Here is a 57,671-nt window from a genome sequence, read left to right as displayed (position 1 = left end):
GGCGCAGGGCGAGATCAGCGCCGAACGCTATGCCGCCGGCCAGCACGTGCTGGTGGCGCGGCGCGACCAGGATACGGGACCGATGGACGACGCGCTGGCCTCCCTGGGATTGCAGCGCACGATCGCCAGCATCGTCGGCGGCTTTACGGCGGCGCTGGCGCTGGCGGCCGGCTCCGACCTGATCGCCACCGTGCCGGAGCGGCATACGGGCAATCTGCGCGCCGGCATGTTTACCTTTGCGCTGCCGCTGCGCATGCCGGAGCTGACCGTGTCATTGATGTGGCATCCGCGCATGGATGCCGACCCGGCCCACCGCTGGCTGCGCGGCTGCGTGGTTGACGCCTGCGCGGCCCGGATAATCGCGGGCTGATGCCGCCGCACGCATCATTTGGGGTCTCCAGCCTTGCTCAGGGCGCGCCCGAGCGTGAAAATGGCCAGCGCGGCGAGTATCAGTGCGCTGGCCACGCCAAAGGTGGCGTGCATGCCGGCTATCATGGCGGCCGGCCTGGCGCTGGCGATATCGCTGGCGCCGGCAGCGAAAACGGCGCCCATCACGGAGGCGCCCGTGACGAGCCCCAGGTTGCGCGACAGGTTGAGCATGCCGGAAATGACGCCGCGCTGCTCGGGAGCGATATCGACCATCACGGCCGTATTGTTGGCTGCCTGGAACAGCGCGTAGCTGGCCGTCAGCAGCATGATCGGTGCGACGTAGCCGGGAATGCCCAGGCTGGCGGGCAAGAGGGCCAGCGCCAGGCAGGCGCCAGCCGCGCCGCACAGGCCCGCGCCGCCCATGCGCTGCGCGCCGTAGCGGTCCACCAGCCAGCCGGACGGCACGCCGCAGAACGCCGCCACCAGCGGTCCGGCCGCCAGCACCATGCCGGTGGCGGCCGTACCCAGGCCCAGGCCGCGCGCCAGGTAGAAGGGGCCGACCACCAGGGTGGACATCATGACCGTCGACACCAGCATGCTGGTCGCCAGCCCGGCGCTGAGCACGGGCGCGCGCAGCATGGCCAGGCGTATCAGCGGCGCCGGCGCTTTCAGTTCAACGCGGACGAACACGATGGCGCCCACGCAGGCGGCCAGCAGCAGCGCCACGTTGCGCATGCCGAAATGGCCGCGGCCCAGCGTCATCACCAGCGCATAGGCGGCCAGGGTCAGCGCCAGCAGCATGGTGCCGCGGTGGTCGAACACGGGACGTTTGGCGTGCGCGCCGCGCTGGTCGGCCGGCAGGTAGCGCCAGGCCAGCAATAGCGCCACGCCGGCCAGCGGCACGTTGACGAGGAAAATGGCTTGCCAGCCGAAGCGGGCGATCAGCAGCCCGCCCAGCGCGGGGCCGAGCGTGGTGCCGATGGCCGACATGGTGCCGAGCAAGCCCATGGCGCTGCCCGTTTTGGCCTTCGGCACGGTGCTGCCGACAAAGGCCATGGTCAGTGCCATCATGATGGAGGCGCCCAGGCCCTGCAGTGCGCGCGCGGCGACCAGCTGCCACAAGGTGGATGCCAGCGCGCACAGGATGGAGGCGGTGGCAAACAGGGCGATGCCTGCCAGCAGCAGGCGGCGCCGGCCGATCATGTCGCCCAGGCGGCCCACGCTGACGATCAGCGCGGTGATGGCCAGCAGGTAGGACAGCACGATCCATTGCACATCCTGGAACGGCGCATGCAGGGCCGTGGCCATGTCGGGCAAGCCCACGTTGGCAATGCTGGTGCCCAGCGCCGGCAGCAGCATGGCCAGCGACAGGCTGGCAAGCGCGCCGCGCACGGGTAGCGTGATGGCCTGCTGCTCGTGTGGTGCGGATTTTGACGGTGGTTGCATGGCGTGGCGGATCCTCGGATAGGGTCACCACATGGTACTGAGGGATCTGGCATGGCGGAAGACGCAGCATGTGCATTGTGTTGTTGCGTCTGACGCCATGTGAGGGAACTACATCACCAGGCTAGATCGCATTGAGCGGTATCTTCAGGTAGCGCACGCCGTTGTCTTCCGGTTCGGGCAGCTTGCCTGCATTGATGTTGACCTGGATGGCGGGCAGGATCAAGGTCGGCATGTCGAGAGTGGCGTCGCGGCTGGTGCGCATGGCCACGAACTGTTCTTCCGTGATGCCGTCGCGCAAGTGGATATTGCTGGCCCGCTGTTCGGCCACCGTCACTTCCCAGCGCGCCTCGCGGCCGTTGGGCGGGTAGTCGTGGCACATGAACAGCCGCGTTTGCGGCGGCAGCGCCAGCAATCGCTGCGCGGAGCGGTACAGCAGGGAAGCGGAGCCGCCGGGAAAATCGCAGCGGGCCGAGCCCACGTCCGGCATGAACAGGGTGTCGCCGACAAACACGGCGTCGCCGATCTGGTAGGCCAGGTCGGCCGGCGTGTGGCCGGGCACGTGCAGGGCGCGCACTTCCAGCTGGCCAATATGAAATACCTGGTCGGGCGCGAACAGCTGGTCGAACTGCGAGCCATCGGCCCTGGCGCCATCCTGGTGGTAGACGGCCGCGAACGCCTGCTGCACCGTCTGGATGGCGGCGCCGATGGCCACGTCGCCGCCCAGTTGCTGCTGCAAATAGGGTGCGGCGGAAAGATGGTCGGCGTGCGCGTGGGTTTCCAGCAGCCAGCGGCATTGCAGGCCGTGTTCGCGCACGAAGGCGATCACCTTGTCGGCCGAGGCGGTCGAGGTGCGGCCCGCCTTCGGGTCGTAGTCGAGCACGGAGTCGATGATGGCGCAGTCCCGCCCATCGGCCTCGTAGACAACATAGGTGACGGTGGCGGTGGCGGAGTCGAAAAAAGCTTGGATTTGTGGAGTCATCACGGCGGCAGGGGACAGGCAGGGAATAACATTATATCGCCAGAGTTCGTTCAAAAAATGTTGAAAATTAACATTTAACATGCGAAAAACAGATAAGCGAACGAGCCAGGCGCGCGACTACCGTGCGCACCCTGTGTCTTGCCGCGTGCTAACCTCATTCTTCCAAGGAGGATTTCATGAACGATATCACTGCACGCAGCGAACAATACCGCGGTTTTACGATTTCCGTGACCCCGCAAAAGGATAACGACGACTTATGGGATTTTACCTACCGCCTGCAGCGCGACGGTGAGCCGGAAGCGCAGGCGATCACGCGCAGCCGCACCTTGGGCGGCTACGCTGCCCCTGAGACGGCTTGCACGGCGGGCCTGGAAGTGGCCAGGACGGAAGTGGATAATCTGCTGCGCCCTTGAGCCAGCGTAAATCGTTTAGCCCGAAAGTGCGCCTGGCTATGGCCGGCGCGTGAAACACGTCGCTGCCAGTCGCGCTTCATGCTACGATTTCCAGTATTGAGTCAGTCACCAAGGAGGCACCCCATGAATAGCAGTTCTAAAATTCACTATAAAGGCTGGGAAATCGTTCCCCTGGCCGTGCCCACCACCGATGGCAAATGGTCGGCCAGTTGCGACATCGAACGCGCCACGGCGGAAGGCCTGGAAGTGTTCGAAGGCTCGACCATGCAGTTCGTGCGCGACGACGAGGAGGGCGCCATTGCCGCCGCCTGCGAAGAGGCCGTGCGCCAGATCGACAATATCATCGCCAATCCGCTGGTGCGGCTGGCCTAGTTTGCCCTGGTAGTATCAGTTGTATAAATCAGCCGGCGCCCGCCGGCTGTTTTTATTGCGCGTCTTGCCAACCTGGGCTTTCATCGCCTTGTCTACCCGTCTGTTTCGCGTTTCAATAAATGTTTCAAAATAAGTTTCATGAAACAATATTGAAACATTTTTGACGCCAAACGTGACATCGCTGTTCCGCTGCGTCACAGCGCACCGTGCGTGGCCTCGTGGCCGTTTGCCTGCCTTTTCACTCTGCATTCGACGCTTTCCGCCCAGACCAAGGGGTCCTGGCACGGCATTTGCAATACTGATGCTCATAGCCACTCCGTGAAACATTCGGGACCATCCGAAACCCATAAGGTGAACACATGACTCAATACTCCGCAGGTGCCGCATTCCGCAAGGCCGTCCAGGAAGAATCCCCGTTGCAAGTGGTCGGCGCCATCAACGCCAACCACGCCTTGCTGGCCAAGCGCGCCGGTTACAAGGCCATCTACCTGTCCGGCGGCGGCGTCGCGGCCGGCTCGCTGGGCTTGCCCGACCTGGGCATTTCCAGCCTGGACGACGTGCTGACCGACATCCGCCGCATCACCGACGTATGCGACCTGCCGCTGCTGGTCGACGCCGACACGGGTTTCGGTGCATCCGCCTTCAACGTGGCGCGCACCGTGAAATCGATGATCAAGTTCGGCGCGGCCGGCCTGCACATCGAAGACCAGGTGGGCGCCAAGCGCTGCGGCCATCGTCCGGGCAAGGAAATCGTGAGCAAGGAAGAAATGGTCGACCGCATCAAGGCCGCCGTCGATGCACGCACGGACCCGAACTTCGTCATCATGGCGCGCACCGATGCGCTGGCCGTCGATGGCCTGGAAGCGGCGCTCGAGCGCGCCGTCGCCTGCGTCGAGGCGGGCGCCGACATGATCTTCCCGGAAGCGATCACGGACCTGGACATGTACGCCACGTTCGCCAAGGCGGTCAATGTACCTATCCTGGCCAACATCACGGAATTCGGTTCCACGCCGCTGTTCACCCTGGACGAGTTGCGCAGCGCCCACGTGGGCCTGGCGCTGTACCCGCTGTCCGCCTTCCGCGCCATGAACAAGGCGGCGGAAAACGTCTACCAGGCGCTGCGCCGCGACGGCACGCAAAAGAATGTGCTCGACACCATGCAGACGCGCATGGAGCTGTATGAATCGATCAATTACCACGATTTCGAGCAAAAACTCGATGCGCTGTTCGCCGCGCAAAAGAAATAAACAGAAGCAGGGGCCGCATGCCGGCCCCGCAGTGATGCAACCGAGACTAGTCAATTTTTGGAGAAATCAATGAACGCACCGCAAGCCGCCACTTTCAAGCCTAAAAAATCCGTCGCCCTGTCCGGCGTCACCGCCGGCAATACGGCGCTGTGCTCGGTCGGCAAGACCGGCAACGATTTGCACTATCGCGGCTATGACATCCTGGACGTGGCCGACAGCTGCGAGTTCGAGGAAATCGCCTACCTGCTGGTGCACGGCAAGCTGCCGACGTCCGCCGAACTGAAAGGCTACAAGGCCAAATTGAAATCCTTGCGCGGCTTGCCGTCGGCCGTGAAACTGGCGCTCGAAGCGCTGCCGGCCGCCGCCCACCCGATGGACGTGATGCGCACGGGCGTGTCCGTGCTGGGCTGCACCTTGCCGGAAAAAGACGACCATAACGCGCCGGGCGCGCGCGATATCGCCGACCGCCTGATGGCGTCGTTCGGCTCCATGCTGCTGTACTGGTACCACTACAGCCATAACGGCAAGCGCATCGAAGTGGAAACGGACGACGATTCGATCGGCGGCCACTTCCTGCACCTGCTGCATGGCGAAAAACCGTCGGCGTCGTGGGAAAAAGCCATGCATACCTCGCTGATCCTGTACGCGGAACACGAATTCAACGCGTCGACCTTCACCAGCCGCGTGATCGCCGGCACGGGTTCGGACATCCACTCGGCCATCACGGGCGCCATCGGCGCGCTGCGCGGCCCGAAACACGGCGGCGCGAACGAAGTGGCGCTGGAGATCCAGAAACGCTACGACAACCCCGACGAAGCGGAAGCGGACATCCGCGAGCGCGTCGCCAACAAGGAAGTGGTGATCGGTTTCGGCCACCCCGTCTACACGATTTCCGACCCGCGCAACGTGGTCATCAAGGAAGTGGCCCGTTCGCTGTCGCAGGAAGCCGGTTCCACCAAGATGTTCGACATTGCCGAGCGCCTGGAATCGGTCATGTGGGAAATCAAGAACATGTTCCCGAACCTGGACTGGTTCTCGGCCGTGTCCTACCACATGATGGGCGTGCCGACGGCGATGTTCACGCCGCTGTTCGTCATCTCGCGCACCTCGGGCTGGGCTGCCCACATCATCGAGCAGCGCATCGACAACAAGATCATCCGCCCGAGCGCCAACTACGTGGGCCCGGAAGACCTGGAATTCGTGCCGATCAAGGACCGCAAATAATGAGCATCAATATGAATACCCTGCATCGCAAATCCTTGCCAGGCACCCAGCTAGACTACTTCGACACGCGCGCCGCCGTCGATGCGATCCAGCCAGGCGCCTACGCCACCTTGCCCTACACCTCGCGCGTGCTGGCCGAAAACCTCGTGCGCCGCTGCGACCCAGCCACCCTGGACGCCTCGCTGAGCCAGTTCATCGAACGCCGCCGCGACCTCGACTTTCCCTGGTTCCCCGCGCGCGTCGTCTGCCATGACATCCTGGGCCAGACGGCCCTGGTCGACCTGGCCGGCTTGCGCGACGCCATCGCGGCCCAGGGCGGCGACCCGGCCCTGGTCAACCCGGTGGTGCCCACGCAGCTGGTGGTCGACCACTCGCTGGCCGTCGAATGCGGCGGCTTCGACCCCGACGCCTTCGCCAAGAACCGCGCCATCGAAGACCGCCGCAACGAAGACCGCTTCGACTTCATCGACTGGACCAAGAAAGCGTTTAAAAACGTCGACGTGATCCCGCCGGGGAACGGCATCCTGCACCAGATTAACCTCGAGCGCATGTCGCCCGTGATCCAGGTGCAGGACGGCGTGGCCTATCCCGACACCCTGGTGGGCACGGATTCGCATACGCCGATGGTTGACGCGCTGGGCGTGATCGCCATCGGCGTGGGCGGCCTGGAAGCGGAAAGCGTGATGCTGGGCCGCGCCTCGTGGATGCGTCTGCCCGACATCATCGGCGTCAAGCTGACGGGGAAACCGCAGCCCGGCATCACGGCCACCGATACGGTGCTGGCGCTGACGGAATTTTTGCGCAAGCAGAAGGTCGTCTCGTCCTACCTGGAATTCTTTGGCGAAGGCGCCTCGCACCTGACCCTGGGCGACCGCGCCACGATTTCCAACATGGCGCCGGAATTCGGCGCCACGGCCGCCATGTTCTACATCGACGCGCAAACCATCAAATATCTGAAACTGACGGGCCGCGACGACGAACTGGTGAAACTGGTGGAGCTGTACGCGAAAGAGACGGGCCTGTGGGCCGACAGCCTGGTCGACGCGCAGTATGAGCGCGTATTGACGTTTGACCTGTCGTCCGTCGTGCGCAATATCGCCGGGCCGTCGAATCCGCACAACCGCGTACCGACGTCGGAACTGGCCGCGCGCGGGATTTCCGGCGTGGTCGAGAACGAGCCGGGCAAGATGCCGGACGGCGCCGTCATCATCGCGGCTATTACCAGCTGCACCAATACGAACAACCCGCGCAACATGATCGCCGCCGGCCTGATCGCGCGCAATGCGAACCGCCTGGGCCTCACGCGCAAACCCTGGGTGAAATCGTCGCTGGCGCCAGGCTCGAAAACCGTGGAACTGTATCTGCAGGAAGCGGGCCTGATGCCGGAGCTCGAAACTCTGGGCTTCGGCGTCGTGGCTTTCGCCTGCACCTCGTGCAACGGCATGTCGGGCGCGCTCGACCCCGTGATCCAGGATGAAGTGGTGTCGCGCGACCTGTACGCCACGGCCGTCCTGTCGGGCAACCGCAACTTCGACGGCCGCATCCACCCGTACGCGAAGCAGGCTTTCCTCGCATCGCCGCCGCTGGTGGTGGCCTACGCGATCGCCGGCACCATCCGCTTCGATATCGAGAAGGATGTGCTGGGGATTGACGCGGACGGCAAACCGATTTTACTGAAAGATATCTGGCCGTCCGACGAGGAAATCGACGCCATCGTCGCATCCAGCGTCAAGCCGGAGCAGTTCCGCAAGGTGTACATTCCGATGTTCGCCGCGCAGGCGGACGACGGCATCAAGGTCAGCCCCCTGTACGACTGGCGTCCGCAGACGACGTATATCCGCCGTCCGCCGTACTGGGAAGGCGCGCTGGCTGGCGCGCGCCCATTGAAGGGCATGCGTCCGCTGGCGGTCCTGGGCGACAACATCACCACCGACCACTTGTCGCCATCGAACGCCATCATGCTCGATAGCGCGGCCGGCGAATACCTGGCGAAGATGGGCTTGCCGGAAGAAGACTTCAATTCCTACGCCACGCACCGGGGCGACCATTTGACGGCGCAACGCGCCACGTTCGCCAACCCGACCCTGAAGAACGAAATGGTCATCGAGGACGGCAAAGTGAAGGCGGGTTCGCTCACGCGCATCGAGCCGGAAGGCAAAATCTCGCGCATGTGGGAAGCCATCGAGGTGTACATGGAGCGCAAGCAGCCCTTGATCATCATCGCCGGCGCCGACTATGGCCAGGGTTCCTCGCGCGACTGGGCCGCCAAGGGCGTGCGCCTGGCTGGCGTGGAAGCCATCGTGGCCGAAGGTTTTGAACGCATCCACCGTACCAATCTGGTGGGCATGGGCGTCTTGCCGCTGGAGTTCCTTCCCGGCGTGAACCGCAAGACCCTGGGCCTGGACGGCAGCGAAACCTATGACGTCGTCGGCGAGCGTACGCCGCGCTCCACCCTGACCCTCGTCATCCACCGCAAGAACGGCGAAACGGTCGAAGTGCCCGTCACCTGCCGCCTCGATACGGCGGAAGAGGTGTCGATCTATGAGGCTGGCGGCGTGCTGCAACGGTTTGCGCAGGATTTCCTCGAGTCTTCGAAAGCCGCGTAATTCACGATTGATGCAACGTAAATCAGGGGTCAGACCCGACGGGTCTGACCCCAGCTCTTTGCCTCTGGGTTTAATCAGCAATTCAACGCAGGAACTCTAATGACCCACACCCCCCAAATCAAAATCCCCGCCACCTACATGCGCGGCGGCACCAGCAAGGGCGTGTTCTTCCGCCTGCAGGATTTACCCGCCAGCGCGCAAGTGCCGGGCGCCGCGCGCGATGCCTTGCTGCTGCGCGTGATCGGCAGCCCCGACCCGTATGGCAAGCAGATCGACGGCATGGGCGGCGCCACCTCGAGCACCAGCAAGACGGTGATCCTGGCGAAAAGTACCAAGCCGGAGCACGACGTCGACTACCTGTTCGGCCAGGTGTCCATCGACAAGCCGTTTGTCGACTGGAGCGGCAACTGCGGCAACCTGTCTGCCGCCGTCGGCTCGTTCGCCATTGCCAGCGGCCTGGTGGACGCCGCCCGCGTGCCGGCAAACGGTATCGCCACGGTGCGCATCTGGCAAGCCAATATCGGCAAGACCATCATCGCCCACGTCCCCATGACGGATGGCGAAGTACAGGAAACGGGCGACTTCGAGCTCGATGGCGTGACCTTCCCGGCCGCCGAAGTGAAACTGGAATTCCTCGATCCGGCCGCGGAGGAAGAGGGTGGCGGTGGCGCGATGTTCCCCACCGGCAACCTCGTCGATGACCTCGACGTGCCCGGCATCGGCGTGTTGAAAGTCACGATGATCAACGCCGGCATCCCGACGATTTTCGTCGACGCGGACGCCATCGGCTACACGGGCACGGAGCTGCAGGACGCCATCAATGGCGACCCGGCCGCGCTGGCCCGTTTCGAGACCATCCGCGCGCATGGCGCATTGCGCATGGGTTTGATTTCCCACCTCGATGAAGCGGCGAAACGCCAGCACACGCCGAAAGTGGCGTTTGTCGCCAGGCCGGCCGGCTATGTCTCGTCCAGCGGCAAGCAGGTGGAGGCGGGCGACATCGACCTGCTGGTGCGCGCCCTGTCCATGGGCAAGCTGCACCACGCCATGATGGGCACGGCCGCTGTGGCCATCGGCACGGCGGCGGCCATTCCCGGCACCCTGGTCAACCTGGCGGCCGGCGGCGGTCCCCGCAACTCGGTGCGCTTCGGCCACCCGTCCGGCACCCTGATGGTGGGCGCGGAAGCGGCGCTGGCCGATGGCGCATGGAGCGTCACCAAGGCCATCATGAGCCGCAGCGCGCGCGTGCTGATGGAAGGGGGCGTGCGCATACCCGGCGACGCGTTTTAAGCTGCCAGGCGAAACAGGCGGATGCGCATGCAGATCAGTTGATATTTCTGCTAGCAAAGAAACTGAGCGACAAGGAAAATGGGGGGCGTCAGCCGCGATGCGCGTGAGCGTAGTGCAGGCGCTGGCCGCCTCCCACACTTCCTGACTGGTGAACAGATGCTATTTAACTCCTACGTCTTCCTGTTTGCCTATCTGCCCATCACGGTGGCGGGCTTTTTCATCCTGGGACGGCGCAGCCAGTCATGGGCCGCCACCTGGCTGGCCGGCGCCTCGCTGTTTTTCTATGGCTGGTGGGACTACCGCTACCTGCCGTTGCTGCTCGGCTCCATCGTCTTCAATTACGGCTGCGCCACCTTGCTGGGACCGGGACGCATCCGCCACCGCAAGGGCCTGTTGATCGCGGCTATCGCCGCCAACCTGGGCATGCTCGCCTATTACAAGTATGCGGGTTTCTTCGTTGCCAGCCTGGCGCAATTGCTGGCGCAGCCGATGCCCGTCCTGCACGTGGTGCTGCCGATCGGAATCTCGTTCTTTACGTTTACGCAGATCGCCTTCCTGGTCGATACCTACCAGGGCAAGGCGCGGGAAAGCCGCTTTGTCCACTATCTGCTGTTCGTCACGTATTTTCCGCACCTGATCGCCGGCCCTGTGCTGCACCACAAGGAGATGATGCCGCAGTTCGCCGACAAGCGGATCTTCCGGCTCTCGGCCAGGAATGTGGCCATCGGCTCGACGATTTTCATCATCGGGCTGGCGAAAAAAGTACTGGTCGCAGATAACATCGGCCCGTATGCGGCACCGCTGTTCAGCGATCCGGCCGCGCCATCGATGCTGGCAGCCTGGGGCGGGGTACTGGCGTACGCGTTCCAGCTGTACTTCGATTTCTCCGGCTATTCCGACATGGCCATCGGCTTGTCGAGATTATTTGGCGTACGCCTGCCGCTCAATTTCGACTCGCCCTACAAAGCGCGCAATATCGCGCAATTCTGGCGCCGCTGGCACATGACCCTGTCGCGTTTCCTGCGTGACTACCTGTATATCCCGCTGGGCGGCAAGCGCTGCGGGCCCGTGCGGCGCTACCTGAATCTGATGATCACCATGGTGCTGGGCGGCTTGTGGCATGGCGCCGGGTGGAATTTCATCGTCTGGGGCGCGCTGCATGGCGCTTACCTGGCTATCCACAAGGGCTGGGGCACGGTGGCGCGCACGCTTCACCTGCCGTCCGATACGCGTGCGGGCAATGTCGTGGCGACCTGCCTTACTTTTACCGCCGTCTGCATCGCCTGGGTTTTCTTCCGTGCTCCCGATATGGCCAGTGCCCTGACAATACTAAAAGGCATGGGCGGCGGCTTCGGCCTGGCCTTGCCCGACGCGCTGGCTCCCTATCTGCTGCCGGCGCAGCCCGTGCTCGCGTCGATGGGCGTGTCCTTCTATCTGGGCGGCGGCACGGCGTTTGTCGAAAGCTGGACGTGGATCGCGATGGCGGCCGTGCTGGTTTTCGCCATGCCCAATACGCAGCAAATCATGCGGCACTTCGAGCCCGCGCTCGATTTCCAGGACGGCCAGGCTGCGGCAGGGGCGGGCGGCTTGGGCGGCTTGGGCGTCTTGCGCTGGCTGACCTGGCGCGCGTCGCCCGCGTGGGCGGCCGCCATTGCCGCGCTGGCGCTGGCGAGCACGCTGGCCTTGAACCGGCCCGCCGAATTTCTGTACTTTCAGTTCTAGGGGAACGCCATGACACGCTCCCCATTCAGGTTTTATCTGTTTACCTTGCTGCTCCTGCTGGTGTCGGGGGCCATCATCGTTTGCGCCTTTGTGCTCATCGTCGACCCGTATGGCGTGTATGGAATCGTGCGCCGCGACCATTTCAATGCCGTCAAGCCGGGACTGAGCCGCTACCAAAGCCAGATCAAGCAGGAGCATGCGCTGCGTCTGCGGCCGCAATTCATCATCCTGGGGAACTCGCGCGCCGAGATCGGCTTCGATCCGCGCGCCAGCGCTTTTACCGCACTGGGCGCGGGCTACAACCTGGCGATACCCGGTACCGGCCTGGCCACATCCGCCAGCCAGTTCGCGCAATTGCGCCAGGCTGGCGTCAAGCCGCGCACGGTCATCGTGGGCATGGAGTTCATCGACTTTCTCAATCCCGCCGTTGCGCCAGCCGTACGCCAAGCACCAGCGGCCGCTGCGCCCGCGCATGGCCGCGCTGACTGGCGCTTCGATGCGCTCTTTTCGCTGGCCTCCGTCAAGGATGCCGTGCACACGCTGCGCATCCAGCATGACGGCGAGGCGGCGACCATGTCGGCCGACGGCTTCAATCCCTTGCTCGACTATGGCGCCCATGCGCGCCGGGACGGCTATCACAAGATGTTCGCGCAACGGGCGCGGGAAAGCGCCGCCAACTTGGGCCGCAAATCGACGCGCGGCCTCGCCACCGAAGATTTTCAGTTGCTGCGCACCTTCTTGCTGGCGATGGCGGCCACGCAGGCCGACATCAAGCTGGTGATCTATCCGTATCACGCGCAAATGCTGGCCATGTTCGAAGATGCGGGGCTGTGGCCCCTGTTCGAGGAATGGAAAGCGCAGCTGGTGCAGGAAATGGGCGCGGTCAGGGCGCAGTACCCGGACGCGCGGATTTCCCTGACTGATTTCAGCGGCTATGGCGCGTACAACTGCGAGCCGATACCCGCCGCCAATGAGCGGAGCAAGGCCACACGCTGGTACTGGGAAGCGGGGCATTTCAAGAAGGCGCTGGGCGACATCGTGCTGCGGCGCCTGATGTCGCCACAGGAAACTGCACCGGACGACGGGCAGTTCGGCATGCCGCTCGATGCTGCCAGACTGGAGGAAAACCGCGCGCGGATCGCGCAGGAACGCGGCAGCTGCGTGGCGGCGCAGCCGGGATTGTTTGCAAGGCAGCTGCTGGCTGAACAGCATGGCCATGCCGGGGGACGCAGATGAACAGATAAGTAAAAAAGCACGGAAAACAACCACCACCGGAGGAGACATGAATTTCGCAAGTTTTTATCAACGCTCGATCGACACGCCAGACGCTTTCTGGCGCGAGGAAGCGGACAAGATCGACTGGCATACCCCGTTTTCGCAAGTGCTCGATTATTCCCGGCCGCCGTTCGCCAAATGGTTCGTCGGCGGCACCACCAATTTGTGCCACAACGCCGTTGACCGCTGGGTCGACAGCCAGGGCGAAGCCGCCGCGCTGATCGCCATTTCCACGGAAACGAACACGGAGCGCACCTACAGCTTTCGCGAGCTGCAGCGCGAAGTGGAGCGCTGCGCCGCCATCTTGCTGGCGCTGGGCGTGGTCAAGGGGGACCGCGTATTGATCTACATGCCGATGATCGCCGAGGCGGCGTTTGCCATGCTCGCTTGCGCGCGCATCGGCGCCGTGCATTCCGTGGTCTTCGGCGGTTTTGCCGCCAACAGCCTGGCCAGCCGCATCGACGATGCACGGCCCAAGCTGGTATTTTCCGCCGATGCCGGTTCGCGCAATGGCAAGGCGATCGCCTACAAGCCGCTGCTCGACGAAGCCATCCGCATCGCCGCGCACAAGCCGCAACAGGTGCTGCTGGTCGACCGCCATCTCGTGCCGATGGAACTGACGGCGGGCCGCGACGTCGATTACGCAGCCCTGCGCGAGCAGCACCTGGACGCGCAGGTACCTGTCACCTGGCTCGAATCGAACGAGCCGTCGTACGTGCTGTATACCTCGGGCACGACGGGCAAACCGAAGGGCGTGCAGCGCGACGTGGGCGGCTATGCGGTGGCGCTGGCATCGTCGATGCAGTACAACTTCTGCGGCAAGCCAGGCGAAACCTTCTTTGCCACGTCGGATATCGGCTGGGTGGTGGGCCATTCCTACATCGTGTATGGCCCGCTGATCGCCGGCATGGCCACCATCCTGTACGAGGGCTTGCCCGTCTGTCCCGATGCGGGCATCTGGTGGAGCATCGTCGAGAAATACAGGGTCACGCGCATGTTCTCGGCGCCGACGGCCATCCGCGTGCTGCGCAAGCACCCGGTGGAGCTGATGCGCAAGCACGACCTGTCGTCATTGAAAGCGCTGTACCTGGCGGGCGAGCCGCTCGATGAAACCACGTCGCAATGGATCGCCGACGAACTGAAAGTGGACATCATCGACAACTACTGGCAGACGGAGACGGGCTGGCCGATCCTCTCGGTGGCGAAAGGCGTTGCCGACACGCCGACGCGCCTGGGCAGCCCGGGCCTGGCCATGTACGGCTACCAGGTCAAGCTGCTCAACGAAGCGACGGGCGAGGAGTGCGGCGCCAACGAGAAGGGCGTGCTGGTGCTGGAAGGCCCGCTGCCGCCGGGCTGCATGCAGACCGTGTACGGCGACGATGCGCGCTTTGTCGACACCTACTGGTCCACTTTCAGCGGCCGGCAAGTGTATTCCACGTTCGACTGGGGCGTGCGCGATGCGGACGGCTATTATTTCATTTTGGGCCGTACGGACGACGTGATCAACGTGGCCGGCCACCGCCTGGGCACGCGTGAAATCGAGGAAAGCATCACCAGCCATCCGAACGTATCGGAAGTGGCCGTCGTGGGCGTGGAAGACAAGCTCAAAGGCCAGGTGGCGATGGCCTTCGTGATCCTGAAGGACCCGCAAGGCTTCGACAGCGTGGAAGCGAAAGCGGTACTGGAACGCGAAGTGATGGCCGTCGTCGACCGCCAGCTGGGCGCCGTGGCGCGGCCTGCGCGCGTGCTGTTCGTGGCGCAGCTGCCGAAGACGCGCTCGGGTAAATTGCTGCGCCGCTCGATTCAGGCCATCTGCGAAGGACGCAGCCCGGGCGATCTGACGTCGATGGATGACCCGGCATCGCTGCAGCAGATCCAGACAGCGCTGGCATAAGCGCCACGATGAAAGCGAAGTTTATCAATCGATAAATTTCGCTTTCAAATCCGGTCGCTTTCCTTGCGCACGACCCGGCCCACGATCAGGCATTCATTGCCGCGGCACAGCTTGCGGTGGTATTTGCGCTGATCGGGGTTGTCCGACGTCAGCCACCATTCGCCGATATCGCGCGCCATGCGCTTGACCACCGGTTCGCCTTCGTAATTGATGGCAAACACGATGCCGTCGGCCGGCCGGTTGTCGGCCGTATTGATGATCACCACGTCGTCCTCGTACAGGGCCGGCTCCATGCTCTCGCCCTTGACCTTGATCGCCACCAGTTTTTCAGGGTGGTAGCCATTGCGCTCCACCCAGCTGCGCGGCACGCTGATGGTGCTGCCGTCGTGCGTTTCCGGTTCGATGGCAAAGCCCGTGATGCCGGCCGACAGCCGCAATTTCACCTTGCGGATCGGGTAAAAACGCGCATCCTCGCCATCTTCCACCACCACGGGCTGCGCGCCGGCCAGCGCGCGCGCGGCCATGGCCGCCTGGTCGGGCGCCGCGCCCTGGTCGAAGTACATGCTATCGAGCTGCAGATCCGCTTCCAGCTTGCGCGCGATCTTTTCGCTGAACGCGCGTCCCTCGCGGTAGGTGGGCGAGAGGATTTGCGAGATGCGCGCCTCGCTCCAGCCGCTGACGTCGGAAATCTTCTTGCGCGTGTTGTCGTAGTGCTCGCGGATCAGGGCCAGCAGGCGGTCGCGTCTGTATTGATACATATTCATCTCCACATTAAACCTGAAATTTACCGTTTGATAAATTACCAAATGCTTGACTTTAACATTAGCGATTGATAAAGTCTACTTGTTGCCTGTCGCAAACGCACTACAGCGTCTGCCGGTTGGCGACACCACGGGAGGTCAGGCAGATGTTGAACAGCAGTCAGTTGGTTGAAAGCAGGGCGGCGCCGCGGCAGGGGCGCCAGTTACAGGGACGCAGCAAGAAGTCGCAGCTGCACATTGCCCGCATCGCGCAGTACATCCGCGAGCAGGGCCAGGCCAGCGCGGCACAGTTGTCCGCCTTGCTGGGACTCGATGCGGGCACCATGAGCCGCTATTTGCGCCACATGTGCGGCATGGGGCAGATCCATCTGGCGCAGCGCCATTGCACCGAGCCGGGACGCCAGCGGCCCGCACTGTATGCGCTGGGCGAGCAGGACGACGAGGTCGACGGCTGGGCCGAACTGCCGCCGCAGGTGCGCCGCACGGCCAGCTGGGCGCGCGGCACGGCGCGCCGCGATCCGCTGGTGGCGGCGCTGTTTGGCCCGGCAAGTAACAACGATTAGTATCAACGAGGAACGAGGAGAAATCATGGGATTCGCAGAAAAATTCATCGCATCGCTGTCGTCGCAAAACCTGCGCGACGATGCCGTCCACCACGACCTGGACGTGATCGCGGCGGCCGCGCTGGCCGGCGACATGGGCGCCTTGCTGTGCCGCGTCAAATACGCGGACGGCACCATCAGCCGCCTGTTCGAAGGCAATGCGGGCAACCTGGCGCAGCTGCTGCGTGCCTGGACGGCCGCCGTGACGCAGAAGGGCCGCGCGCGGCGCTGGGTCAAGGCGCAGACGGCCTGGGATGCGCAGGCCGCCAATACCTTGTACCGCCGCGTGGCCGAAGCGTCGCTCGCGCATTGGCTCGACAGCAAATGCAAGGGCTGCCACGGCACGGGCGTCGTCGCCGCCATGCAGGCCGGCGCGCCTGTCGTTTGCAAGGCGTGCCACGGTGGCGGCGAAGCGGCCATCAGCTGCTCCGGCGGCTTTGAGCTTGAACGCATCAAGGACATGGTCAGCGAACTGGAAGGCATCTTCCAGTCGCACGGTGCCCGCGCCATGCGCCGTCTCGGTCACTGAAATTTTTTTTGCAATATGCCTGGCACTGAAAAAAACGCCCCTACAATAGAGTCTCGATCACGCAGCAACAGAAACACCGGCAATACCGCAGTACACCACATGCTTCTCCACTCGTAATAGACGCGCTTTCGGCGCGACACCGATAGGGGAAATCAGCGCAGCGAACGGCCTTCATGGCCCCTTCGCCCAACATCCATCCGGCATGGCCCCATGCCATCCGGACGCCAGCCCGCCGCCTCACCGCGCGTGGGCTTTTTCGTTTCATCTCCCATTTTTCAGTTTCTCCCACAAGACCGCCCCGGCGGTTTTCATCCCACGAAAGGTATTACTTATGGCACTGACAGCAAACGGCATCGACAGCGTGATCGTTATCAGCAAACAAAGCGCCGAAGGCAGCAAGGCCGCTGCCGGCGGCGGCCAGATTTATCCCCGCGTGACGGCCACCTTCGACACGGAAGCGGACAAATACGCGAGCGCCGAAATCGACGCCAGCCAGCAGCAGGGCGATACCCGCCTGGGCAACTTCCGCACCACGGGCGCCATCAAGGCCGAAGCGGCATGCGGCACGTACGCGCCGCTGATGGCCGCGCTGCTGCGCCGCGACTTCACGGCGGGCGGCGTGGCTGCCGCGCAAACGACCATCGCCGCTGCCGCCTCCGGCCTGACGCGCAGCGCCGGTTCCTGGCTGGCCGAAGGCTTCCGCGCCGGCAGCGTCGTGCGCATCACCGGCATGACGGCACCGGCGGCCGCCAACAACGCGAAGAACTTCTTCGTCACGTCGGTGACGGCCACCAACCTGTTTGGCCAGTTCATGGACGGCTCGGCCATGATCGTCAAGGCGGCCGGCGACTCGGTCGGCGTGGCGGCCATCGGCAAGCGCAGCTTCACCCCGTTGACCGGCCATACCACGGACTGGTTCACGGCCGAAGTGCAGGACCCGAACATCGGCGTGCACCGCAGCTTCGTCGACCAATTGGTCAGCAAGATGGATATCGCCGTGCAGCCGAACGGCATCACCAGCCTGGACTTCACCCTGATGGGCAAGTCGGAAGGCCCGACCACGGCCGTGCCGCATTTCGCCACGCCGCTGGCCGCGCCGGGCACGGGCAAATTCTCGGGCGCCACGGCCATGCTGTCGGTGAACGGCATCCCGTCGCAGATCTGCACCGGCATGTCCGTCTCGCTCGACGGCCAGGTCAAGGTCGACCCGGTGATCGGCTCGAAGTACGCCACGGCCGCCTCGCGCGGCAAGGTGATGGGCTCGGGCCAGTTCACGGTGCTGCTGCAGGACGCCACCTACCTCGACTACTTCAAGTCCGAGACGGAAATCCCGCTGGCCTACGCCATGGCGTCGGGCACGGCGCCGGCAGCCGACGTGCTGGCGCTGGCCATGGGCCGCATCAAGATCACCTCGGCCAAGATCGACGATGGCGAGAAAAACAAGATCGTCACCTGCGCCTTCGACGTCCTGCGCTACAAGGGCACGGACGCGCAGCATGAAGCGACCACCCTGACCATCCAGGACAGCGCGCTGTAAGCAGCCAGCGCCTGCACCGGGGCCGCCGCGATGGCGGCCTTTTTTTTATTTTTCTACTTCATCCAGAAAGCATCACACATGAACAACGCGCAAAAAATCCAGGCAGGTTTCGACATCGGCAATATCCACGCGGCGGTCACGCCCGTCACGTTCGACGTGCCCATCATCTTCGACGCGGACGGCGAAGCGGTGGCCGGCCTGACCATCGTCGGCAAGAACAGCGAGCAATACCGCGTCGCCAACAACGCCGTGCGCGCCGAAGGCTACAAGAAATCGGCGCGCCGCAAGACGGCCATCGACGCCTCCACCGACGAAGGCGCGGAACTGCTGGTGCAAGCCATCGACGGCAACCAGAAGCGCCTTGCACTGGCCGTGGTCACGGGCTGGTACGGCTTCACCAGCAACGGCGCACCCGTGCCGCTCGATCCGGCATTGCTGGAAGCGGCCTTTGAAAAGTACCCGACCTGGCAGGAAAAAGTCACCACCGCGCTGGAAAACGAGTCGAATTTTTTGAAACTCTGACGGCCAGCCTGCTGCGCTACGCCGGGCACCAGTTCGAGCGCGGCGCACGGGCGGCCGATGGCCATGCCAAGGGCGAGCATATCGACGCCGCCCGGCGCCATCCGCTGTACCGCGCGCCGCCCGAGGAGGCGACGCCGCCGATGCCGTTCGAGCTGGCCCACGTGTGGGAATGGTTCGCGCAATTGAACCGCAAGCGGCAGAACGGCATGGCCGTCAACCCCATCGCCAGCACGGAAATCCTCGCCTGGCAGGCGCGCCACGCCATCGCCATCGAGCCGTTCGAGCACCAACTGCTCGACCAGCTCGACGCGCTGTTCCTGTCGCATCAGCATGCGGCGGGCTGACCCGCATTTTCCAACCCGGCCGCCATGCGCGGCCTTTTTTAGGGGCCAAACATGCCAGAGATAACGGAAATATTAATTGTTGTGAATACGGCGGAAGTGAGGGCAGGTACGCAGGCGATAAGCGACCTGGCCGCCGCCAGCGGCGAGGCTGGATATCAAGTCCAGGATGCGAACACCAGGATGCGCGATTCTGAGCAAGTCATGCGTGCGCAGGCCGAGGCGATACGCGCGGCGGCAGATGCATCCAGAGTACTTGGTGACGAAAGCAGCGACGCTTCGGATGCCTTGTTCAAGGGCATGACCGCAGTCGAAGGCTTTGCAAGGGCGTCGCTGAAGATCGGCGAAGGCGGCATGAACGCCGACGTCGGGAAAATCAAGGATGGCTTGGGCGAACTGGCGAATGTATCTGGCCTGACGGAGCTGGCAATCACGCGTTTGGGCGCGGGGCCGGTATTGGCCCTGCAAATGCTTGGGGAAGCTGCCGCATTTGCAGCAAGTGCCTACGTGAAGGGGCAACAGGAGTCGGATAATTTTTCCAGGGCAATGCAACTGACAGGCAATTCGGCTGGCGTTACGGAAGGGCAGTTCAATGACATGGTCAGGTCGGTTGCCAAGCTTGAGAACGCAGGTATGGGCGAGGCACGCGTAGCCTTGCAAACATTGCTGGAAACGGGAGAGTTTACGGGCGAGGCCATGCTGTCGGTTGGCGCCGCCGCTGTAGCCGCGGCGCAGCGTACAAATAGGCCAGCAGGGGAGGTTGCCGCGAACTTTGCCACGATGGCTGGCGGTGTTGTCAACTGGGTCGATACCCATGCCGAGGTGTATCGAACACTGGATGCCAGCCAGTATCAGCATATCAAGACGCTCGAGGAGGAAGGCAAGACCCAGGAAGCGATGATTGCGACGGCGAAGAGTTACAACGAGGAGCTGAAAAAACGCGGCGAAAACCTGAGCTTTGTTGGCGCTGCGATGCGGGATATTAACACCCTCCAGTCGAATGTTAGCGATAGCGTCAATGGAGGCGGACGCAGGACCACAGTGGATGACAAGATCGTTCGACACGATGAGAGCGTCGAGTTGTTAAAAGCCACAGGCCATACCAGCCTGGATACGCATGAAGGCATGGGTATAAGTGGCAAGCAATTGGAGCAGGTTCTTGAACAGATGGCAAAGGCCAGGCAGGTGCTGGTGAATCAGCAAACCCAAGAGAGAAAAGTTGCCGCTGCGCAGCTTGCGACTCAAGAAAAAAATGATGCTGAAAAAGAAGCAAAAAAGGGCATCGACGCGCTCACTAAGATTTATGCCCAAAAAATTAGCCAGGAATCCGTAGTACTTGAGAAATACAACAAACACGTTGCCAGACTAAACGGAACGCCACTGGCGGTTCCCTTTGCTGAGCGGGAAAAGATGCGTGCCAGTATTCATGCCTATTTCAAGGTTGCGCCACCTCCGCCCGCCTTTGGTTCTGACGATCGCGAGGCAAAGCGCGCCGGGCAGTTGCAAGCCATTCAAAGTGAGTTGCGCTTGAAAACGGAGGGCTTTGAACAGAGCGCCAAGCTCGATGAATTGTATCGCAAGGGAGGCACCCTGAGCGACGAGCAATACTTTGAGCGTCGTCAAAACGCCATTCGCGAGCGGGGCAAGGCGGAAGCGGATGCCTACCAGAAGCAGATCGATGTGTTGAGCGCCTTTAAGGCGAAAACGCCGCAAGCTGTTCAGGAAAACAAGAACAAGATCGCCGAAGCTGGCGCCGCCAAAGAGCGGGTGGAACCGAAGGTGCAGGCCGAGTTGGCACAGGTGAATGAAATCGCACGCCAGCAGGCGGCCGAGACTCTGAAAAAGCAGGAAGAGGATGCGAAGGCGAAAAGGGACAAGAAACGCGCCGATACCAAGGCAGCTGACGAGCAGCAATGGAAAGAGGCAGCAGATGGTGCCAAAGCCTTGGGCGATGCGCTGGAAAAGGCTTTCGGCAAGGTGGGCGGCACGATAGGCAAGGTGACCTCCGCGCTGGTTGAGCACAAGAAGGCCCAGCAAGACATTCAAAGAACCCTGGCGAACGCGGAGGAGGATGCCCAGGGGGACAAATCAAAGGAAATCGCCGCGAAATCGAAAGCGCAGCTTGATTCCACGCAAGCCCAGATGAAAGGTTATAGCGACATGGCTGGCGCGGCGGCTGGCTTCTTCGACGAGCAAAGTGCAGGCTACAAAGCCTTGACTACGGTATCGCAGATGTTCCATGCGGCGGAAGTGGCCATGACTCTGGCCGAACTGGTGCCAAAGGGAATCAGCGCAGTGCTGAGCCAAGGATCGGGCGACCCCTATACCGCGTTTGGCCGCATGGCGGCCATGGCCGCGATCGTGGCAGGCTTGGGTGTAGCGATTGGTGGTGGAGGCGGCGGTAATGTCGATGTCGCCAAGGAGCGCCAGAAAGCAAACGGCACCGGCACGGTGCTGGGGGACTCATCAGCCAAAAGCGATTCGATCGCGCGCAGCCTGGCCATCATGGAAAAAAATTCCGGGTTGGGCCTGGCGCATACCATTTCAATGGATAACTCGCTGCGCAAGCTCGCTGCCGGTATCGGCAACCTGGCCAATCTGCTGGCACGCGAATCAGTGGCCACGGGAGTGGGCGGAGCTGCTGCAAGTGTGCAGACCGGAACCAAGGTCCTGGGAGGCACGATGGGCGTTCTGGCGGGTACTTCTGCTGGTGGCTTGGGTGGCGCCATGCTGGGTACCTATCTGGGCATGGGCATGGCGGCGATTGGTGGCCCCATCGGATTGGTGCTCGGCAGTGTGGTGGGCGCGGTGTTGGGCAGCGTTGTTTCCAAACTGTTCAATACCTCCAAGACGGTGGTCGATCAGGGGATTACTGGCAAGGCCATGAGCCTGGGCCAGATCGAGGATATCGGTTTTACCGCCCAATCGTATGCTGATGTCAATACCAAGAAGAAAGCATTGGGTTTTACCTATAGCAATAAGGACAAGACCGAGACGGCAGCAATGTCCGATGACGTCAATCAGCAGTTCACGATGATTATCGTCAGCATGGGCAATGCCATTCGTGGCGCCGCCAACGTCATGGGCGTGGCTGGCGGTGATTTCAATGCACGGATGGACAGTTTCAAGGTCGATCTGGGCAAGATCAGTTTGAAAGGATTGTCGGCTGAGGATCAGCAGAAAGCACTGGAAACTGCATTTTCCGCACTGGGCGACAAGATGGCTGATGCTGGCGTTGCCGGCTTGCGCGATTTCGCCAAGATAGGCGAAGGCGCTTTTGAAACGTTGAACCGTATTGCTAATGATTTCCAGCAAGTCAGTGATGTTCTGTTTGTTCTGGGCAAGTCATTTGGCGTGACCGGCATGGCCGCAGTCAAGCTGACGGAAGACTTGATCGATGTGGCAGGCGGCCTGGAAAAGCTGACCGACGGAACCTCGTACTTCTATGAGAATTTCCTGTCTGAATCCGAAAAAATGGCGCCGATCACCAAGTCGGTGAACGACGCCATGGGCAAGCTGGGTTTGGGCGGCGTGACGACGATGGATGGCTTCAAGGCTGCCGTATTGTCCGCTGCTGATGGCGTGGCCATCGGAAAAGAAGGATCCGCTGAATTGTATGTAGCGCTGCTGTCCCTGGCCGAACCGTTCAAGAAGGCGGCCGATTATGCGGCCGATCTCACCGCCGCCACCAGTGAACTGGCCGAAGTGAACAAGACGGCCAGCGACATCGCCAGCGAACGCAAGGACATGCAGCAGCAGTTGAACGAACTGACGAAAACAGAAGCGCAGTTGCTGGCTGCCCAGCGCGCCGGCGTCGCCGATGCCAATCGCGGATTGTTCGACCAGATCCAGGCCGTCAAGGCGGTGACCAGCGCGAAGGATGCGCTGGCCAAGGCCTACGAGACGGAATCGGCGGCGGCCAAGTCGGCGCTGGAGAAGTCGAAATCGTGGGTGACGACCTTGAACGGCCTGAATTCCAGCATGGCGCTGGGCGCACAGTCGACGCTGACGCCGGAGCAAAAATATGCCGAAGCGCGGGCGCAGTTCGAGAAAACCCTGGCTGCCGCGAATGCGGGCGACACGACGGCGCAATCGGGGCTGTCTGCCGCAGAACAGGCATTTTTGACGGCCTCGCAAGTGGTCAATGCTTCCGACGCCCGCTATGCGGCCGACTATGCCCGCGTGGTGGAAGCGAACAAGGAAGCGTTGAAATGGGCGGCCGCGCAGGTCGACGTGCAGCAGGCCAGCCTCGATGCGCTCAATGCCCAGGTGTCGGGCTTGATCAAAATCAACGACAGCGTGCTGACGGTGGCGCAAGCCATTGCCGGTCTGCGGGCTGCGATGGGTGGTGCGGCGGATCTGGGCGTGCAGCTCGGTAATCCTCCCGTGGTCGCCGCGCTGGCCGCGATGACTTCTCCCGTGACAGCGGCAGTCTTCGACCCCGTGCGCTACTCGTCGGCTGCGAACGTCGGCTCCGAGGTGCTGGTGGCCGAAATCCGCGGCCTGCGCGAAGACAACCAGGCCATGCGCGTGGAGCTGGAAGGCTTGCGCGCCGACCAGCGGGCGCAAACGGGTGCCACCATCCAGGCCACCTTTGAATCGAACGCCAATGCCGCCAGGACGGTGGTCGATGGCGTGGATAAATCATCCCGGGCATCCGCCTGGGCCAATGCAGTGAAAGGAGAATACGCATGACCGATGCGCAATTTCAGGAATGGCTGCAAAGCCCGTCGGCCATCCGCATGGTGCTGATCGAGGCGCAGGTGAATGTGGGCGGCAGCGAGGTGACGCGGTATATCGCTTCGCGGCCCTATGTCACCGGGCCGCGCGAAGTACCGGCCAATACCGCGTACCAGCCGCTGGCCAAGGGCGGGCTGGCCTTCACGGAACAGGTCAGCCTGTCCGGCGAGGCGGGCCTGTCGGGCGGCGATATCGAACTCGATAACGCCGATGGCGCGCTCGATGGCTGGCTGGACGACGTCTGGATGAACCGGCCGGTCAAAGCTTGGGCCGGCGATCCTTCCTGGCCGCGTGCCGACTTCCAGCTGGTCTTCGACGGCATCATCGCCGACGTGGCCAGTGCCGGGCGCGAGTCGGTCAATCTGGTCTTGCGCGACAAGCTGCAGCGTTTGAATACGCCGATCTCCGAAGCCAAGCTGGGAGGCACGACGCCGAACAAGGACGCCATCTTGCCGATTCCGTTCGGCGAGTGCCACAACGTGACGCCCTTGCTGACCAATCCGGCAACTCTGGAATACGGTTTTCTCGGCGCGGTCGAATCGACGTTTGAAGTGCGCACCAACGGCAAGCCGATCGCCGTGGCCTTGAATGACCAGGCGGGCCGTTTCAACCTGACCACCGACCCGTTTTCCACCACGATCACGGCCAGCGTGCAGGGCGACAAGGGCGGCGGCTATGCGCCGCGCATCGCGCCGCTGGTGCAGCGTATTGCCACCGCCTACGGCAAGGCGGCCGACCGTTTTACCGCTGCCGATCTGGACCTGGACAACCTGGCCGCCTTCGATGCGGTTCACCCGCAGCCAGTGGGGCTGTACGTTGCGGACCGCACGAACCAGGCGCAGGCCATCCAGCAGCTGGCGGCCAGCGTGGGCGCCCAGGCGATCATGTCGCGCACCGGCCAGCTGCGCCTGGTGCAGATCGCCTTGCCTGCCGCCGGCGTGCCGCTGGCGATCGGCCCGGAGCAGATGCGCGAACGTTCGCTGCGCCCCGCGCAGCGCCTGCCGGTGACGGCCGCCGTGAAGATCGGCTTCGACCGGAACTACAAGCTGCAGGCGGGCCTGACGACCAGCATTCCGTCCGCGCATGCGGATTTGTACGCCACGGAATGGCTGACGGAGACGGTGGTCGATGAAGCCGTGCGCGCACGCTATCGCCTGACTGACGATCCGGTGCAGATCGATACCTGCCTCAAGACGCGGGCCGATGCCCGCGCGGAAGCGCTGCGGCGCCTGGCCCTGAACAAGGTGCCGCGCACCATTTATGAATTCGATGGAGAACCCGAGATGATGATGCTGGAATTGGGGCAGCCCGTACAACTGCGCGCTGAACGCTTTGGCTTGCAGGACGGTGTACCGGGCGTGGTGGTACTGCTGTCGCGCTTCTGGCTGACGGGCAGAGTGACGGTGGGGGTGCTCGTATGAGCGCGATTGTGGGGGAACGCGATACGCTGCTGCAGGTGACGGCGGAGCGCTTCAGCACGACGGCCGATGGCAAGGCGATCCTGATGTCCGCCAGCACACCCGTTTTTCGCGTCAATAGCGCCGGTGCCGGCGCGCCCGGATCAATCGCCATCACCGCCAAGCCGGTCAATGTGGTGGGCGATATCGTGTTTTCCGTATCGGCCGGCACGGCCTTGCGGGTGAACGGCAACGTGGCCACGGTCGATTTCGCCAGCATGACTACCGATACGGCGCTGGTGCAGGCGCGTATCCGTGAATTTGGCGTCGACTACCTCGCCAATTACATGGTCAGCAAGGTCTTTGACGGTGCTGCCGGCGAGACGGGCCTGGCCGGCTTGAACACGGGCCAGGCCTTCGCCTACAAGCGCGCCGCCGCTGCGCCAGCCGATTCGCCTGGCGATGTGATCTTCACCTTTTCCACGGGGGCCATTACGACACCGGCCGGCAACGACCTGGCCAATGGCTGGTCGAAGAATATCCCTGCCGGCACGGCGCCGCTGTACGTGCGCGTGGCGGCAGCCAGTTCGCGCAATGCCACGGACAATATCGCCGCCAATGAGTGGGCGGGGGCGGTGCAACTGGCCAAGGATGGCACCGACGGCTTGAACGTGGCGCCCGTGCGCATCTACCAGCGCGGCGCGACCAACATCGCACCGGCACTACCGAGTACGGCATGTACGTTCACCTTTGCCACCGGCGCACTGACGGGCCTGAACAACGGCTGGTCGGCCCAGGTGCCGGCGGCGGGCGGCGCCTATCTGTTCACATCCGGCGCCACGGCCGCGTCGCGCACGGCGACCGACGACATCGCCCCAGGCGAATGGGCCGCCGTTGCGCGCCTGGCCGCCGATGGCGCCACCGGCCAGCGCGGCACGGTGACGGTGACGGCGCCCGGCTATTCGGCCTGGTCGGATGCCTCGGCCGTGTATGAATTGGGGCGTGCCGGCTATGGCGCGCCGATCAACCGCGACGTGGTGACCTTGTATGACGCGACGCACGCGGTGACGAAGTATTTTGAGAATGGCGCATGGCTGGTGCTGGGTACGGTGCTGAATGGCAACTTGCTCGTCGAGGGGTCGGTGGCGGCCAAGGCACTGTCGGTGGATAAGGTCTCTGCCATCTCTGCCAACCTCGGCGAAGTGACTGCAGGCGATATTTATGGAGCGACGCTGCATGGAGGCGCTGGCTATCCCACTAACACCTATCTTTGGCCGAGCAACGGCGGCCTTGGCTTTCACCTGAGTGAACGGGGCTTACTGCTGGGTAACCCTGCAACCGGCGGCTATGTAGAGTTGGGAAGTGGTGGTTATGTGTCCATGCCCGGTCTGCTCATCAATGGTGGAAAGGCGACTTTTTCGGGCAGACTTTCAGCAGCTTCCGGAACGTTTTCTGGAGAGTTACAGGCCGCGAGCGGAATTTTTACGGGCGAATTGAAAGGTGCATCAGGAACATTTTCCGGCGACCTCTCATCCGCGCGGGTGTCTGTCGGCACAGCCGCTGCAGCAACTTCATTCTTCGAACCGGGCTATCCATCGATTTCGCTGCAGTCGTCCGCGTCAGGAGTGTTTATTCAGGATTCGTCGACCAGTTCCGCCGTTGTATTCACGTCTGAGGAAGTTCTGTTCATGCACAACGCTCCATTGTGGCCTGCCGAGCGCCGTATCCGCTCTGGCGCCGTGTTCTTTTCGATCATTTGCACTGCGGTGGTCGACGACCAGTTGAGCATCTGGTACCGCACCAATGGCGGGGTGTGGGTATGGCTGAGCGGAGTTCAGGAGCGGCAGGCTGGTGATGCTCCTGTAGCGACGGGCTATGGAAAAACACTGTATGTCAGCGCGGGGGACACGGTCCAGTTTGGCGTTTCCGCTACCAATGCATCGCTCACAGCTGCGGATATGCGGCGGCTTTATCTTAAACAATGTCAAGCGACAGTGATCGCAAGGAATTTTTAATGCAAACAATCATTGTCCACAGTGATGGCACTCTCACGAACGAGCGCACCGGTAAGACGCTGCCGCCACAGCCCAGCGAGCATCACGCATACGATGCGGTGGCAGACATGTGGATAGATGCAAGAACGCTCGATAGCGTCAAAGTGCGCACTTGGGAGCGCATCAAGGCGGCACGCAGCGTTGCTGAAACCGCAGATTTCATGTGCTGTGGCGTCGTGTACCAGGCCGACAAGGACCGTATCGTCGGAGCCACGCAGCTAGCCCTGATTGCGCAAGCTGCCGGCCAGCCCTACAGCATCGACTGGACCTTGTCAGATAACACCCACGTGACGCTCGATGCATCCGGCATGATTGCCGTTGGCGCCGCGTTGGGCGCGCACGTCACCGAGGCGTTCGCTATCGCCCTTCGGTTACGGAAGCAGATCGCTATCGCCACCTCGTTTGACACGCTTGAGGCCATTCTTTGGCCGGTGCAGGAGGGTGCATGAGCAACTTGCGCATCATTTACGACAATGCCGCCGACCGCGCAGTGTTGACGGCATCGAGCCAGGCCGGCATCTTGGGTCCTGCCAACCTGCAGCGCGAGGGTAAGTCTTCAGTTTTGCGTTCAATCGGCGCAGTACTAAGCATCACGGCAACGTGGCCGGCACCTGAAATTGTCGGTGGCGTGGCCCTGCCATTTTGCAACCTGACCCCAGGGGCAACCATCCGCGTGCGCGGCTACGTCGAGCCTGGCAGTGCTGCGCCTGCATTCGACACTGGCGTCATACCAGCCTGCGAGTATGCGCGGCTGGGCATGTGGGATTGGGGCGCATTGCCGCTGGGTTTGAACGCCTACAGTTACGGCGGCGGTACCTACGCCCGCGCCTGGTTCCAGATGCGCAGCATCAGGAAACTGGTGATCGACCTGGCGGACCCCGACAATCCTGCCGGCTACATCGAAGCCGCGCGCCTGGTGGCAGGGGCTTACTGGAGTCCCGAGCAGAACGCATCGTATGGCGCCGGTATCACGCCGCTCGATACCAGTAGCCAGTACCGCAATGGCGCCGGCGAACAGAAGGTGGAGCGGGGCGTGAAGTACCGGAAGCTGTCGCTGGCGCTCGATCACATGACGCCGTTGGACCGTGCCGAACTGTGGCGCATCGTGCACGGGAACGGCCTGTCGCGTCCGCTTTTCATCAGCCTGTATCCGGACAGCGATGACGTTGAGCTGGAGCAGGCACACCAGGTGTATGGCCGTCTGGCCAATCTTGCCGCCATCACCGCGCCATCTTTCCAGGCGTATGCAACCAACATTGAAATAGAGGAGCTGTAATGGGTGATTTTTTTTACTATGGCCAGAAGGATACGATCCAGCGCTTGAATGAGCTGGCTGGACGGGGCGCCGTGGTGGCGTCGTATGCGCCAGCTGTGGGAAGGTCGCCGGTGGGCGGGCCGAATGGCTATATGGACCCGGCGTGGCTTGATCCAAGAATACCGATAACCACCTATAAGCCTATTTCTGTGGGAGCCGCAAATAAATACGGTTACAGTTATCTGGCGGACGGGGCAGGAACAACGCGCTGGTTAAAGATCGCCTCGATGAATGCGGAGGGGGTCAGTACTGCTGCAAATTTGTATATTAGAGGTGTGTTTAATAATAGCTGGGCAGCGTCCACCTCTACACCATTTTCAATTTTCATGGGTGTACGAGGTGGGTTCTATGTGGACTGGCATGTTGAAGGGGCTATTCTCGGCCAGTCCCGTATCATGGTCTGTCGTCGGGTAGATGGTGTGCATGACGTATATGCATTCTTTGATGCGGGCACGTATGCCTCTATATCTTTTGATATGACAGGCTACGAAACCACGACTTATGCAGTACCAGTTGAAACCACAGCAGCGCCCGCTGGTACGATGGTTTTTGACTCGGCCACTTCCCCGGGCAATCCTATTCACATTGCCCCACGTTGGAAAGGTGTTCCTGGAAGATTGGCTGGATCACGATCAACTGCGTTTTCAGATGCTATTTTTACCGGGGAGAATGGCGGTCTGGCGGCCGGAGGCTATTCGTTCCTTGCCGGTGGCACAATACTTGGTACTACTGCTCCGTTAGAAGTATTGCGTCTTGGTGTATCTGGTGTATCTGGTTCTGCTTTCCACGGGCACTTTGGTTTTATGACCGCCCCCGGAAATGTGCTCTATACACAGGGGTATCATCTTACTCTACGGGCTTACGATACTGGCAGCGGTAATTGGACAGGCACGCTTATTGACGTTAAAGGGGACGGTTTAGTAACCGTACCCGGCACAGTAGAAGTTGGTGTTGTAAATACAGAGGTACAAGGTGTCCAAAAAATTGCAGTACACAATTGCATTAAAGCTTACGTTGTTAGTGGCAGCTACGGAAATGCGGCAGGAGCAGCATTGAATGTGGCGACACATACTGTAACCGGTAGCAGTATTAGAACCGGTGGAACAGTAAATACTAGCGGCAACGACTATGCAGAGTACATTTTTAAAGGCCCAATCTGCGGAATTGTCTCCCCTGGGCAAATTATCGGAATCACTCCCGATAATCAGATAACCGACCAGTGGGCTGATGCTGTTATGTTTTCGATCAAATCGACCGCGCCCTCGTTTGTCGGCGGCGACTCCTGGGCAAACGATGTGGGGCCCCGCCCATCGGCCCAGGCCGGGCCGGCACCGGCCCAGCCTCTGCGCCGTGAGGACGTGGTCGCGCAGCAACTGGTGCCCGGCACCAATCCGCCGGAATATGAAGACGTGGTCACCGAGCCCGGCGACAACGATGAAGCATGGGCCGAAAAGCAGGCTGTTTTCGCAGCTGCGCTAGCGGCGTATGAACTTGCTGTGCTACAGGACGCCGAAGCCATGGCCGCCTTCGACGCCGCCCTGGAAGCCGAGCGCCAAAAAGTCGACCGCATCGCCATCGCCGGCCGCGTACCGGTCAACGTGCTGGGCGCCCAGCCGGGCGATTACATCGTGCCGGTGCAGGACGGAGCCGGTATCAACGGCATTGCCATGCACGAGGACGATCTCAGTATGAAGCAGTACCTGCATGCTGTTGGCCGCGTGATATCGATCGAGCCCGATGGCAGGGCCTACGTGATGGTCAAGGCCGTGTAGCAAATCAGCCGATGGAGGTATTTCAAGTACCGGATTGCGCATGATGTCCGGTGACATGGACATTGAATATGCCACTCGACAGCAACATCGGCATCATTTCATCAGCCTAGGTGGCAGCAGGGCAGTGGCGGGCCATATGCCACTACGGCTCATCGCGCGACGCGTATCAGTTCGATTCCGTGCAGTTGTCCCTGGCAGTGCGGGCCTACGTCTTCGTATCGACGCTATACGACGGTGGCATCCGTGCTGTGTTCTACAACGCCAATGGCGCTCTTGCCTGCGATTTCAGCCATCCTAAGTTCCCGCTCGCATCTGGGGTAGCCAAGGGAGCCGTCATGACGGCCCAGCTGCTGATCCGGCCTGTCGTGATGGGTTGCCCAACCTCCGACCCGTCATACGATCCCAGCGCTGGCACCAATCGCTAGCGCACCGGGTTTATTGGGGCATGCGGCGCTGCACATCCAGTACCGAGCCTATCGGCGTTATCACTGGGTTTATTTCACCAACCACTTACCTCCTCCTGAAAGGGGCACTGTTGCCATGAGCAATCTTCGCATCATCTATGACAACGCGGCTGACCGCGCGGTGCTGACTGCATCGAGCCAAACCGGCGAACTGGGCCCGGCCAACCTGCAGCGCGATAGCAAGAATGCCGTGTTACGCGCCAGCGGCACTGCACAGACCATCAGCGCCACTTGGCCGACACAGGAATCCATCGCCTGTGTGGCGCTGATCTTCACCAACATGACCAGCAGCGCGCGCATGCGCGTGCGCGGTTATGCCCAGCCGGGCGACGCCGTGCCGGTACTCGACACCGGCAGCATCTTCCCGTGCCCGGCTGCTGTGCATGGTTCCTATCCCTGGGGCGTGCTGCCGCTCGGCTGGAACGCCTATCAGTGGGGCGGCGTGAACACCTGGCCGCGCGGCGGCGGTTCCGACGGCGTGGCATGGTTCGCCCCTGCGCGCATGCGCCGCCTAGTGATCGACGTGTCTGCGCCGCAGAGCCCAGAAGGCTACCTGGAAATCTCGCGTCTGGTGGTGGGCAACTACTGGTCACCGCAACATAACGCCGAGTATGGCGCCCAGGTGCAGACGCAGGATAGCAGTGAAAATTACCGCACGGGTGCAGGCAACCTGAAAACCGCGCTAGGTACAACCAGCGACAAGCTGAGCATTAACTTGGCGCACCTGACACCGATGGACCGCGCGCGCTTCATGCGCATTCTGCGCGAGAACGGCAAGGGTAAGGCGATGCTGTTCAGTTTGTTTCCGGAAAATCCGGATCCCTTGTTGGAACAGGACTACATGCTTTATGGCAAGGTCAGCAATAGCGACGCGGTAACTACGCCGTACTTTGAAACGTATTCTGCACCACTACAAATTGAAGGAATTTAAATGGCTGATAAATTTTATGACGGTATGCCTAACGTCAACGAGAAATTGAATGACATGGATCGGGCGTTTGCGGCGGGACCGTACAATGCATTGCCATTGTCCGGGGGGAATATGAAGGGCACGATCTATTCGAATGCCCCGATCGTCACATCTCAATATGTGCAAGCTTGCGCGTATGGCCCAGGCCCAATTGTGAATACTGGTATGAAGACAGGCTGGTGGCGAATCGGGAAGTTTAATTCCGCACAGCAGGGAACGGAGGCATCAATTCGTGTAAGTGGAACCACGTCATACGGCGCTATTGTCGGTATGTCGAACGCCATGGCAACCATTATCCAGCTTCGGGTAGACAACGACAGCAAGATACGCGGTGTTTTCCATAACGAAGGTGGCACGACAAATAACACGGTATCGGAAGTGACCATCGCGGATGATGGTCAGGTATATATCCTGTGCGGCACCTTCTTCTCCCTTGCCGTTTATTGTGAGTCCACCTGCTGGCAGGATTCTGACGTATCGTATTACGGCGTGGCTGCTGAACCCCCGGCCGGAACCTTGGCTAGCTCCATCTTCGGCTTGAAGCTTGGTGCGCAGAATACTGTAACCTTCGAGCGGCAGCGGACTACTTTCGATTCTTCGTCAGTTTTGGTTGGTCCAAAACAAATAATTGCCGGAGGGATATCTAGTACTCTTTGGGCAAGCGCTCTTCGGGCGCCGAATGATGGGGCTGCGGGGGGCGCTGGCATATATTATGAGGTGCTCTCCATGGGCGTCGCATCGGTTCCAGGCTATTCCAATGCAGGTAGATTTTTTTGGAGTGCCCGTAGTCATCCGGGGAGCTCTGGAAAAGGATTCCAACTACGTTTGAATGCTGTCGATGCTAGCTTGCCTGACAATGTCACATCAGTTCTGGATATTAATGGCACCGGCGACCTTACCCTGCCAGGCGTTATTACTGCTGGCCCAGTTCTCCCGTTAAGTGCGCATCAGTTAACCCGTAGGACTGTAGAGTTCGGCGAACTTTGCTACGTCGGGCGCGTAGAGACGGGTGTAACTTCCTCGTGTTTTGCCATTCGAGCGTCCAATGGTGCCGGTGGTTGGGGCAACAGTGCTTCGGTTGCATACATAGGGAGAAACTCCACGACATCGCGCTCGATTAGCGCCGCTGGCACCATCAACGCCGGCGGTACCGATTACGCTGAGTATATGTTAAAGGCACCTGGATGCACGGGTATTCTTCCGGGGCAGATTATCGGCATTGATGTTGATGGAAAACTAACCGACCAATGGCAGCGCGCGATTGCCTTTGCTGTCAAATCGACTGATCCTTGTATGGTTGGCGGGGACCGGTGGGCGCGGCATTTGGGTGAGCGGCCAGTGCCTGTTGAACGTCTCATGCCTTCCACGCGTCAAGTGCTGCTCAGTGAGGCTGTTGCTGGCATTGACGCCGTGCTGGAAGTGGTCGATGGCAAGCTGGTTGAGGTTGCGCCTGCCGTGCCGGCCCGCGAAGCGCAATATCGCCAAGAAACAATACCTGGAGATACCGATGAAGAATGGGGCCTTAAATGTGCACCTGGCCTGGCATTTGAGGCGGCTCTGGAAGCGGCGCGCCAGCAGGTTGACCGTATCGCTTTCTGCGGCCAGGTACCTGTGAACGTCTTGGATGCCACGCCGGGGCAGTACATTGTCCCGGTGCAGAAAGGTGAGGGCATCGGCGGCCTGGCCGTGCGCGAGGACGACATGACGTTCCAGCAATACACGCGTGCCATCGGCAAGGTCATCGCCATCGAAGACGATGGCCGTGCTCGTGTAATCGTGAAGGTGGCATAAAGATTGTGCTTGCTATATCCAAACCCGCTTCGGCGGGTTTTTTCATTTCCACCACCTGAAAGGCAACCATGGCCCTCGAAACCACCGCCGCCGGCGGCGCATTGATCAAACTGTTTGGCGTGCCCGTGCTGGCCGGCGCCGCCGCCACGTCGCTGGGCTTCATGTTCATGTGGCCCCGATCCACCAAGGAGGCATTTATTCGTTTTTGTTCCAGCATCATCATTTCCACCTTTCTCGGCCCCGTATTGGTGGCCGTCGTGCTGTCGTGGTGGCCCAGCCTGTTCGACAGCGCGAAGACCGTGGCGGGTTTGTATGGCGGCGACCCATCCACGGGTTTTTTGTTCATCGCCGCCCCAGTGATGGTGGCGGCCGGCTTGCCTGCCTGGTGGGTGCTGGGTGCCTGCGTGCGCTGGTTCGACAAGCGTCGCGGCAAGGATATCGGCGAACTGGCAGTCGATGCGGCCGCTGCCGTCAAGGATGTGCGAGGCATGCTGTGACAGGCGCCCAATTGATGCAGATCATGCCCTTGGCCGGTCGCCGCGCTACGCTGTTCCTGGCGCCCTTGAATGCGGCGATGGCCGAATTCAGTATCGATACCCCGCTGCGTAGGGCCTCGTTCCTGGCGCAGGTGGGCCACGAATCGGGACAGTTGCGCTATGTGCGCGAACTGGCCAGCGGCACGGCCTATGAAGGACGCGTGGACCTGGGCAATGTGATCGCCGGCGATGGTGTGCGTTTCAAGGGGCGCGGCTTGCTGCAGGTGACGGGGCGCGCCAACTATGCGGCGTGCGGCGTGGCGCTGGGCCTGGATTTGCTGGCGGCGCCGCAACTGCTGGAGCAGACGTTTTTCGCTTGCCGCTCGGCGGGCTGGTTCTGGCAATCGCGCGGCTTGAACCGCCTGGCCGACGCGGATGACCAGGAACGGGTGACGCGCCGCATCAACGGCGGCGTGAATGGTCTGGCTGAGCGTCTGGCCTTGTACCAGGCAGCGCGCAAGGTGCTGGCATGAAGCCGTCGTTGAGCGTTGTGGCCATGCTGCTGTTGCTGGGGGCAGCCGTGTTTTGCGCCCAGCGCTGGGGCCGCGAAACGGGCCGTGCCGCGTGCGCGGCGCAAGTGCTTGAGGTGCAAGCCGTGTTGCGTCGCCAGAACCAGGCCCTGAATGCGATGCGGGAGGAGGGTGTGCGCCGGTCGGCGCGGGTAGGGCAGGCGCTGGCCACGGCGCAGGCCGGGCAGGCAGATGCGCAAGCGGCTGCGGCCCGCATCCTGGCGCTGCAGCCCGAAGGCGACGCCTGCCGTGCCGCAGAGGCGCTGATCGCCAGCGAAATGCCATGAGGCCGCCGCGTGAAGGTGCCGGAAGGTATGCAGGCAGCCTCGCCAGCAGACTAGCTACTTTATTACTGGCGAGCTTGTTGACCGGCTGCGCGGCATGGGCGCCGGCATCGACGCTGGAAGCTTGGCCCGTGAACGCGCCGTGCATCGCCACGCGCCCCGCCGCGCCCGTCTTGCCGGCGGTGCCATCGCACGGTATCTTCGAGCAAGTGCAAGCCTTGCTGGCGCGCGAGCAATTGCGTGCCGCCCATGTACGCCAATTGGAATCGCTGCTCGATGCTTGTGGCGGCGGCTAAGCGGTTAGCAAAGGCTAACAACGCCTGGCAATGCGTAAAATGCCTGGCAACTAACAAAACTGCTGCGGGCGGAAGGAGGGCTTGGCACCGCTGCTGGCTGGCCCAAGAAGCGCAGCTGCACAAGGTGCGGAGCCGCCGAGATAGTGAGCATCGCAGGCCGCAAATCAGGACGCGCAGCAGGTATTGACAGGCATTCCAAGCAGCAGTTCACCAGCGGCCTGCCAGTGCCGCCGCCTTTGCCGCCTTCTGGTGCAGGTGCGCGGGGCGGCATGCGAGAAAACGGTGCATCCACGGTCAAATTGACCAATCCCTGGTGATTTTTGCCACAATTTCTGTATACAATCCACCTGGCACGAAGCATGCATGGCTATCTTGGTCGTCCCATCCAAGGAGCTTCGCATGCATCAGCCGTCACCGTCGTGTTCCTGCCGTCCCGTTTCTGTCTTGCTTTTCCCTTTCACCTGCGCCCATCCGGGCCGCGGTAACCCAGGAAGTGGAGCGTAAATGGCCTCTCCCCGTCTGAAATCCATCCACCGCAGCGTGCCCGGTAACACGCCTGCCGCGCCATCGCCCGTTGATGAAATCCTGCCAGCTGGCAAACTGTTTACCTTGGGCTTGCAGCACGTGCTCGTCATGTATGCGGGCGCCATCGCCGTACCGCTGATCGTCGGGCGCGCTCTCAAGCTGCCGCCCGAGCAGGTGGCGGCGCTGATCAGTGCCGACCTGTTCTGCTGCGGCCTGGTGACCTTGATCCAATCCCTGGGCATAGGCAAGCATTTAGGCATCCGCCTGCCCGTCATGATGGGCGTCACCTTTGCCGCCGTCAGTCCCATGCTGGCCATGGCGAACAATCCTTCCCTGGGCATCACCGGCATCTTTGGCGCCGTGATCGGCGCCGGCATCGTTTCCATGCTGATCGCGCCTTTCATCAGTCGCCTGCTGGCCCTGTTTCCGCCCGTGGTCACGGGCAGCATCATCGCCGTGATCGGCGTGTCACTGATGCGCGTGGGCGTGAACTGGGCCATGGGCGGGCCGCCCGCCATGGCGCAGATCGCCGATCCCGCTTTCGTCAAGATGGCCGCGGCCGCCACGGCGGCCGGCTTGCCCGCGCCGGCCGGCCCAGTGCCCATGATCGCCAACCCCGGCTATGGCGCGCTGGACAACATGGGCATCGCCTTCTTCGTGCTGGCCGTCATCTTGTTGGTGGCCAAGTATGGCCGCGGTTTCCTGTCGAATATCGCCGTGTTGATCGGCATCATCGCCGGCACGGCCCTGTCGTTTGCGCTGGGCAAGGCCGATTTCGCCAAGGTGGCCAGCGCCAAGGCTTTTGCTGTCGTCACGCCATTCCAGTTCGGCATGCCGACTTTCGACGTGGTGGCCATCGTCACCATGAGCCTGGTGATGATCGTCGTCATGATCGAGTCCTTGGGCATGTTTTTGGCCTTGGGCGAGATGACTGGCAAGCGCATCGAGCAGGCCGACATCAGCCGCGGCTTGCGCGTCGATGGCCTGGGCACCCTGATCGGCGGTATCTTCAATACCTTCCCGTACACCTCGTTCTCGCAAAACGTGGGCCTGGTGGGCGTGACGGGCGTGCGCAGCCGCTGGGTCTGCGTGGCGGCCGGCGTCATCCTGCTGGTCATGGGTGTGATACCGAAGGTTGCGCAGACGGCCGAAGCTGTGCCGGCGTTCGTGCTGGGCGGGGCAGGGCTGGTGATGTTCGGCATGGTCGCCGCCACGGGCATTCGCATCCTGGCCGGCGTCGACTACAAGAGCAACCGCAACAACCTGTTCATCGTAGCGCTGTCGATCGGCTTCGGCATGCTGCCGCTGGTGGCGGAACAGTACGCGCAGCACATGCCGAAAGCCCTGTCGCCGCTGCTGCACAGCGGCATCCTGCTGGCCGCCATCGTTGCCGTGCTGCTCAATCTGTTCTTCAATGGATTGGTGTCGCAGGAAAAGGCGCAGGAGCAGGCGCGCGAGAACAGCCATGGCAGCGATTGAGGAGTCGCCCCACGCCGTGAACGCGGATTAGCCAGGCGGCAGAATTCTCAGCACCACGCAATTGCGCCCCGCATCCTTGGCGTAGTACAGCGCGGCATCGGCCAGGCGCAGCAGGGCGTCCGGATCGGCGGCACCCGGTGCCGACTGGACCGCGATGCCGACGCTGATCGTTACCTGCAGTGCATCCGCGTTCACGTGGGCGATGCCCAGCTCTTCGATGGCGCGCCGTAGCGCTTCGCCGATCTGGCGCGCTTCGTCCGCCCCGGTGTTTGGCAGCACGATCGAAAATTCTTCGCCGCCGTAGCGCGCCGTCAGGTCGCCCGCGCGCCGCATGCCGGCCGCCAGCGCATGCGCGACCCGGATCAGGCATGCGTCGCCGGCCTGGTGGCCGTGACGGTCGTTGAAGCGCTTGAAATAGTCGACGTCGAGCATGACGACGGCAAGCGGCTGGCCGACGCGCGTGGCACGCGCACATTCGGCGCGCAGCACGTCGTCGAAATGGCGCCGGTTCGCCAGGCCCGTCAGGCCGTCGGTGATGGACAGGGTCGCCAGCTTGCGGTTGGCGTCCTCCAGCTGTTCCGTGCGTTCGGCAACGCGCCGTTCGAGACTGTCATGCAGCCTGGCGCTGGAAATCGAGATCATCGCCTGCGCGCCGAGCATGCGCAGGAACGCCACGCGTTCTTCCGTGAACGAGGCGTCGGCAAGCCTGTTCTCGAAGTACAGGATGCCGCCGATCTGGCCGCCGTGCCGGATCGGCAGGCACATGACGGCGCGCGGCAGGTGCAACTGCACGTACGGGTCGGCGGCAAAGCGCGAAGCGCCCGTGATGCAGTCTTCGATCACTTCGGCACCGGTGCGCACGACGTAGCGCAGCAGCGATAGCGGGAACTGCGGGTCGCTGGCGGCGCTCAGGTCGAGCTGGCGCGATTGCAAAACGGTGACGCCATCGCCATCGATATTGGCCTCCAGCTGGTAGCTGCCTTCGGACAGCAGCAGCAGGCGCGCCACCTGCGCACCGGCGTTTTCGCATACGATGGCAATGAGGCGCGTCAGCACCTTGCGCAGGCCCACCTCGTTCGACAGGATCTGCGACGCCTTCAGCAGCGACACGAGGTCGAGCGCGGAACTGCCGTGCGTGTGGGAGACAGAATGCCGCTGCGTGCTGCGGCCTTCCATCCTTGACAGCAGTACGCCGTGGCGCGCATGCAGCTGCGCCACTTTGCCCTGCGCACCCCACTGGCCGTAATGCGCGATGGCGTCCTGGATGAAGACGCCGGCCACGCGCGCATGTCCCTGGTCGAACCAGCATTCGCCGCACAGTTCATTGCCCAGCGCTTGCATGTTGACGTAGCCGGCCAGGCCTGCCGCGTCGATCGCCTGTTGATAATAACGTGTGGCCAGTTGCAGCTCTTCCCGGTAGCGTGCCATCTCGGCCTGCACCAGCAGGTGTTTGGCGTTGCTGTTGTCCGAGCCTTGTTTGGCCCACTTGGCGAGGCTCGCCTGCAGCGTGCCGATCACGGTCAGCATATCGCCCGCATCGGGGCGCGCAGGATCGCGCCGCAAGGCGCGGATCAGGATCAGCGCGGCGTAGAAGCTGCACTCGACAACCTTGGCCTGGCCGCGCATGATCTGGGTGACGTTGCCGAGCTGGCCGGCCAGCTGTTCGGCGTCGGCGCCGTCGAACAGGTAGGCGTTGCGTATCTTCCCCTGCAAGAAGTAGGCGCGGTACAGGTGCGAGCCGCCATACTGATCGAGGAAGCGCGCCTCGCTGAAGGCCCCATCGTCGTAGCTGCCGTGGCGGGGCAGGAGACCCATCAGGCACTTGATCGGCTGGATCGCGGCGGCGACGCAGCAATCGGCCATCGCCTGCTGGCCGTTGGCGCGCATCAGCGCCAAGTCATGCTCGATGTCGTGCATCAGATGCGGCAGGTAGTCGCCGAGGATGAGCCGGTCGGTGGCGCGCACGGCCGCCACCACGCCGACCTGCACGAAATCGGCGATTTCCAGCGCCCAGCCAAACGCTTCTTCGTACAGGGCGTCGGAGCTGCGCAGCGGCTGCGTCCAGTGGTTGCTGAGCGCACCGAACATCAGGCCCGTGAGCGTGCGCGTCTGCAGGTTGGCACGGCGCCTGGCCAGCGCCATCGCCATCGCGCCGAAGGCGTAGCCGCGGGCGATGTCGCCGCTGTACAGCGCCACCATCATCGCGTAGCCGACATAGGCGACGGCGCTGAAATCGCTGTTCCCCCGCTGTATGGACAGCCGCGTCATCGATACCACCATCAGCGCGCTGAGATCCTGCTGGCCGGCGTAATAGCTGGCCATCCACAGGCCCTGCATCATCTGCATCGCGGCCACCGCGTCCGGCTCGCACATCTCATCGGCCGCCAGCAAGGTGTCGGGCGCCTGCGCGCCGGGCTGCCGCCCGATGTCGGCGAGGATATCGGCGAAGCGCGCCTTCATCTGCGTCACATCGTGCGGAATGTCGATGTGCAGCAGCGCCAGGCCGTCGCGCTGGACGGCAATGGCGTCGAGCAGGCGGCCCTGCAATTGATACTGGTGCGCCTGGATGGCAATGCAGCGCACCTGCTGCAAGGGGCTCAGGGTACGGGCGCGCACCTGCGGGTAGATCGCCTCGGCCGCATCGAACTGGCCGCACAAATAGGCCGCTTCGGCCGCACCCAGCTGCAGGTCGAGCCAGAGGTCGGCGTGGACGCTCCATGCCTGCGCCGGCAGCAGGTCGAGACCCGTGCGCATGTGCTCCAGCGTGGACTGGAATGCGGCGGAGCGCCGTGCCTTGACGCCGGCCTGGAGATTGAGCGTCGCCAGTTGCGCGCGCTCGCCCGCATCGTTGATCAGCGCGCGCCCGGCATTGAGTTGCTCGACGATCTCGAACAGTGTCTCGTCCCGACGCTCCGGCGTCGCATGCCGCAGGAGCAAGCGGCCGATGAGAAGATGGTTGGCCGCGCGCGCATCGTCGTCGGCGACCAGGTAGGCGGCCTGCTGTACCCGGTCATGCAGGAAGCGGTAACTGACGCCGCTGTTGGCCGCATCGGTGTCGCCACTCACGTACTTATAGCGTTCGTCGAGCGGCTGGATCAATCCTGCACTGAGCGCCGGCCACAGGTCTTGCTGCGTTTTCCGGGGCGCGCGGTCCACTGCCAGCGCGAGCGTGTCGAGTGCGAAGCGGTTGCCGCACGAGGCGGCCAGTTGCAGCAGGTGCTGCGTCGCGATGGGCAGGCGGCGGATTTTCTCCAGCAGCACCTCGACCACGTTGTCGGTATATCTGGCCTGTTCTATCGCGGGCAAGTCCCAGTCCCAGCAATCGTCGGTGGCCCGGTAGCGCAGCTGGCCCGTCTCATTGAGCGAAGCGAGAAACTGGTTGAGGAAAAACGGATTGCCGGCCGTCTTGCGGTAGCAAATGCTGGTCAGTGGCGCGCAGTCGGTGGCCGCGACGCGCACGGTGGCCGAGACCATTTGCGCGACCTGCGGCTCGGTCAGTGCGCCCAGTGACAGTGTCGACAGACGTACGTCACGGGAGAGCAGCTTGTCGCGCAGTGCGATGAGTGGATGCGCGGGACTCACCTCGTTGTCGCGGTACGCGCCGATGAACAGCATGCAGCTCTTGTCGCACGAGACCATCAGCAGTTCGATCATCCGCAAGGTGGCCGCATCGGCCCATTGCAGGTCGTCGAGGAACAGCACCAGCGGATGCCCGGCGCAGGCGAATACTTCGACGAAGCGGGGGAAGAGGCGGTCGAGGCGCAGCTGGGCCTGTGCCGGCGCCGACGCGGGCATCGTGTCCGTGGGGCCGACGATCAACGCCAGTTGGGGAATCAGCTCGACCAGCATGCCGATGCCGCTACCCAGCGCCTGGTGCAGTTTGGCTGACCACTGGCGCAGCGTTTCCTCGGGCTGGCCGAGCAGCTGGCGCACCAGCCCCTGGAAGGCCTGGATCAGCGAGGCATACGGCACGTCGCGCTGTAGCTGGTCAAATTTGCCGGACAGGAAACAGCCGCGCCGGGCGATGATCGGTTTCTGCACTTCGTTGACGACCGCCGACTTGCCGATGCCTGAATGGCCGGCCACCAGCAGCATCTCGCATCCGCCCGCGGCGCTGCGCTCAAACGCCGCCAGCAGCTCGGCGATGGCATCCTCGCGCCCATGCAGCGTTTGCGGCACGAGGAAGCGGCCGTTGTGGTCGGACAGCTTGAGCGACAGCGCCGGCTCTTGCGCGCGGCAGGCTTCGAGGTCGCTGCGCAAGCCCTGCAAGCTCTGGTAGCGCTGGTCGGCATTTTTTTCCAGCAGCCGCTGGATGATCGGCAGCAGCTGGCCAGGCAGGCTTGCCAGCGCCGGGTGCGACCAGTCGGGACTGCGCGCAATGTGGCAGTGCACGAGTTCCATCTCGTCGCCCGTCTCGAACGGCGCCTGGCCGGCCAGCAGTTCGTAGAAGGTGGCGCCCAGCGCATAGAAATCGGCGCGCCAATCGACCCGCCGGTTCATGCGCCCCGTCTGTTCCGGCGCCATGTAGCGCAGTGTGCCTTCCAGCGTTTGCAGATTGACGATGCCGTGGCTTTCGTACGGCAGTTCGCAGGCGATGCCGAAATCGATCAGTTGCAGCCGCCGCCGCTCGCCATTCCACACCAGGTTGGAGGGATTGATGTCCTTGTGGATCACGCCATGCGTATGGACCTCCTCCAGCGCAGCGCATAGTTGCAGCGCGATGTCGAAAAAGTCGTCCAGCGCCAATGCGGGCTGCGACGGCGTCCTGCGCGCCGCCACCTGCGCGCGCAATACGTGGTCGAGCGCCTGGCCGCCAGTATCCTCGAGGACCATCGTCCAGCACCCGCCGTGCAGCTGCAGCGCCAGCGGATGCGCCACGCCAGGATGGCGGCAGCGGCGCGCGATCGCATACTCGCGCTTGAATTGCGCCAGTTGCTGAAAGGAGGGGAACGGCTGATTGGGTTTCTTGACGATCAGCGCGGCACCATCCGCAGCCCTGACGCGGTAAACCCGTGAGCGGGCACCGCTGTGCAGCTGTTTGATGATCTCGTGATCGAAAAGGGAGCGCATGGGCTGGGCTAGCAGTACACAGACGGTTGCGGGAGCCGGAAGGCGCACATTTCGGAATATTACTTGATTGTAAGTATTATATCAGCAGGGGGCTGTGGGGGAGCCAGCGGGCTGATGGGGGGTGTTGTAAAAATGCCAGTAGGAGGCGAGTGCGGGTGCGGGAATTGATCGCGATGGAGGTCGTGGCAAAGGAGTTTTGCAGCAAGCGGAGGAGATCGGATATGTCGGCGTTGCCCCCCAGCCGTAGTGTTCAAATCGAACAGCATTTTGCTGTTCGCTCCCCTCAATTTAATCTGCCACCGGAAGCCTGGCCAGGCTACATGGCGCCGATCATTCGCGCCTGGCACGAGGTGCCCGGTGAGCTGCAAGTTGCGCCGGCATGTTTCAGGATGGTTCCGCATTGGGCCGATATGAAGCTGGCGCGCCAGACCTACAACGCCCGCACCGAAACCGTGGCGCAGAAGCCATCCTTCCGCAATGCCTGGAAGCGCAAACAGTTCTGCATTATTCCGGCGGATAATTTCTTTGAACCTTGCTATGAGACTGGAAAGCCAGTTCGCTGGCGCATCGAGCGCGCCGATGGCATGCCGGCTGCCATCGCCGGGATATGGGAATTCCGGCCGCAAGATTTGCTGTTGTCGTTCTCGATGCTGACGATAAACGCCGATGGCCACCCGCTCATGCAGCGCTTCCACAAGCCGGATGATGAAAAACGGATGGTGATGATTCTCGACCCGGACCAGTATCACGGCTGGCTCGATGGTTCCCTTGTGACCGAAGAGGATTTGTTCCAGCAGTATGCAGCAGAACGCCTCGTGGCTGTGGCTGACCCGCTTCCGCCGCGCTTGAAAAAATGAACCTTAGCTCGTGTGATCAAATCATTAGTTCAGTTGCTCTTTATGCGCTGCTTCTTCCATAAGTCGTTTGTGTTGCGACTCCTCTTCAGCCTTTGTTTTCTTCTCCTTTTTCTGCTGTTCTATTTTCCGAGCTGACCACTCGGCCCAAGCGACCGCGACCTTGGAAGATACTGCCAGACTGGCAAAGAACGAGGCAAACAAAGGAATTGTTGCGAAAATTCTCGTCATCCACCAATCTCTCAGATCAAGAATTTTAAGCTTGGTTATCGCATCATTGAGGGTATTCCGCTCTACACTTCCATCTGGAAAATTAAAGTTGTTAATTTTACGATTAATATCGTCAATTTCTGAATATGATTTTTCTCCGATTCCATCGGCAATGGATTGAAATAAAGAAGACACCTCTTTTTTTAATTCATCGCAATTTTCTTTTCGATAATCCGGCTTTATGCAATATTCTTCCGTTACGGTCTTTTCAATAAGCGTATTTGCGGCTACCAAAAGCGTAATTTGAGTCCCTTTCGCTATTTTATCTAACTCCAAGCCAGTAAGATAATATGGTCCGAAGAAAACCAACAATGAAAATGCTGCCGCAATCTCGGCACGAAATTTCATGCTCGCAGTAGCTAGACTTCTTTCACTACCGTCCTCAATAGCCAACAGCACTTTGCATTTGCTCTTCGATAAATAAATTGTATTTAAAATAATCAATAAAAAGAATGCCACATAAAAATACCTGGTCTTAATATTTTCATTTGCTAAGTATAAAAAATAAAATATTACAGATGTGCAAAGAAGCAAGGCGACAGACTTGTAAAATGAACGCTTTGATATTAACATTTTTAAAATTTTCGTCCAAAAAATATTCAATTTCCCAGTGCATGGTAAGTTAAATTTGCTCTAAATAAATATTTCCTTGTGGAGATTATATGCTTGCGTTCAGCGATTTAACTTCGCGTGGCGCAATGTGCCGGCTGATTTGGTAGCTAATGTGAGAGAGTTTCACTTGCGGCTCAGGATTAAGCGAGATAGTGTTTGAATTGAAGCCGCGATATTGGATGAAAGACGTTACTCGCGCCTACCCGAGCTTGGCCGCCAAATCCTCAGCGCTCTCGTTGTAATAGACCTGGAGCATACGCAAATCCCTATGGCCGACCATGCGCGCCAGGTCCAACACGTTCAATTTTTTTGCCAATCGCGTGATGGCCGCATGCCGGCTGTCGTGGAAGGTGAGGCCCTCGATGCAGGAGCGCTGGCGTGCTTTGCGGAACAGGGCGTCGAGCGAGGCCGTGGAAATGCCGAATAATGGCGCCTCGCCGGGGTCCGGCAACAGTGCCAGTAGTTCCAGCGCGCGCGTCGATAGCGGTACGTCTCGCCGTACGCCGTTCTTATTGATCGAGGCGGGGAGGCGGGCGACGGCGCCGTCAAGCCAGGCGGGCATCAGTCCGCAAATTTCCCCTGCCCGCATGGCCGTCTCGATGGCGAAGAGGTAGGCGACCGCCACGGCCTGGCTCTTCGTCATCACAGGCTCGTCGGCGAAGCCAAGTGCGTTGCACAGGCGCTCGATTTCATCCTCGGTAGGAATGCGTTCGCGTGAGGCGGCGGGCTTGGGGCGGCGCACGTCGCTGGTCGGACTGGCGCCAAGCCATTTCCATTCCCTGCGCGCAGTGGTGAAGACGTGCGACAGCAAGTTCAGCTCGCGATTCACGGTGGCGCCAGTGACCTTGCTTTCCCCAGTCATGCGCTGATCGCGCCAGGCGCCGAGTAGTTCAGGTGTCACGTTGGCCAGCTTGATATCTTTGATTTTCACGCCGCCAATGACCACTTCGCCGATGGCGTTGAGGCGCAGCCTTTCCCAGCGCTCGCCGCGCTTGTGGATGGAGACTTCTTCCAGATACCTGTCGAATGCGTCGCCGCAGCTTTTCCCTATGACGATGCCACTGTCGGCGCCGCGCCGGATTTCGGTCTCGCGTTCCGACGCCCAGGCAGCAGCCTCGGCCTTGGTGCTGAATGTTTTAGATTCCCGTGTGCCGAGGATGGCGATTTCTGCCCGCCAGCCGCCAACCCGTTTCCTGAATGAAGCCATGCATCCCTCTCGTTGAGGCGTAATCATGGCGTAAATTTGGCGTAATCGCTACTGGTTTTTTTCGGGTTTAATCTGGATTAAGGGAAATGCCGGGACGTAAAAAAAGCCACTAACCCGTTGATTTTATTGGATTTAGTAGCTTTTTCGATGCTTCTGAATTCTGTGCGCTGGTGCCCGGAGCCGGAACCCAATAATGTTTAAAATCAGCCACTTGCATACGGGGATGGTAAATTTAAGCCAATTAATCGCGTGCCGCTGCTGTCCTAATGCGCCAGAACCTTTGGCAACTCTTGCCAATTCGTAGTGTACCGCGGAGTTCGGTTTTCCGACAACATTGCCCAGCGCCTAACAAGACCTGCAGAACCAAGGTGTACCGTGTCGCGCCCGAACCGTTCATTAAGGGAATCGAGTGCGGCCATGGCACGTACTGATCGAGCACGATCCTGGCCACCATCAAACAAGACGCCTTGGCGCTGGGCATCCGGCTGCAGATCCATCAGCATGATCCCGGCTTTCTTGTACTTGAACCCATCGCGAAAGATCATGGCCAAGCCGTGCAACGCGGCGCCTGCCAGGATGCGATTGTCCGCGCTAGGCTCGACCAGGGGGATGGTGATGCCGTTGGAATATTGCTCGTCCTGCTCGCGGAACCGGTTCGTTTGCACGAAGACATGGACAGCGCCGCACAGAGAATGCTGGCCGCGGAGTTTCTCACCGGCGCGCGCGGCGTAGGTCGATATCGATTCGCCCAGCTCGGCCGCTGTGATAACCATGGTGCCGAAGGAGCGCGACGATACAATTTCCTTGCGCGGTGGCGCCACCTCTTCCAGCTCCAAGCAGGAAATGCCGCGCAGTTCGTTGCACGTACGCTCGAGCACGACGCCGAAATGTGCCCGCATGGTGCTGGGCGGCGCGTCTTTCAGGTCCTGCACGGTGGTGATGTCCATCGTGCGCAGCTTGGCACCGATGCGCCGGCCGACGCCCCATACCTCGCCAACGTCGATGCGCCGCAGCAGCCAGGCGGTGCGGGCCTCCGACATAGTCGTGAAGTCGGTAACGCTGTCGAACAGCGGAAATTTCTTTGCAACGTGGTTGGCCAGCTTGGCCAGTGTCTTCGACTGCCCTATACCAACACACACGGGTAGGCTGGTCCACTGCGCCACCTTGGCGCGAATATCTTGCCCCATGACTGTCGGTGAATCCCACAGGCCGCTCAGGCCGTTCAGGCTGAGAAACGATTCATCGATCGAGTAGACCTCGACATTGGGGCTGTAGGTCCGCAGGATGGTCATGATGCGATTGCTCATGTCCGCGTACAAAGTATAGTTTGACGATAAGCCAACTATCCCATGCTGGCGCGCCAAGTCGCGCATCTGGAACCAGGGCGCCCCCATTGGCACGCCCAAGGCCTTCACCTCGTTAGACCTGGCCACGGCACAGCCGTCGTTATTCGACAAGACCACAACCGGACGGTCGCGCAAGCGGGGATTGAAGGCACGTTCGCAGCTGACATACATATTGTTGACGTCGACAAGCGCAAAAATTTGCTTGGTCGGGTCGCTCATGTCACACCCGCAGCTTGCGCACGACGCCGGTCACCACGCCCCATATCTGTAGCTCGCTACCTTCCGCTAGGCAGATCGCTTTGTACGCTGGATTATCCGGACGCAGCTCCACTTTGCCCCGCTGGCAATACAGGCGCTTGAGGGTGTATTCGGCGTTGATGACGGCAATGACAATGTGGCCGTGCAACGGTGCGACGGAGCGGTCGACCACCACCTTGTCGCCATCCAGTATGCCGGCATCGCGCATCGAGTCACCCTCGACCGTGAAAAAGAACGAGGCTGCCTTGTGCTGCACCAGCAGCGCATTCAGGTCCAGGCCATCCTCAGTATAGTCGGCGGCCGGCGAAGGGAACCCAGCGGATATGCGATGGGAAATTTCTGGCCGCGCACTGGGGATAGGAAATTGAGCAAGCGGCAAAGGCCCTTGCGATACACTAGGCTGGCTTGGTTGAGTAAATATTAATGTTGCATTCATGGCTGGTAGATACTGTGTTTTTGTACAGTATATCGACCGAAGCAAGAAACGGGAAGTATAAAATTGTTTCTAGAAAAGTGAGTCTGGTGGCGCAGCTTCAGCCTTCGCCTCCGATTTCGCTCTTGTTCGAGGGGGCAAAGGATCCGGCTGAGCGACGAGCAGGTCGGAGGGGTACTGTCGATAAACGTTCTGCTCCGTCACCAGCGAACCGTCCAGCCAGCCCTGGTACTGGTCCGGGTCCAAGATCATCACCATGCGCTTTTCATCGTCAGGCTTGTGGAAGCGGTGCATCAGCGGGTGCCCATCGGCGTTGATCGTCAGCATCGAGAACGAGAGCAGCTGATCAGCGGGCCGATATTCCCATATGCCAGCAATGGCCACTGGACCGCCGTCGGCACGCTCGATACGCCAGCGCACAGGCTTGCCGGTTTCGTAGTTGGGTTCGAAGAAGTTGGCTGCCGGGATGATGCAGAACTGCTTGCGCTTCCACGCGCTCCGGAATGAAGGCTTGCTGGCCACCGTCTCTGTGCGGGCGTTATAGGTCTGCCGGGCCAGCTTGTGCTCCGCCCAATGGGGCACCATGCCGAACATGGCGGGGGCTATTTCCAGTTCGCCGGGCGCCTCGTGCGAGCCGCGCAGGATGGGTGCCATGTAGCCTGGCCACGCCTCTGGCGGCAACTCGAGTTGCGGTGATCGAACACCGAACTGGTTTTCGATCTGCTCTTTACGGCTGGGGGTGTAGTCGGCGCACATTCCCCTACTTTACTGCAACTTCCACGTACGGAGCAATTCAATAGCTCACATCAACCGTCGCACACAAAGGATATGTTTATCAATTAGAAATAATATTCCCTGCAGGGCGCTGACCTGAGACAATAGAGTCAATTTCAGAGTCACTGAACCATTTTCCCAGCCAACCGCGCTAAAAGGCGAATTGATCAGTATTGCATTAAAACAACTTATAAAAACATGAGGTCAGAATGAAAGATATACTGTTAATAATAGGAAATGGGCTGGCAATGGATTTTCACGTCACGTTCAAAACACCGTTACACCCTAGCAAGCCATTGACATGGGACTTTTCCATAGAGCAAGAAAAAAATAAAATTTCATGGCAGGAAGCATTCCCAATATTTTTCAGGTATGTCTCAGATAATTTAGGGCGATTAAATAATGATAATTTTAAATTATTTGAAGAAATAAAATTAAAAAAAGATTGCAATTTGGAAGTTGAGGCAAGGCATTTTCTTGCTCTGGCTTACACCTATCAAGATCATTCAAAAAATTCACCATTAGCGTGGCGAAAATGGAGGTGGAGCAAATTCATTAGAAAAGAATATCACAGGATAAATAATGTCATATCTTTTAACTATGACACCACTATAGAGGAACTTATACATAACAAAGGTGGAAGTTTAATTCCTAGTAACGGCCACTATCGCTTAAATGGATATGCGGAAGATGTTATAACAATTTTCAAACCACATGGGTGTCGAACATTGGACATAGCAGACAATATAATAAAAATTGGGGATATGAAAAAATACCCGATGTCGCTATTTTTTTTACACACAAACGCCCATGAAAAACAGCTTTCTAAAGACGATCAAAAAAGAGCTAGAGTAAGCAGTCTTTGCATACTTCCATATGAGGAAAATTTATATCAGGACTTCAGAACGCAAAGCCATATGTGGGAAAATCTAAAGGATAGAAATACCACCATTAAATACTGCGTGATTATTGGACACTCATATGGCGATGCAGACAAAAAAGAAATTGACACCATATTGGAATCACTCCCAAAAAATGCAATTGCTCATGTTTGCGACCCCAATCCAAATATGGCATTAATAGAAAAATTAAACATTCTTGGAATTAAAAATTTCACACACACCGACAAAATAAACACTCCACAATTAGACTAAGTATCCCAACCAATAACTCTACAAACAGCCTTTAACAACGGCATATAATTCAATTTCATATTTCCTTCCGCCAATCCAGTCCCTTCCGAGCGCCAGGATAATTTCGCCGTCAGTCGCAGTCGATGGGAGCTTGTCGAACTCATACGGCGGGCGCTGAGGCACCTGTTTTACACATGGTGTAAAAACGGGAACTTCGACGGGCTGTACCACCGGCGGCGCACTGGCACAGCCGACAAGCATCATCGCCAAGGCGGAGCTTGCCAATTTGGTTAAGATGGCGATTACCTGATTCATCGCACGCCCTCCAGTAGCAGCCTAACGGCCGGCATGGCCTCGTCGCAGGTGGTGGCGCGCACGCCAGCGATCTGCACCAGGGCGGCATCGTACTTCCTGCCCTTGGCAGCGGCGGCCGCCTGCGCCGCGGTGCCGCGCTCCTGGGCTGCAAGCGTTGCCTTGGCCATGCCATCGATGGCGCGGTTTTGCTCGGTGATCGAGCCGCGCAGCTGCGCGCTAACACCTTGCTCCTGCACGAGCGCCGCGCGCGCGGTGTCACGGTCGCCAGCTGCCAGCCACCAGCCCGTGCCAGTGGAGCCGGTCACCACGAGCAGCACGGCCGCCAGCACGATGGCCGCCGCCTTCCAGGCCCCACTGACGGCGGCGCCCGCCAGCGCGCCCAAGGCGCTCACGCCAGCACCCGCTGCGCCACCGCGAACAGCGCCAGGCGCTCGGCCAGGCCATTCACGCCGCCATTGATGCGGCGCGTCACCCGTTCTTGGTCGCCAGCATCGGCCAGGGCGTTCAGCCCCTTCGTCTGCCAGAACCAGCCAGCCGAGCGGCAAGCGTTGACGGCCTGCTCGAGCAGCTCAGGCTGGGCCAGCAGATCCAGGCCCAGCGCCTTGCCGCAGGCGGCGTAGTTGGCGCGGCCGGTCACCTGCAGCAGGCCACGACCACGGAAGCGCACGCCGTCACCGCGCTGCGTGTTACCCAGGTCGACGCGCCCCTCGTAGGCTTGGCCACTGGCCAGCTCGCGCACATGGCGCAATTGGCCAGACTCGTGCCCCACCTGGGACAGGAACGACGCCTGGCGCGCCGGCGTCGTGATCCCGAATTCCACCATGGCCGCGTTCAGCGGCGTCAGGAAGGCTGCCGCACGCAGGCGCGCCAGCGGCATGATGGCCAGCAGCTGGACCAGCGTGACGGCGCTCACACGCCACCCCGCACATCCTTGACGACGGAGGCCGCGTCGCGCGCCAGCTCGCCGATGTCCTTGTCGCGGCGCTTGTCGAACCAGCGTACCGTGGCGCCCAGCACCCACCAGGCGGGCAAGCCGGCGGCTACCATCAGCGGCGCGGCGATGAACAGGAAACCCAGGGCCGGGTCGCTGCCGTACAGCACGGCGACGGCGCGCGCGCTGTCGAACAGGCCCGGCATCCAGTTGCGCACGACCACGACCAGGGCCGGCCCCATCAGGGCGGAGAAGAGAATGGTGACGAAGAAGCGCACGCCCGCTTCCTTGGCAGTTTTTGGCCACATGAACATGAATCCCAGTGAGGTTGCGGCAGCGCCGGCAAGAACCGGAATACCAAAAATTTTAATCAGTGCGCCGCCGGCGGCGGTTGTTTCGATGGCCATGGTGTCTTTCTTGAAGAGGAGATAGGGGAGGGGGACGCTTCCGACATTACGGCGATGGCTGTCTCATTTCTAGGGAAAAGTGAGACAGTATTTACGGTGCTAGAAACAAAAAAACCCGCCGAAGCGGGTTTGTGATGGAGTATTGATTTTTTAAACCGCTTCGAGCAAAGCCAGCCGAGCCTCCTGGCCGGCGGCAATAAACATGGCCAGTTCGTCGTAGCGGAACGCGTAGCGGTCGCCGGCCTCTTGCGTGACCTCCGTGTATGCGGCTCGTGCCTCGACTGCAGGAAAGCCCTCGCTGGCCAGCACAGCCGGCTTGATGACGTCACCGAATGAATTGCGCACCTCCGGTGCCGCCTCAGTAGCGGGAATGGCTGGTTGGGCCTCGAAGGCCGGATGCTCGATGGTTTGCTGCTCCCAAGTATCGTGGCAGATAAAGCCGTAGTTGAACGGGTCCAGGCCATGCGCCTGCATGATTTCGATGGCGGCTTGCACGGTCGGGCCGACGTGCTCGCGCGCGTCATCGCCTTTGCAGTCGACCGCATCACGCCACCGGTAAGCGCCGATAGCACGGGCGATATCCTTGGCGGCGGAAATCTCAGCTGCAGTCAGGTCACGGAAATCACATTTCAGGCGCGCGTCGGAAGTGTTGATGGTGCCGGTCCTGGCATAGACGGTGCGGTATGCCGTCGAGGCCTGGCCGATATCGTAGGTGTTATCCACCCCTGGAAGCAGTCGCGCGCGGGCTACAACGTCCGTTTGCGTAACCGTCAAAACGTCCGCCCCGCCAATTTTCAGACACCAGACTGGCGTAGCGTCAATCGCTGTCGCCGGCGGTACAACGCCGCTGCCCAAGTATTCGATAAGTGCGTTATTTTCCATGCTGGAATCGCAATAGACCGATAGCGCCGAATAGTTTTGGCAAAGCACGTAGACCGTTCCATCCGTGCCAATTTTCACGGCAGTTATAGATCCGGCTGCGGTGACACCGGTGGTGTGAAATGTTCCCCTGATCTGTGCATCGTTATCGCGGCGCAGCAAAATCGTCGTTGTGACCGCATTGGAGTACGGCGATGTTCCGGAGACTTTGAGCGTGGCCTCCCCGCTGTACGCAGCAGTCAGCCGGGCAATGCGATACCAACCGACATTTGTGTATATCACCAGGTAGCCGCTGGGCGATCGCGACGCCATAGAGATACGGCTGCTGCTGGTCAGTGGCCCGGTCATATTGCCGCCCGTCAGCGGTAGCGCGTTGTATGGCCCTGCAGCAAAGGCGATGTACAGCAAATTCAACCGCTCGTTGACATTCAGCATGCCGTCGTAAAAATAATCAGTCATTTAAATTCCTTCGATTTGCAGTGGTGCGGAATACGTTTCAAAGTACAGCGTGGCCACCGCGTCGATATTGCTGGCCTTGCCATACAGCATGTGGTCCTGCTCCAGCAGTGGGTCAGGATTTTCCGGGAATAGGCTGAACAGCATGGCTTTTCCCTTGCCGTTCTCGCGCAGGATGCGCATGAAGCGTGCGCGGTCCGTTGGCGTCAGGTGCGCCAGGTTGATGCTCAGCTTGTCGCTGGTCGGGCGAATCTGCGTCTTGAGGTCGCCCGCGCCTGTGCGGTAGTCTTCGCTGGCATCCTGCAGCTGCAGCTGGGCGCCGTACTCAGCGTTGTGCTCAGGCGACCAGTAATTGCCCACCACCAGGCGCGAGATTTCCAGATATCCCTCGGGACTCTGTGGTGCCGACACCTCGATCACCAACTGTCGCACACGCACGGGCGCAAACCAGACCACGCCGTCGGCGCCGCCACCGCGCGCCCAGGTGTTCGCGCCGCCCCACTTGTAAGCATTCCAGCCCAGCGGCAGCACGCCCCATGGATAGGTGCCATGGACGGCGGCCGGGCACGGGAAGATGCTGCCTGTGTCGAGCACCGGCACGGCGTCGCCCGGTTGCGCATAACCGCGCACCCGCATGCGCGCGCAACTGGTCATGTTGGTAAAGATCAGCGCCACGCAAGCAATGGCTTCCTGCGTCGGCCAGGTGGCGGTAATGGTCTGTGCCGTACCGTTGGCACGCAGCACGGCCGCCTTGCTATCGCGCTGCAGGTTGGCCGGGCCCAGCGCACCAACCTGGCTCGATGCCGTCAGCACTGCGCGGTCGGCGGCGTTGTCGTAGATGATGCGTAGGTTCGTCATCGGTTCAATCCTCGGATGCCTTGAGCAGAGCAATCGCCTGCGCATGGGTGATATCTACGCCGTAACGCATGAGCAGTGCGGCGGCACGCTCCAGAGAAATGCCGCCGGCAGCCATTTGTGCGCGGTAACCGCGCACTTCGGCGCCCAGGCGGAAGCGCGCCGACATGGCATAACGCAACAGCCATGGCAACACGCCACAATTGCGCTGTTCGCGGTAATGCACCATCTCGTGCAGGAGCAGCGCGTCGTCGCCGCGCGAGGCCGGCCGCACCAGGATGAGGGGCCAGACGGTCATCGCATCGAATCTTGCGGGTAAGTATCGGGTTGAAATAATCATGGCTATCCGCAGTGGTAGGTGCAAGCGATCAAACGGGTTTCTGATGGCGTGTTGAATGAAATCGACTCGCGCGCCTTGGCGACCGTGTAGGAATGCAAAACGTCGTCCGCCTGGCGCATGCCCTTGCCAGGCATGCTAGACGTGGTGATGTAGTCGCCAGCCTTGATATCGCCGCCTTCGCCGCAGACGTTGATCTGACCTTCACCAACCGAGTTCAGGGTGATTAATTTGTACTTCTCAGCCATAAAAGCCAGACCAATGATGCCCTTGAGTGCTGCTGGCGGATCCTGCGGGTCCAGCGGGCGCTGGCCAACGAAGACACCGATTACGTTTTTCTGCTGCGGCATGCTGGCCAGTGCATTGATCGCAATCGTATTAGAGATACCGCCGTGGTGAGCAATCGCCAAATCGATCAGGATATCGCCCTGTAGTGGCTCAAAATTCAACTCGACCAGACCATCATGGCTTCCTGTAAATGGCCCGTAGTTGGCCCCAGAACCCGATGCGTAGAAATCATAAGAACCTCCGGCACCTAGTATGCCCACAGAAGACACGCTTATACCGCTTATTGCGATTCCTGACCCTGAGTACGCATCCAACCCTCCCCCAGAGTAGGCGGAATTCGATGTTCCAAACGAAGCTGCGGTTGTAAGCGCCCCTGCAAAACCGATCTGAACTAACTTAGTTATGCCCCCAAGCCCTACATCTGCAAAGAATTCCATATTTTGGTTACCGCTTCGGTTAATCTGCACCCCGGCGCCAGTTGCCGATGTTTGTATAATGCCGCCTGTTATAGTGGCCCCGTTGATAGTCGACCCGGAAACAGTAGTGCCCGAGATAGTGCCACCTGTTACGGTAGTGCCAGTGATAGTGCTGCCTACTATCGCGCCTCCTGACAGCGTGCCGCGAAAAGTGCCGCTGTTCGCGTAGAAATTCCCATTCCGGTCCAGAAGCCAGCCCGCCGTGCTGCCGTTCCAATTGCTGCTATAAATATCGCCGCCAATCTGCGCATTCACAATGGCAGCATTGGCGATGTAGGTCGGCGAATTGGTCGGCGTGATCTGGCCATAAAGGTTATCGCCAAACCCAGCTCCCGGCCCGTCCGCCCAAGCCGAGGCCACTGTCTGCCCGCCGAGCGCCACGCCGAAATACCAAAGGGACGTAAAAAGGTATGCGTCAATCTCCCCCTTACCGACAAGTACACTACGTACAGACGCGTACGCGGCCCCGGCCGGGGCCGTCGCAAATAGCGTGGACCTTGACCACGCGCTTAAATCCCCGGTGGTCGGCAGGTTGTCTACGACGCTCCCGGGTATTTCCGATATGTAGGTGCCATTCGCTGCGAAAAAAGCCACGTTAACAACACCCTTGCATCGATGAGAGCTCATATAGGCACTAAGCTCGTAGCGCAGCCCCGGAATAACCGGAAATTTCCGAAAAGCCCCGGAAAACCTTGGGGCAATAATAGCAACGGCTCCCACTGGGACGGTTCCGGTGCACCGAACATAAACGCCCCCTGCAACGCCGCTCGGCAGATAGGGCGCGAAGCTCGCGGCAAAAGTAGTTGTGCCTGGCGAGTAAGAGTACTCCAGGCCAAACCCGCCCACGGCGCCAGGATACGGACCAGAATTGCTGATCAGATTTCCTGCTCCAATGCCAGCATTCATATAGTTGGCAGTCAGGGGGGTGCCCGCGCTTAGGATAATATTGCCAATAGGATCCTTGATGCTCAGGCCGCGCGCATCAATTTTGTCGGCCGTAACGGAGTCTGCCGCCAGCGCCTGGGTGGCCACAGACCCGTTGACCAGCAAATTGCCGTTCAGCACCGTGCCAAGCACAAGCCAGGCGCCGTTATCAAAATACTTCGTCACCGCATGCGTGGCGTCGTACAGCGTGACCACATCGCGGTTGATCGGCGCGCCATAGCCTGCATGCCCCAGTTCGTACACGGCCGAGGCATCCGACCAGGTGGAATAGCCTGGCGCCGCCACGGTGACCGTACCGCGCTGGCCGGTGGCGCCATCGGCGGCCAAGCGCGAAGCAGCGGCCCACTCTCCCGGCTGGATGTCGTCGGTAGCCGTGCGTGCTGCCGCCGTTGCACCCGAGGTGAACAGATAGGCGCCGCCGGCTGTCGGCACCTGGGTCGACCAGCCGTTGTTCAGACCCGTCAGCGCACCCGTGGCAAAGGTGAACGTGCTTGCCGCGCTCGGCAGCGCAGGGGCGATGTTGGTCGCCCCGCGCTGGTAGATACGCACGGGCGCGACATTCAGGCCATCCACACCGGCAGTACCATCCTTGGCCAACTGCACGGCCGCCGACCACTCATTGGCGGCGATATTGTCCGTGGCATTGCGCGAACTGGCGGCGGCCACGCGCACGTACAGCGGCGCTGTGCCGGCCGGGATATTCTTCGACCAGCCATTGGCCAGGTCATTGCCGGCCGGCGTCGTGATACTGGCCGTGGAAAAGGTGAAGATCACGTCGCCCGGCGAATCGGCTGGCGCAGCGGCCGCGCGCTTGTAGACAAAAGCCTGGCCCGTGTTCAGTCCGGACAGCCCTGTCTCGCCGGTGACGCCGTCGAAGACCTTGCTGATCATGTAGTTGCCGACGTAGTCGACACCGAATTCACGGATGGTAGCCTGCACCAAGGCAGTATCGGTAGTCATGGTGGCAAAATTGACCGTGGCCACGTTGCCGTTGACGGTCAGCTGCGTGCCGGCGGACACCGAAAACACGATATCGCCCACCACATTGATCGGCTTGGCGGTAATGGCAATCGAGCCGGGTGCGCCGGCGCCGTCGCTGTTCACACGAAACACGGGCGTACTGCCAGCCAGCAGGATTGCTTTGCCGTCAGCCGTCGTGCTGAAACGCTCCGCCGTGGCCTGCAGCAGCGTATCGCGCGCACCACCGATGGCCGTCATACCAGCACTCCCACCGTCACGCGCCCAGTCAGCCACTGTGGCGATAGCAACACCACCACACCCGGCACGCCACCCTGCAGGCCGAAACGATCATCGCGCAGCACCACGGGCTGCCCCAGTTCCAGCATCATCATCTCGGGCTCTCCATCAAGTTCGTAAATCGTGCGCTGCACCTTGCTCAGGGCCAGGCGTCGTGCCGCTTCCGCCTGCGCGTCCGCATTGGTTTTGAGGCAGGTATCGATCTGCGGCGGGTCGTCCGTCAGGCGGTAGCGCAAACGCACTGCCTCGTCGACCGCAGTTTCCGTCAGCCACTCCGTCGCATACAGATCGGCATGCGCTGGCGGGATGCTGGTGGTCAGGTTCGTCTGAACCGTCCAGTTCTTGTCGAAACCTATCTTGACGGCCGCCACCACCGGCAGGCGCTGTACCGGGCGCAGGGAATCGAGCCGCATGTGCTCCGGCCCGATCTCCACCGGAAGGCCGGCGGCCGGCAGCGCGATCTGCACTAGGCGCAGCTGGCCGGTGCGCGACATGATCGCCTGGGCGCCCACGCTGGCCGCCAGTTGCTGGATGGCTTGCGCCTGGTTCGTCCGGTCCGCGACATACAGGCCCACCAGCTGCGGGTGGGCGGCATCGAAGGCGGCCAGGTTGGCCAGGTCGAGATCGGCCAGGGTGAAGCGATCCGATGCCTTGCCGTAGGCGGTGGCAATGCGCTGCACCAGCGGGGCGATGCGCGGCGCATAGCCGCCGCCCTTGTCGCCCTGCACGCTGACCGTGATCGCGGTGGAAAACGGGTCGGTGCTCAGGTTGAAGCGCCCCACCTGGTCATTCAAGGCCACGGCAATCGGCTTGCCGTTGGTGCGCACCTCGAAACTCGACTCCACGGCGCCCAGGAAGCCGTACTCCAGCGTAGCTGGGTTGGTCAGCAGCGGCGTCACGTTGTGGCATTCGCCAAACGGTATCGGCAAGGTAGCGTCCTTGTTTGGCGTGGTGCCGCCCAGCTTCGCCTCCGCGATAGGCGTGTCCAGGCGCTGCAGCTTGTCACGCAGCGACAGGTTGATTGATTCGCGCGCGGAACTGCCGATATCTGCGACGATGCCGTCAAAGATCAGGCGGAAGTCACTGCGCGGCCAGGCCGGATCACCGGACCATGCCTTGATGGGCCGATTACGCCAGACGTCAGCGAGCCAGCCATCGAGCGCACCATCAGCGTTATCAAGTTCAATATCGCCGCCCGACAGGCCAGCTTCACCTGTCAGGCTGACCTGTTCGGTGAAGGCCAGCCCACCAGTGGCCAGCGGCAAGTACTCGATATTGGCCGGCAGGTCGGCCGGGCCGGTGACATA

The 57,671-nt window shown here is 61.2% G+C and carries 49 protein-coding genes (2 of these 49 only partly in view); 30 read left to right on the top strand and 19 right to left on the bottom strand.

Annotated elements, in window-relative coordinates:
• Positions 1-370 carry the 3' end of a LysR family transcriptional regulator gene (locus tag KO538_RS00545; protein ID WP_219327207.1) on the top strand. Its footprint begins 536 nt before the window's first position, so only the last 370 of its 906 coding nucleotides appear in the window; the start codon falls outside the window, past its left edge; it ends in the stop codon at positions 368-370.
• Between the two features lie 14 nt (positions 371-384).
• On the opposite strand, the gene KO538_RS00540 is transcribed toward KO538_RS00545, so the two are convergent.
• The gene (locus KO538_RS00540; protein ID WP_219327206.1) at positions 385-1,815 is read right to left on the bottom strand and encodes an MFS transporter; all 1,431 of its coding nucleotides are present in this window, start codon (positions 1,813-1,815) and stop codon (positions 385-387) included.
• Positions 1,816-1,936: 121 nt separating this feature from the next.
• A complete protein-coding gene (locus KO538_RS00535) occupies positions 1,937-2,794 on the bottom strand; it encodes an MBL fold metallo-hydrolase (protein WP_219327205.1) in 858 nt (285 codons plus the stop codon).
• 176 nt (positions 2,795-2,970) lie between these two features.
• Between KO538_RS00535 and KO538_RS00530 the strand changes: the two genes are divergently transcribed.
• Complete coding sequence (locus KO538_RS00530) at positions 2,971-3,207, top strand: hypothetical protein (RefSeq protein ID WP_070220955.1); 237 nt, start codon at positions 2,971-2,973, stop codon at positions 3,205-3,207.
• A 123-nt stretch (positions 3,208-3,330) separates the two neighbouring features.
• Positions 3,331-3,579, top strand: coding sequence for a hypothetical protein (locus KO538_RS00525; RefSeq protein WP_034751890.1), 249 nt, complete (start codon positions 3,331-3,333; stop codon positions 3,577-3,579).
• A 15-nt stretch (positions 3,580-3,594) separates the two neighbouring features.
• On the opposite strand, the gene KO538_RS00520 is transcribed toward KO538_RS00525, so the two are convergent.
• Entirely contained in the window at positions 3,595-3,888 is a 294-nt protein-coding gene (locus KO538_RS00520) for a hypothetical protein (RefSeq protein ID WP_219327204.1), read from the bottom strand.
• Between the two features lie 50 nt (positions 3,889-3,938).
• Between KO538_RS00520 and prpB the strand changes: the two genes are divergently transcribed.
• The 7 genes from prpB to KO538_RS00485 all read left to right on the top strand — a co-directional run bounded on the left by prpB (position 3,939) and on the right by KO538_RS00485 (position 14,837).
• On the top strand, positions 3,939-4,826 hold the full coding sequence (prpB, locus tag KO538_RS00515; protein WP_219327203.1) for a methylisocitrate lyase: 888 nt from the start codon (positions 3,939-3,941) through the stop codon (positions 4,824-4,826).
• 69 nt (positions 4,827-4,895) lie between these two features.
• Positions 4,896-6,050 carry a 2-methylcitrate synthase gene (gene prpC, locus KO538_RS00510; protein ID WP_035819899.1) on the top strand — a complete coding sequence of 385 codons (1,155 nt, stop codon included), beginning with the start codon at positions 4,896-4,898 and terminating at the stop codon, positions 6,048-6,050.
• 11 nt (positions 6,051-6,061) lie between these two features.
• Positions 6,062-8,656: a Fe/S-dependent 2-methylisocitrate dehydratase AcnD gene (gene acnD / locus KO538_RS00505; protein WP_219327202.1), complete on the top strand. Its 2,595-nt coding sequence runs from the start codon at positions 6,062-6,064 to the stop codon at positions 8,654-8,656.
• Between the two features lie 99 nt (positions 8,657-8,755).
• Positions 8,756-9,946: a 2-methylaconitate cis-trans isomerase PrpF gene (gene prpF, locus KO538_RS00500; protein WP_219327201.1), complete on the top strand. Its 1,191-nt coding sequence runs from the start codon at positions 8,756-8,758 to the stop codon at positions 9,944-9,946.
• A gap of 156 nt (positions 9,947-10,102) precedes the next feature.
• A complete protein-coding gene (locus KO538_RS00495; RefSeq protein ID WP_219327200.1) occupies positions 10,103-11,668 on the top strand; it encodes an MBOAT family protein in 1,566 nt (521 codons plus the stop codon).
• Positions 11,669-11,677: 9 nt separating this feature from the next.
• Positions 11,678-12,904 carry a hypothetical protein gene (locus KO538_RS00490; RefSeq protein WP_219327199.1) on the top strand — a complete coding sequence of 409 codons (1,227 nt, stop codon included), beginning with the start codon at positions 11,678-11,680 and terminating at the stop codon, positions 12,902-12,904.
• Positions 12,885-14,837, top strand: a complete 1,953-nt coding sequence (locus tag KO538_RS00485) for a propionate--CoA ligase (RefSeq protein ID WP_257620106.1) — start codon at positions 12,885-12,887, stop codon at positions 14,835-14,837. Before KO538_RS00490 ends, KO538_RS00485 begins: the two co-directional genes overlap by 20 nt.
• Before the next feature lie 44 nt (positions 14,838-14,881).
• Here KO538_RS00485 and KO538_RS00480 read toward each other — a convergent pair whose 3' ends face one another.
• Positions 14,882-15,595 (bottom strand): S24 family peptidase, encoded by a 714-nt coding sequence (locus KO538_RS00480; protein WP_070304769.1) that lies wholly within the window; start codon positions 15,593-15,595, stop codon positions 14,882-14,884.
• Between the two features lie 149 nt (positions 15,596-15,744).
• On the opposite strand from KO538_RS00480, the gene KO538_RS00475 reads away from it, so the two are divergent.
• From KO538_RS00475 to KO538_RS00390, 18 genes are all read left to right on the top strand, one after another.
• Entirely contained in the window at positions 15,745-16,161 is a 417-nt protein-coding gene (locus KO538_RS00475; protein WP_072453198.1) for a FeoC-like transcriptional regulator, read from the top strand.
• A gap of 25 nt (positions 16,162-16,186) precedes the next feature.
• Positions 16,187-16,729 carry a hypothetical protein gene (locus KO538_RS00470; protein ID WP_219327197.1) on the top strand — a complete coding sequence of 181 codons (543 nt, stop codon included), beginning with the start codon at positions 16,187-16,189 and terminating at the stop codon, positions 16,727-16,729.
• 331 nt (positions 16,730-17,060) lie between these two features.
• Positions 17,061-18,266, top strand: a complete 1,206-nt coding sequence (locus KO538_RS00465) for a phage tail tube protein (RefSeq protein WP_219327196.1) — start codon at positions 17,061-17,063, stop codon at positions 18,264-18,266.
• Between the two features lie 78 nt (positions 18,267-18,344).
• Complete coding sequence (locus tag KO538_RS00460) at positions 18,345-18,788, top strand: hypothetical protein (RefSeq protein ID WP_139248220.1); 444 nt, start codon at positions 18,345-18,347, stop codon at positions 18,786-18,788.
• Between the two features lie 140 nt (positions 18,789-18,928).
• The gene (locus KO538_RS00455) at positions 18,929-19,132 is read left to right on the top strand and encodes a hypothetical protein (RefSeq protein ID WP_051991236.1); all 204 of its coding nucleotides are present in this window, start codon (positions 18,929-18,931) and stop codon (positions 19,130-19,132) included.
• A gap of 51 nt (positions 19,133-19,183) precedes the next feature.
• A complete protein-coding gene (locus tag KO538_RS00450) occupies positions 19,184-23,824 on the top strand; it encodes a phage tail length tape measure family protein (protein ID WP_219327195.1) in 4,641 nt (1,546 codons plus the stop codon).
• A complete protein-coding gene (locus tag KO538_RS00445; RefSeq protein ID WP_072453210.1) occupies positions 23,821-25,290 on the top strand; it encodes a hypothetical protein in 1,470 nt (489 codons plus the stop codon). Before KO538_RS00450 ends, KO538_RS00445 begins: the two co-directional genes overlap by 4 nt.
• The gene (locus KO538_RS00440) at positions 25,287-27,281 is read left to right on the top strand and encodes a hypothetical protein (RefSeq protein WP_219327194.1); all 1,995 of its coding nucleotides are present in this window, start codon (positions 25,287-25,289) and stop codon (positions 27,279-27,281) included. Before KO538_RS00445 ends, KO538_RS00440 begins: the two co-directional genes overlap by 4 nt.
• A complete protein-coding gene (locus tag KO538_RS00435) occupies positions 27,281-27,769 on the top strand; it encodes a DUF4376 domain-containing protein (protein WP_257620099.1) in 489 nt (162 codons plus the stop codon). Before KO538_RS00440 ends, KO538_RS00435 begins: the two co-directional genes overlap by 1 nt.
• Positions 27,766-28,596, top strand: coding sequence for a hypothetical protein (locus tag KO538_RS00430; protein WP_219327192.1), 831 nt, complete (start codon positions 27,766-27,768; stop codon positions 28,594-28,596). Before KO538_RS00435 ends, KO538_RS00430 begins: the two co-directional genes overlap by 4 nt.
• Positions 28,596-30,407 (top strand): hypothetical protein, encoded by a 1,812-nt coding sequence (locus tag KO538_RS00425; protein WP_219327191.1) that lies wholly within the window; start codon positions 28,596-28,598, stop codon positions 30,405-30,407. Before KO538_RS00430 ends, KO538_RS00425 begins: the two co-directional genes overlap by 1 nt.
• A 540-nt stretch (positions 30,408-30,947) precedes the next feature.
• The gene (locus KO538_RS00420; RefSeq protein WP_219327190.1) at positions 30,948-31,802 is read left to right on the top strand and encodes a hypothetical protein; all 855 of its coding nucleotides are present in this window, start codon (positions 30,948-30,950) and stop codon (positions 31,800-31,802) included.
• On the top strand, positions 31,803-33,632 hold the full coding sequence (locus KO538_RS00415; protein WP_219327189.1) for a hypothetical protein: 1,830 nt from the start codon (positions 31,803-31,805) through the stop codon (positions 33,630-33,632).
• Positions 33,633-33,700: 68 nt separating this feature from the next.
• Complete coding sequence (locus tag KO538_RS00410; RefSeq protein ID WP_219327188.1) at positions 33,701-34,129, top strand: hypothetical protein; 429 nt, start codon at positions 33,701-33,703, stop codon at positions 34,127-34,129.
• Positions 34,130-34,143: 14 nt separating this feature from the next.
• Entirely contained in the window at positions 34,144-34,641 is a 498-nt protein-coding gene (locus KO538_RS00405) for a glycoside hydrolase family 19 protein (protein ID WP_219327187.1), read from the top strand.
• Positions 34,638-34,964, top strand: coding sequence for a hypothetical protein (locus tag KO538_RS00400; RefSeq protein ID WP_219327186.1), 327 nt, complete (start codon positions 34,638-34,640; stop codon positions 34,962-34,964). Before KO538_RS00405 ends, KO538_RS00400 begins: the two co-directional genes overlap by 4 nt.
• Positions 34,965-35,092: 128 nt before the next feature.
• Entirely contained in the window at positions 35,093-35,257 is a 165-nt protein-coding gene (locus tag KO538_RS00395) for a hypothetical protein (protein WP_175444602.1), read from the top strand.
• Positions 35,258-35,761: 504 nt separating this feature from the next.
• Positions 35,762-37,261 (top strand): nucleobase:cation symporter-2 family protein, encoded by a 1,500-nt coding sequence (locus KO538_RS00390; protein WP_257620098.1) that lies wholly within the window; start codon positions 35,762-35,764, stop codon positions 37,259-37,261.
• Positions 37,262-37,288: 27 nt separating this feature from the next.
• Here the strand turns inward: KO538_RS00390 and KO538_RS00385 are convergent, their stop codons facing one another.
• On the bottom strand, positions 37,289-42,331 hold the full coding sequence (locus KO538_RS00385) for a diguanylate cyclase domain-containing protein (RefSeq protein WP_219327185.1): 5,043 nt from the start codon (positions 42,329-42,331) through the stop codon (positions 37,289-37,291).
• Positions 42,332-42,552: 221 nt separating this feature from the next.
• Here KO538_RS00385 and KO538_RS00380 point away from each other — a divergent pair, with 221 nt between their 5' ends.
• On the top strand, positions 42,553-43,188 hold the full coding sequence (locus KO538_RS00380; protein ID WP_219327184.1) for an SOS response-associated peptidase: 636 nt from the start codon (positions 42,553-42,555) through the stop codon (positions 43,186-43,188).
• A gap of 24 nt (positions 43,189-43,212) precedes the next feature.
• Here the strand turns inward: KO538_RS00380 and KO538_RS00375 are convergent, their stop codons facing one another.
• From KO538_RS00375 to KO538_RS00355, 5 genes are all read right to left on the bottom strand, one after another.
• Positions 43,213-43,914, bottom strand: coding sequence for a hypothetical protein (locus tag KO538_RS00375; protein WP_219327183.1), 702 nt, complete (start codon positions 43,912-43,914; stop codon positions 43,213-43,215).
• A gap of 352 nt (positions 43,915-44,266) precedes the next feature.
• Complete coding sequence (locus KO538_RS00370; protein ID WP_219327182.1) at positions 44,267-45,274, bottom strand: site-specific integrase; 1,008 nt, start codon at positions 45,272-45,274, stop codon at positions 44,267-44,269.
• 263 nt (positions 45,275-45,537) lie between these two features.
• A complete protein-coding gene (locus tag KO538_RS00365) occupies positions 45,538-46,839 on the bottom strand; it encodes a Y-family DNA polymerase (protein WP_219327181.1) in 1,302 nt (433 codons plus the stop codon).
• 1 nt (position 46,840) lies between these two features.
• On the bottom strand, positions 46,841-47,314 hold the full coding sequence (locus KO538_RS00360; RefSeq protein ID WP_219327180.1) for a LexA family transcriptional regulator: 474 nt from the start codon (positions 47,312-47,314) through the stop codon (positions 46,841-46,843).
• A gap of 69 nt (positions 47,315-47,383) precedes the next feature.
• Entirely contained in the window at positions 47,384-48,067 is a 684-nt protein-coding gene (locus tag KO538_RS00355) for an SOS response-associated peptidase (protein WP_219327179.1), read from the bottom strand.
• A 227-nt stretch (positions 48,068-48,294) separates the two neighbouring features.
• Between KO538_RS00355 and KO538_RS00350 the strand changes: the two genes are divergently transcribed.
• Positions 48,295-49,239 (top strand): hypothetical protein, encoded by a 945-nt coding sequence (locus KO538_RS00350; protein WP_219327178.1) that lies wholly within the window; start codon positions 48,295-48,297, stop codon positions 49,237-49,239.
• Positions 49,240-49,257: 18 nt separating this feature from the next.
• On the opposite strand, the gene KO538_RS00345 is transcribed toward KO538_RS00350, so the two are convergent.
• From KO538_RS00345 to KO538_RS00305, 9 genes are all read right to left on the bottom strand, one after another.
• On the bottom strand, positions 49,258-49,533 hold the full coding sequence (locus KO538_RS00345) for a hypothetical protein (RefSeq protein ID WP_219327177.1): 276 nt from the start codon (positions 49,531-49,533) through the stop codon (positions 49,258-49,260).
• Positions 49,530-49,925 carry a hypothetical protein gene (locus KO538_RS00340; RefSeq protein WP_219327176.1) on the bottom strand — a complete coding sequence of 132 codons (396 nt, stop codon included), beginning with the start codon at positions 49,923-49,925 and terminating at the stop codon, positions 49,530-49,532. The genes KO538_RS00345 and KO538_RS00340 overlap by 4 nt, the downstream gene beginning before the upstream one ends.
• Positions 49,922-50,446 carry a glycoside hydrolase family 19 protein gene (locus KO538_RS00335; RefSeq protein WP_374106819.1) on the bottom strand — a complete coding sequence of 175 codons (525 nt, stop codon included), beginning with the start codon at positions 50,444-50,446 and terminating at the stop codon, positions 49,922-49,924. Before KO538_RS00335 ends, KO538_RS00340 begins: the two co-directional genes overlap by 4 nt.
• Complete coding sequence (locus KO538_RS00330; protein ID WP_257620095.1) at positions 50,443-50,772, bottom strand: hypothetical protein; 330 nt, start codon at positions 50,770-50,772, stop codon at positions 50,443-50,445. The genes KO538_RS00335 and KO538_RS00330 overlap by 4 nt, the downstream gene beginning before the upstream one ends.
• A gap of 249 nt (positions 50,773-51,021) precedes the next feature.
• Positions 51,022-52,209 (bottom strand): tail fiber domain-containing protein, encoded by a 1,188-nt coding sequence (locus tag KO538_RS00325; RefSeq protein ID WP_219327174.1) that lies wholly within the window; start codon positions 52,207-52,209, stop codon positions 51,022-51,024.
• A complete protein-coding gene (locus tag KO538_RS00320) occupies positions 52,210-53,064 on the bottom strand; it encodes a hypothetical protein (protein ID WP_219327173.1) in 855 nt (284 codons plus the stop codon). It lies immediately after the preceding gene.
• Positions 53,065-53,068: 4 nt separating this feature from the next.
• Positions 53,069-53,401: a hypothetical protein gene (locus KO538_RS00315; RefSeq protein WP_219327172.1), complete on the bottom strand. Its 333-nt coding sequence runs from the start codon at positions 53,399-53,401 to the stop codon at positions 53,069-53,071.
• 2 nt (positions 53,402-53,403) lie between these two features.
• Positions 53,404-56,325 (bottom strand): hypothetical protein, encoded by a 2,922-nt coding sequence (locus tag KO538_RS00310; protein ID WP_219327171.1) that lies wholly within the window; start codon positions 56,323-56,325, stop codon positions 53,404-53,406.
• Positions 56,322-57,671: the 3' portion of a hypothetical protein gene (locus KO538_RS00305; RefSeq protein WP_219327170.1), read on the bottom strand. 120 nt of this gene lie beyond the right edge of the window; only the last 1,350 of its 1,470 coding nucleotides appear in the window; its start codon lies off the right edge, out of view; it ends in the stop codon at positions 56,322-56,324. The genes KO538_RS00310 and KO538_RS00305 overlap by 4 nt, the downstream gene beginning before the upstream one ends.

This window comes from Janthinobacterium sp. NKUCC08_JDC (assembly GCF_019345575.1).
Classification (GTDB): domain Bacteria; phylum Pseudomonadota; class Gammaproteobacteria; order Burkholderiales; family Burkholderiaceae_D; genus Janthinobacterium; species Janthinobacterium aestuarii.
Note: the sequence above shows the minus strand (reverse complement) of the source record. Positions and strands in the feature narration are given on the sequence as shown.

Bases quoted from the DNA above. Each gene is read 5' to 3' on its own strand.
- KO538_RS00530 (WP_070220955.1), top strand. From the start codon at position 2,971: ATGAACGATATCACTGCACGCAGCGAACAATACCGCGGTTTTACGATT.
- KO538_RS00540 (WP_219327206.1), bottom strand. From the start codon at position 1,815: ATGCAACCACCGTCAAAATCCGCACCACACGAGCAGCAGGCCATCACG.
- KO538_RS00325 (WP_219327174.1), bottom strand. From the start codon at position 52,209: ATGACTGATTATTTTTACGACGGCATGCTGAATGTCAACGAGCGGTTG.
- KO538_RS00455 (WP_051991236.1), top strand. From the start codon at position 18,929: ATGCCGTTCGAGCTGGCCCACGTGTGGGAATGGTTCGCGCAATTGAAC.
- KO538_RS00445 (WP_072453210.1), top strand. From the start codon at position 23,821: ATGACCGATGCGCAATTTCAGGAATGGCTGCAAAGCCCGTCGGCCATC.
- KO538_RS00365 (WP_219327181.1), bottom strand. From the start codon at position 46,839: ATGAGCGACCCGACCAAGCAAATTTTTGCGCTTGTCGACGTCAACAAT.
- KO538_RS00410 (WP_219327188.1), top strand. From the start codon at position 33,701: ATGGCCCTCGAAACCACCGCCGCCGGCGGCGCATTGATCAAACTGTTT.
- prpC (WP_035819899.1), top strand. From the start codon at position 4,896: ATGAACGCACCGCAAGCCGCCACTTTCAAGCCTAAAAAATCCGTCGCC.
- KO538_RS00420 (WP_219327190.1), top strand. From the start codon at position 30,948: ATGAGCAATCTTCGCATCATCTATGACAACGCGGCTGACCGCGCGGTG.
- KO538_RS00470 (WP_219327197.1), top strand. From the start codon at position 16,187: ATGGGATTCGCAGAAAAATTCATCGCATCGCTGTCGTCGCAAAACCTG.
- KO538_RS00415 (WP_219327189.1), top strand. From the start codon at position 31,803: ATGGCTGATAAATTTTATGACGGTATGCCTAACGTCAACGAGAAATTG.
- KO538_RS00385 (WP_219327185.1), bottom strand. From the start codon at position 42,331: ATGCGCTCCCTTTTCGATCACGAGATCATCAAACAGCTGCACAGCGGT.
- KO538_RS00460 (WP_139248220.1), top strand. From the start codon at position 18,345: ATGAACAACGCGCAAAAAATCCAGGCAGGTTTCGACATCGGCAATATC.
- KO538_RS00435 (WP_257620099.1), top strand. From the start codon at position 27,281: ATGCAAACAATCATTGTCCACAGTGATGGCACTCTCACGAACGAGCGC.
- KO538_RS00525 (WP_034751890.1), top strand. From the start codon at position 3,331: ATGAATAGCAGTTCTAAAATTCACTATAAAGGCTGGGAAATCGTTCCC.
- KO538_RS00310 (WP_219327171.1), bottom strand. From the start codon at position 56,325: ATGACGGCCATCGGTGGTGCGCGCGATACGCTGCTGCAGGCCACGGCG.
- KO538_RS00330 (WP_257620095.1), bottom strand. From the start codon at position 50,772: ATGTGGCCAAAAACTGCCAAGGAAGCGGGCGTGCGCTTCTTCGTCACC.
- KO538_RS00535 (WP_219327205.1), bottom strand. From the start codon at position 2,794: ATGACTCCACAAATCCAAGCTTTTTTCGACTCCGCCACCGCCACCGTC.
- KO538_RS00520 (WP_219327204.1), bottom strand. From the start codon at position 3,888: ATGAGCATCAGTATTGCAAATGCCGTGCCAGGACCCCTTGGTCTGGGC.
- KO538_RS00425 (WP_219327191.1), top strand. From the start codon at position 28,596: ATGGGTGATTTTTTTTACTATGGCCAGAAGGATACGATCCAGCGCTTG.
- prpB (WP_219327203.1), top strand. From the start codon at position 3,939: ATGACTCAATACTCCGCAGGTGCCGCATTCCGCAAGGCCGTCCAGGAA.
- KO538_RS00485 (WP_257620106.1), top strand. From the start codon at position 12,885: ATGCCGGGGGACGCAGATGAACAGATAAGTAAAAAAGCACGGAAAACA.
- prpF (WP_219327201.1), top strand. From the start codon at position 8,756: ATGACCCACACCCCCCAAATCAAAATCCCCGCCACCTACATGCGCGGC.
- KO538_RS00315 (WP_219327172.1), bottom strand. From the start codon at position 53,401: ATGATTATTTCAACCCGATACTTACCCGCAAGATTCGATGCGATGACC.
- acnD (WP_219327202.1), top strand. From the start codon at position 6,062: ATGAATACCCTGCATCGCAAATCCTTGCCAGGCACCCAGCTAGACTAC.
- KO538_RS00405 (WP_219327187.1), top strand. From the start codon at position 34,144: ATGCAGATCATGCCCTTGGCCGGTCGCCGCGCTACGCTGTTCCTGGCG.
- KO538_RS00345 (WP_219327177.1), bottom strand. From the start codon at position 49,533: ATGAATCAGGTAATCGCCATCTTAACCAAATTGGCAAGCTCCGCCTTG.
- KO538_RS00440 (WP_219327194.1), top strand. From the start codon at position 25,287: ATGAGCGCGATTGTGGGGGAACGCGATACGCTGCTGCAGGTGACGGCG.
- KO538_RS00495 (WP_219327200.1), top strand. From the start codon at position 10,103: ATGCTATTTAACTCCTACGTCTTCCTGTTTGCCTATCTGCCCATCACG.
- KO538_RS00450 (WP_219327195.1), top strand. From the start codon at position 19,184: ATGCCAGAGATAACGGAAATATTAATTGTTGTGAATACGGCGGAAGTG.
- KO538_RS00480 (WP_070304769.1), bottom strand. From the start codon at position 15,595: ATGTATCAATACAGACGCGACCGCCTGCTGGCCCTGATCCGCGAGCAC.
- KO538_RS00320 (WP_219327173.1), bottom strand. From the start codon at position 53,064: ATGACGAACCTACGCATCATCTACGACAACGCCGCCGACCGCGCAGTG.
- KO538_RS00355 (WP_219327179.1), bottom strand. From the start codon at position 48,067: ATGTGCGCCGACTACACCCCCAGCCGTAAAGAGCAGATCGAAAACCAG.
- KO538_RS00390 (WP_257620098.1), top strand. From the start codon at position 35,762: ATGGCCTCTCCCCGTCTGAAATCCATCCACCGCAGCGTGCCCGGTAAC.
- KO538_RS00360 (WP_219327180.1), bottom strand. From the start codon at position 47,314: ATGAATGCAACATTAATATTTACTCAACCAAGCCAGCCTAGTGTATCG.
- KO538_RS00465 (WP_219327196.1), top strand. From the start codon at position 17,061: ATGGCACTGACAGCAAACGGCATCGACAGCGTGATCGTTATCAGCAAA.
- KO538_RS00490 (WP_219327199.1), top strand. From the start codon at position 11,678: ATGACACGCTCCCCATTCAGGTTTTATCTGTTTACCTTGCTGCTCCTG.
- KO538_RS00380 (WP_219327184.1), top strand. From the start codon at position 42,553: ATGTCGGCGTTGCCCCCCAGCCGTAGTGTTCAAATCGAACAGCATTTT.
- KO538_RS00475 (WP_072453198.1), top strand. From the start codon at position 15,745: ATGTTGAACAGCAGTCAGTTGGTTGAAAGCAGGGCGGCGCCGCGGCAG.
- KO538_RS00430 (WP_219327192.1), top strand. From the start codon at position 27,766: ATGAGCAACTTGCGCATCATTTACGACAATGCCGCCGACCGCGCAGTG.
- KO538_RS00400 (WP_219327186.1), top strand. From the start codon at position 34,638: ATGAAGCCGTCGTTGAGCGTTGTGGCCATGCTGCTGTTGCTGGGGGCA.
- KO538_RS00350 (WP_219327178.1), top strand. From the start codon at position 48,295: ATGAAAGATATACTGTTAATAATAGGAAATGGGCTGGCAATGGATTTT.
- KO538_RS00370 (WP_219327182.1), bottom strand. From the start codon at position 45,274: ATGGCTTCATTCAGGAAACGGGTTGGCGGCTGGCGGGCAGAAATCGCC.